Below are 57,671 nucleotides of genomic sequence, written 5' to 3'. Positions count from 1 at the left end.
GTAACAAAATAGCTATATACAAAGCATTTGCTTCTTCTTCTGAAATTTCAACGTTTTTCATTCGTAATACACGTACAGCTTTTTGCATTAAATGCATGCAGCCTATTGCGTGATGAAAACGTGTGTGATTCGCTCCAGGATATACTAAGTTTGATAACCCCATTTGTGTTACTCTACGTAGCCTTTGAAAATATGGGTGCTCAATAATATCAAAAATTAGGGAGTTTGGTATAGAAATAAATCCGTAAATAGGATCGTTAATTATCTTTAATTTGTTGGTTTTTGATTTCTTCAAAATGTATAAATCCTTGAATTTTAAACAAAAAAATCATAATTTATCTACAAAACCAAATTAACCAACGTTTAATTAACGTATTTTTAGCTTTTAAAAACACAACAAAACTACTTTTAACCGTTATTTAGGTAGAAAACAAGTTGAAAATTATGATGAGAAACATACACATTCTTTGGGTAGATGACGAAATAGATTTATTGAAACCACATATATTATTTTTAGAAAAAAAAGATTATAAAGTTACAACCTGCACCAATGGTACAGACGCTATTGACTTGGTTAGTGAAAATAATTTTGATATTGTTTTTTTAGATGAAAACATGCCTGGTATTACTGGATTAGAGACGCTTTCAGAAATCAAACAGAAGAATACAAACCTTCCTATTGTTATGATTACTAAAAGTGAAGAAGAGTATCTTATGGAGGAAGCCATTGGTTCAAAAATTGCTGACTACTTAATCAAGCCAGTAAACCCTAATCAAATACTATTGAGTTTAAAAAAGAATTTAGACCACTCTCGCTTGGTTTCTGAAAAAACAACATCAAGTTACCAACAAGAGTTTAGAAAAATTTCGATGGATTTAGCTATGGTCAATTCTTATGAGGAATGGGCTGAACTTTATAAAAAATTAGTTCACTGGGAACTTGAGTTGGAAAACATCAACGACACGGGAATGTTAGAAATTTTGGAGTCTCAAAAATCTGAAGCTAACTCCCAATTTTTCAAGTTCATTAAAAAGAATTACCAACATTGGTTAACAGGAGATGATAAACCCACATTTTCGCACACTTTATTTAAAGATTATATAGTTCCTAATTTATCCAAAAGCCAGGGGGTTTTATGGGTAGTGATTGACAACCTCCGTTATGACCAATACAGAGTTCTAGAACCTTTTATCAATAATTATTTCAAGAAAGAAGAAGAACACTCTTATTATAGTATATTACCTACGGCGACTCAATATGCACGTAATGCTATATTTTCTGGGTTAATGCCTTCTGAAATGGAAAAAAGACATCCAAACTATTGGAAAAATGATACTGATGATGGGGGAAAAAACTTATTTGAAGCTAATTTTTTAGATGAACAAATAAAACGTTTGGGCTTAAATATTACACATGAATATTACAAAATAGTTTCTTTAAAAAGTGGGAAAGACTTAGCTGACAGCTACAATGGAACACGACAAAATGATCTTACTGCTGTAGTTTATAACTTTGTTGATATGCTTTCGCATGCCAAAACTGAAATGGAAGTTATTAAAGAACTTGCTGGTGATGATAAAGCGTATCGTTCTTTAACAGTGAGCTGGTTTAAAAACTCGCCTCTTTACGAGATTATTCAAAAAGCACAAAAATTAGGGCAAAAGTTAATAATTACAACCGATCATGGTACTATAAATTGTAAACACCCTACCAAAGTTATTGGTGATAAAAACATCAGTTCTAACTTACGATATAAAACTGGTAGAAGTTTGAGTTACGAAGATAAAGATGTATATGCGGTTAAAAATCCAAAAGATATTTTCTTACCTTCCGTAGCTATTAATAGCCCTTTTATATTTACAAAAGAAGATTTGTTTTTTGCTTATCCAAACAACTATAATCACTTTGTGAAGTATTATAAAAACACTTATCAACATGGAGGAATTTCACTCGAAGAAATGATTATTCCTTGTGCTGTTTATAATCCAAAATAGTGAAAAAGTAAATTTTATTAACAAACATTACTTCATTATTTTTGCTACTTATGAACAGAAATTATTCACTTAGCGAGTTGACAGCTGTAGCTAAAGAAATCATTGCTACTTCTCAACATAAAATATTACTTTTTTATGGAGAAATGGGAGTTGGTAAAACGACATTAATTAAAGAAATATGTAAAGTTTTGGGTGTAGAAGACATTGCCCATTCTCCTACTTTCTCTTTGGTTAACGAGTACAAAACCAACTCAAACGAAACAGTATATCATTTTGATTTTTACCGTATCGAAGACGAAGAAGAAGCTTATGATATGGGGGTTGAAGACTATTTATACAGTTATAACTGGTGTTTAGTTGAATGGCCTGAAAATGTTAAAAATTTACTACCTTTAGATACTGTTTCAATATCAATTAGCTTGCTAGAAAACGGGCAACGAAACATTCAATTAAAAACTAACTAAATTTAGATGGGTTCTATTTCACCTTTTACCAAAGAGCAGTTAATGCCACAAACCGAAATGCTTGAAATTAAAAAGCAGAAAGGAGATTTATTTATAGGGTTACCAAAAGAAACTCATTTTGAAGAAAAAAGAATTAGTTTATCTCCTGATGCTGTTGCTGCATTAGTAGCTCACGGACATAGAATTGTAATTGAAACTGGTGCTGGTGAAGGAGCTAATTATAGTGACCAAGAATATTCTGATGCTGGTGCAAAAATATCCTACGACATCAAAGAAGCTTTTGCTTGTAATATTGTACTAAAAGTAGAACCACCGTCTCTAGAAGAAATTCAGATGTTAAATCCTCAAACGGTTTTAATATCTGCTCTACAATTAAAAACACAAAACAAAAAATACTTTGAAGCTCTTGCTAAAAAAAGAGTAACAGCAATTGCTTTTGACTATATTAAAGATGAACATGGTGTATTTCCTATAGTAAAATCGCTAAGTGAAATTGCCGGAATTGCTTCTATGCATATTGCAGCTGAGCTTATGACTGCTTCTAATGGAGGAAATGGTTTGTTACTAGGAAATATAGGAGGAGTTCCCCCAACTGATGTAGTTATTTTAGGTGCAGGAACTGTTGGAGAATTTGCAGCCAAAACAGCTATAGGTTTTGGTGCTAGAGTAAAAGTTTTTGATAACTCAATAACAAAACTTCGGAATTTACAATCATGTGTACAAGCACCTATTTATACGTCAACAATTCAGCCTAAAACTTTACAAAAAGCTTTAATGCGCTGTGATGTAGCTATTGGAGCGATTAGAGGTAAAGATCGTTCTCCTGTAGTTGTTACTGAAGAAATGATTGAACAAATGAAAGATGGTGCTGTTATTGTTGATGTAAGTATTGATAGAGGTGGTTGTTTTGAAACTTCTCAAGTTACCACACATAGTAAACCCACTTTTTCTAACCATGGAGTCATACATTATTGTGTGCCTAATATTCCTTCTAGATATTCTAGAACAGCTTCTGTATCTATTAGTAATATTTTCACTCCTTACCTCCTAGAAATAGCTGAAGAAGGAGGTTTTGAAAATGCGGCTCGCTTTGATAAAAGTTTACGTAATGGTATGTATTTTTACCATGGAATCTTAACTAATAAAACTGTAGCTGACTGGTTTGACCTTCCTTATAGAGATATTAATTTATTGATTTTATAGTTCAATTTTACTTACTTTTGCACTTCAATTTTTAAATTATGCAGTGGTTAAAACGTGTTGGTTATTATTTAATAGGGATTGCCTTAGGTAGTTTAGTCGTTCTTTTTATTTGGAAAGGTAAAGATGTTTCTTTCGATTATGGAATGGATGCTCGTACTTTAAAGACTATTAGAATAAAAAAGCGTTTGTTTTCTGATAACGCCCAGCAAATATTAGCTACTTCAAAGATTGATACTACTACCATTTCTACTATTTTAAATAATGGAGATGTAGATTTTGGAAAAAGTAAACCTCGTTTAAAACCTTGTGCAGAATATTTTATAACTGGAAAAGATAGCTTAAGTCACATTGACTTATATGTTATACGTTGTGACTCAACTGCTACAATTGATAAGATTACAATTAACTAACAATTTTTATACTTATCATACAATCCTACACCGTTTAGTATCATCGGAATTATTTTTTCAAGTCGTTTTTCTTTGGTCACTACTCTTTTAGCTTCAGTAATATAATTGGCAAACTCTCTTTGCTTACTCAAAGTAAATTCGTTAAAAGTTTCCTTTAACCTATCATTTTTATCCAATTCTAACTGTAACTCCTTAGGGATAATTAAGGGTTTAGTATTCTTTTTAGCTTTTAATTCTTTTCCTTCTTCAGAGTTTTTAATAGCCTCTAATACATACTCTTTAATCAACTCTACATTAATTTCATCTAATTGATTAAATCGCCATTGACGCATTGCTTGTGTTTTTCCTTCTTGAGCATTTACCAATACTTTTTCTTTATCAACTAAAAAACTCCCCTGAAAAAACCATAAACCACAGTAGTTTTTAAAAGCAGATAAACCTACTATATTTTTTCCTTTATACACATAAACAGGTGCTCCCCATTTAATAGTTTCTTCAACAGGAAGATCCATAAAAACAGAACGCAAGAGATTTAACTCTTGCGTCCAATTACATTTATCTAATATATATTGTGTTACTTTAGGGTTCATTACGCTATTTGTTCTTCTAAAGACACCATCCAATTTACACCATACTTATCTTTTAACATTCCAAACTTACCTCCCCAAAAAGCATCTTCAAAAGGCATCATAACAAAAGCCCCATCAGAAGAAAGTCCATTAAAAATAGCAACCGCTTCATCTTCATCTTCAGTATTTATACTTACTGCAAAGTTGTTTCCTTTTGTAAACGCTTCTTTTTCATTTAAAAAATCAGACCCCATAATAGAGAAACCTCCTGCTTCTACAGTACAATGCATTGTTAATTCCATTGCTTCTTCAGGAATGTTTTTACAAACCTCTTCTGGAGCATCTTTAAATTGCATCAACATTGTCATTTCACCACCTAAAACATCTGCATAAAAAGTCATTGCTTCTTTGCAATTTCCGTTAAAATGTAAGTAAGTACTTGCTTGCATATTGTTAAGTTTTTTAGTTAGCTATTTCACTGGTAAATTTAATACGCATTAATCGTAATTCATCATCATCATAATCTCCATCAAACTCATCCAAGGCTTCTTGAATTTTATCTGTCTCAGCTTCCATAAAATAATCATGAATTTCTTCCTGCTGATCCTCATCAAGTAAGTCATCTACTGCATAATCAATATTAAGTTTAGTTCCAGAAAATACAATAGCTTCCATCTCCTTTATTAATTCAGACATTTCTAAACCTTTAGACTTAGCAATATCTTCTAAAGGCAATTTCCTATCAGTATTTTGAATGATGTATAACTTTAATCCAGAATTAACTCCAGTACTTTTAACTATTAAATCATCAGGGCGCATAATATCGTTGTCTTCCACATATTTTGAAATAAGCGCAACGAAATCTTTACCATATTTTTTGGCTTTCCCCTCACCAACACCATGAACTTTTGCAAGTTCATCTAATGTTACAGGGTATTTCAATGCCATATCATCTAAAGATGGGTCTTGAAAAACCGCAAAAGGAGGAACTCCTAAACGTTTTCCTACTTTCTTTCTTAAATCTTTTAGCATCACTACCAATTTATCATCTACTCCTCCTGCTGATTTTTCATTGGTAATAATAGTACCATCATCTGCTGTTTTATATACGTGATTTTCTGTCATCATAAATGATGATGGATTTTTTATAAACTCTTTACCTTCTTTTGTTAGTTTTAAAACTCCATACTGTTCTATTTCTTTCTTGATTAAATCCGCAACTAAAACTTGACGGATTAAAGCCATCCAATAATGATTGTCTTTAGCTTTACCAATACCAAAAAAAGGCTGAACATTTGTTTTATGAGACTTTAACAATGCATTTTCTTTACCAATAATTGTGTTTACAATTTCTTTTGGTTTATACATTTCACTAGTATCTCTAATAACAGATAATAAGGTTACTACTTCATCTTTAGCTTCGTGCTTCTTCTTAGGATTTCGCATATTATCGTCCATATCAGCACCTTCTCCATTTACTTCATCAAATTCTTCTCCAAAATAATGCAGTAAATATTTACGCCTGTTCATTGATGTTTCAGCGTACCCTACAACTTCTTGTAATAGAGCATGTCCAACTTCTTGCTCAGCAACAGGCTTGTTCGCCATAAACTTCTCAAGCTTTTCTATATCTTTATATGAATAGAAAGTTAGGCAATAACCTTCTCCTCCATCACGTCCTGCTCTACCAGTTTCTTGATAATAACTCTCTAAACTTTTAGGAATGTCGTGGTGTATTACAAAACGAACATCTGGTTTGTCAATTCCCATACCAAAAGCAATAGTAGCTACTACAACATCACAATCTTCCATTAAGAACATGTCTTGATGCTTTACACGTGTTTTTGCGTCTAAACCTGCATGGTAAGGAACAGCATTAATTCCGTTGACTTGTAAAATTTGCGCTATTTCTTCCACTTTTTTACGACTCAAGCAGTAAATAATACCTGATTTTCCTATTCGTTGTTTTATAAAGCGAATAATGTCTTTTTCTACATCTTTAGTCTTAGGCCTAACTTCGTAGAATAAATTTGATCTGTTGAAAGATGCTTTAAACACATTTGCATCTGACATTCCAAGAGTTTTAAGAATATCTTCTTGTACTTTCTCTGTTGCGGTTGCAGTTAAACCAATAATTGGTACATTATCAATCTGTTTAATAATATTTCTCAGATTTCTATACTCAGGTCTAAAATCATGCCCCCACTCAGATATACAGTGTGCTTCATCAATAGCTACAAATGATATTTTTTGTCTTCTTAAAAACTCAGCGTACTCTTCTTTAATTAAAGATTCAGGAGCTACGTACAATAACTTGGTAATTCCCGATTCAATATCTGATTTTACTTGTGCAATCTCCGATTTGTTCAACGAAGAATTTAATACATGGGCTATTCCATGATTTTCAGAAATCCCTCTAATGGCATCTACTTGATTTTTCATTAAAGCAATTAATGGAGATACCACAATTGCTGTACCTTCCTTCATTAAGGCAGGTAATTGATAACATAGCGATTTACCACCACCAGTCGGCATAATAACAAATGTGTTTTTATTTTCTAACACACTGTTAACTACATCTTCTTGTAGCCCTTTAAACTGGTTAAATCCGAAGATTTTTTTTAATGATCCATATAAATCCGTCTGCTCTTTATTCATCTTCTAATATCAAAAATTAAAAACGAGAACTAATTTACAAAAATTCCCAACAATATATAACGTAAACTTTCTTTTTATTAAAAAAGATTTTCTTCTCAAATATTCCTATTTTTACACTTTAAAAATTTACTTAAAACTTTTTTAACTTGAAAGACGCAAACGCTATTCTCTCAACCGCAAAAGAAACTATCCTTTTAGAAAGTAATGCTATTGCTAATTTAGCAAATTTATTAAATAGCTCGTTTACGGACGCTGTTAATTTTATATTTAATTCTAAAGGTCGTGTTATTGTAACTGGTATTGGAAAAAGTGCCAATATTGCTACTAAAATGGTAGCTACTTTTAACTCAACAGGTACACCTGCTGTTTTTATGCACGCTGCTGATGCTATACATGGTGATTTAGGTAATATACAGGATAACGATGTAGTGATTTGTATTTCTAAAAGTGGAAACACTCCTGAGATAAAAGTCTTAGTGCCTTTAATTAAGAACTCTAACAACAAAATTATCGCTATAACAGGAAATCCTGATTCTTTCTTAGGAAAAAATGCTGACTTCCTTTTAAATTCTTTTGTTGAAAAAGAAGCTTGCCCTAATAATTTAGCACCAACAACTAGTACCACTGCTCAATTAGTTCTAGGAGATGCATTAGCTGTTTGTTTATTAGAGTTAAGAGGTTTTACTAGTAGTGATTTTGCTAAATATCATCCCGGAGGTGCTTTAGGAAAACGTTTATATTTAAGAGTATCTGACCTTATTAAAAATAACGAATTACCTAAAGTAAAAAGTGTCGATAAAGTTACTCAGGTAATTGTTGAAATCTCAGAAAAACGCTTAGGTGTAACTGCTGTTGTTGATGATAATGATATAATTACGGGAATTATTACCGATGGGGATATTCGTAGAATGCTAAGTAAAACAACTAAAATAGATGAGCTTACTGCTGCTGATATTATGAGTACTACACCAAAAACAATTGATGTAGATGCTATGGCTGTTGAAGCTCTAGACACGTTAGAAAACAATAATATCACACAAATTTTAGTTACAGACGCAAACAACAATTATGTAGGTGTAGTACACTTACACGATTTAATTAAAGAAGGAATATTTTAAGATGGCAGAAAAGGAAATGTCTTTTTTAGACCATCTTGAAGAATTAAGATGGCATTTAGTAAGGAGTTTTGCAGCTATTTTTATTGTTGCAATTGTAATTTTTGCAAACATCAATTTTGTTTTTAACGAGATACTTTTAGCTCATCTAAAACCTGATTTTGCAACCTATCAATTCTTTTGTAAAGTATTTTCTTCTATTGGAATTGACAGTAGCTTTTGTACAATAAAATTCAAACAAACGCTACAAGCTTTAAATCCTACTCAACAATTAATGACAGGAATTTGGTCTTCACTAATTTTAGGATTTGTAGTTGCCTTTCCTTATATTTTATGGGAGTTTTGGCGATTTATAGCTCCTGGTTTGCATGAAAGTGAAAAGAAGAAATCAAAAGGTTTTATTTTTACCTCTTCTTTTCTATTCTTTCTAGGTATTTTATTTAGCTATTATGTTATTCTACCAATGTCTGTATATTTCTTTTACAATTTTGAAATATCAGACGCCATACAAAACAACTTTAAACTAGAGGCTTACATTAGCCTTATTACTAACACATTATTAGGTGTGGCTATATTTTTTGAACTCCCTGTAGTTATTTTCTTCCTTTCAAAAATAGGATTGATTACACCAGAGTTTTTAAGAAAATATCGCAAGCATGCCTTAGTAGTGGTATTGGTATTATCTGCAATTATTACCCCGCCAGATGTAGCTAGTCAAATAATTGTATCGGTACCTATCATGATTTTATATGAAATGAGTATTTATGTTTCAAAATTTGTCATAAAACAACAACAAAAGAATGTCACAAAAAGTCCAAGAGTTTAACGACTACCGTGCTAAAATGAACGAAAAGATTTTAGCATCAGATAATAAAGTAATCAAACGTATTTTTAACCTAGACACCAATGCTTTTACCGAAGGGCATTTACCTGTTAAAACTAAAGAATTACTAGGTTTAGTAGCATCTGCTGTTCTACGCTGTGATGATTGTATTGCTTATCATTTAAAAACAGCTTACGAAAACGGTGTTACCAAAGAAGAGATGATGGAAACTATGAGTATTGCTACATTGGTTGGTGGAACTATTTTAATTCCTCATTTACGAAGAGCTGTAGAATTTTGGGAAGCTTTAGAAAACGAAGCTTAATTTATACATATATTGATTTAAGAAGTTTTTAAGAAACAGTTTTGTTACTTTTATACCTTAATCAATTCCATTTTCAATAATAATAAATGAAGTTAAGAGCAGACAACATACAAAAAATATACGGTAGCAGAAAAGTAGTAAAAGGAATTTCTTTAGAAGTTGAGCAAGGTGAAATTATTGGGTTATTAGGTCCTAACGGAGCTGGTAAAACAACCTCTTTCTATATGATAGTAGGAATGATTAAACCTAATGACGGTCATATTTTTTTAGATGATGAAGAAATTACTACCGATGCTATGTACAAACGTTCTCAAAAAGGAATTGGTTATTTGGCACAAGAAGCTTCAGTTTTTAGAAAACTTTCAGTAGAAGATAATATTATGTCAGTTCTTGAATTTACTGACAGAACTAAAGCTGAAAGAAAACAACGCTTAGAAGAACTAATTGATGAATTTAGTTTAGGACATGTACGCAAAAACCGTGGTGATTTATTATCTGGTGGTGAGCGTCGTAGAACAGAAATAGCACGTTGTTTAGCTTCTGACCCTAAATTCATTTTATTAGATGAACCTTTTGCCGGCGTAGATCCTATTGCGGTGGAAGATATTCAAGGAATTGTAGCACAGCTGAAAAATAAAAATATTGGTATTTTAATTACCGATCATGATGTACAAGCAACGTTGGCAATTACAGATAGAACTTACTTAATGTATAATGGAGGTATTTTAAAAGAAGGAACTCCTGAAGAACTGGCTGAAGACGAAACTGTTCGTAGAGTATATCTTGGAAAGGATTTTGAGCTTAAAAAGAAGAAATTTGATAATCAAGCTGTAACACAAAATCATTTTATAATTGAAAATGCAAAAGAAGAAGATATCTTCTCTTCTTTCTCAGAAGCATACCACACTCATAATTTAAAAGAAGGTTTTAAACTATATAGAAAAAAAGGAAATGTTAATTCATTTCTTGTAGTACCTGCCGATAATATGAGTTTTGTTGATTTCTGTAACCTTTCTATTGATATTAAAAACTTAAATGTAAAAGGAAATATTAAAGTATCTGATCATAACTATAAAAAAATAGCTAATTATAATGATTGGTGTAACTTTGAAATAGACTCTGACAAAGTTATATTAACCAATAGAAATAACGAAAACTGGGATATTTATAAAAAAGGAGAGTTTTCAAAAAATAAACTTATGGATAAAGCCTTTGCAGAAGATAAAATATCTTTAGACAATTATCATTTTATAAGTAACATTTTTGAACCTCAAAAAAACGCGTAAAATATTTTCTAAATCCAACTAAAAAAAACACGTTGATAATCAACGTGTTTTTTATATACTATTAAAGTTTTTCAAATTCTATTTTGAAGAAAGTTTTTTATCAGAATTATTTACTATAGATAACACTACATAAGAAAGAATAATCATTGGAATTGCTACTATTTTTAGCGTTACAATTAATATAACCGACAAAGCTAAAAACACATACTTAATCACATTATCTTTAAAATAAAAGTTCTTAAATTTTAGAGAAAATAACGGGATTTCAGCATTCATTAGGTACGTAAATAATATTGTAATTAATATCAAAAAATATTGATTTTCAATAAAACCTATTAAAAACGATTCTTTATCAAATTGAGCTATTAATGGTAATGAAATCACAAACAAACTCATAGCAGGTGTAGGTACACCTATAAAACTATCAGATTGACGTTCATCAATATTAAATTTTGCCAAACGATACCCAGCTCCCAATGTTAATAATAATCCTATGTATGGTAAATTACTGCCTGTTGCTCCGTACTCATCAACTCCAAAATATCCAACAGCATCTATATCTAAAGCATTCACCAACATTTGCATCATTACAATTCCCGGTACTACCCCACTCGTTACCATGTCTGCTAAACTATCTAACTGCTTTCCTAATTCACCTTGTACTTTTAACATACGAGCGGCAAATCCATCAAAAAAATCAAAAAGTATCCCTAGCATTACCAAAATTGCTGTAGCAAAAAAATCACCTTTTATAGCAAAAATAGTAGCAATAGTACCACATAACAGGTTTCCTAAAGTTAATAAATTGGGAATATATTTTTTAATATTCATAGTACTCATAATTTACAGCTAAAATAAGAAATCATTCAATGGCTTTTACATTTTAGCTATTTTTTGTCATCTTTGTTTAAAAAGCTATAAAATAGTATTATGCCAATTATTTCAGATACATTCTCTCCTAGTTTACCTTTTAAAAGTGCTCATTTCAACACTGTTTATCGACCTTTATTCATGAAAGACACTATTAAGTATAAAAGAAAAAGAATTACAACTTGGGATGCCGATTTTATTGATTTAGACTTTTCTTTAGTCGAATCTAAAACACTCGTGTTATTAATTCATGGACTAGAAGGGAGTTCTCAATCAAACTATATGATTACAACATCTAATCATTTAAACAATATTGGTTTCGATACAGTTTGCATGAACTTAAGAGGTTGTAGCGGAGAAGATAATTTACTTTTAGAAACTTACCATAGTGGAAAAACTGATGATGTTGAGTTTGTTATCAAGCATTTAAATAGTAATTATAATTACGAAAACATTATAATTATTGGTTTTAGCTTAGGAGGTAACCTAACACTTAAATTTTTAGGAGAATATAGTGATATTCCTTCGGAAGTTAAAGGAGGAATAGCTGTTTCTGTTCCTGTAGATTTAACTTCTTCTCAAGCCGAATTAAACAAACTAAAAAACAAAATTTACCTAAATGAGTTTTTACGTACCATGAAGTTGAAACTGTTACAAAAAGCCGAAAAGTTTCCTGATTTTCAGCTCGACAAAGAACTTTTATTCAAAGCAAGTAAATTCAGACATTTAGAAAAACAATATACAGTTCCTGTTTTTGGATTTAAAAGTTCAGAGGATTATTGGGAAAAAGCAAGTGCAAAACCTTTCATTCCTGAAATAAAAGTCCCTACATTACTCATAAATGCTTTAGATGATAGTTTTTTATCAAAAGAATGTTATCCGATAAAAGAAGCAAAAAACATGAAAAACTTTTATTTATCCACACCAAATTATGGTGGACATGTTGGCTTTATATCTTCTTTTTCTAATACAGAAAACAGGTGGTTAGAACAACGGATTTCAAAATTTATTCATGAAACTCTTGGAATTAAACCTTAAACAATAACCTAAAAAATCCCCAGTTATATTAATCAGATTTATGATATTTGTATAAACACCAACAATAACCCTCTCAGGTCCTTATGATGATAAAAAAACATGTATTTCTTTTACTTTGTTTAGTAGTTAATAACCTAGGTTTTTCTCAAAGAGTTAATACTTTAGGTTTGTCTAAGTTTTCTCAAATCAGTATCATTACTTCTGGTCCTGGAGAAGTTTTATACGAGAAATTTGGACACACAGCTATTCGTGTGAAAGATCCTGTTTTACAGTTAGATTTACTTTACAACTATGGAATTTTTGATTTTGACGACCCTAACTTTTATGTAAACTTTACTAAAGGTTATATGAAATATAAATTGGCTCGTTATCCGTTTCATTTATCTTTAAAAAGTGCTCAACAAGACAAACGTTGGGTTAAAGAGCAAATTTTAAATTTAACACAGCAACAAAGAAATGAGTTCTTTCAGTTTTTAGAAACAAATGTTCTACCTGAAAATGCAAGCTATTTTTACGACCCTTTTTTTGATAACTGTGCTACTAGACCGCGTGATATAATACAAAAAGTTACAAGTGATAATTTAGTTTTCAAGGATGATTTTGTTACTAAAAAACAATCTCTAAGACAATTAATGAACAACGAAATCAATCCGAACACTTGGGGTAGTTTAGGAATTAATATTGCACTGGGAAGTAAATTAGATAAAATTGCAACACCTTCAGAATATTTATATCTACCCGATTATGTTTTTGAAGCTTTAAAAGCATCTAGGATAATTAAAGGTGAAAAAGAAGAAGCCTTAGTACAAAAAACTAATATCTTGCTCGATTTTAAAGAGAAAGAATCAAAAAGTGATGCTCTTAGTCCGTTTTTAATTATTTTATTATTCTCTCTACTGGGATTATTTATTACTTATAAAGATATTAAAAACTCTAAAAGAACCAAATGGCTTGATTTTACTTTATTTTTCATCACAGGGGTTTTAGGTTTATTAATTGTTTTCTTATGGTTCTTCACCAATCACTCCACAGCTCCAAATAACTTTAACTTTTTATGGGCTTTTGCTCCAAATGTTATTATAGCCTTTATCTTATTAAAAAAAGAGCCTCCTATTTGGGTTTATAAATACTGTCTAGTTCTATTATTTTTTTTAATAATTATACCATTTGTATGGTTAACTAAAGTACAGTTATATACCTACCCTATGATTCCTTTATTTGTATTTTTAGGAATACGTTATTGGTATTTACAAAAAACTTTGAAGCGCTAATTCATACCCTTTCAGTCCAAAACCAAAAATAACTCCTTTTGCATTCGGAGCTATGTAACTTACATGACGAAACTCCTCACGAGCATGTATGTTAGATATATGCACTTCAACTACAGGTGTTTCAATACCTTTTACAGCGTCACCAATACCAATAGAAGTATGTGTATAGGCTGCTGCATTTAGAATGACACCATCATAATCAAAACCAACTTCATGCAGTTTATCTATTATTTCTCCTTCAATATTAGATTGAAAATACTCTAACTGAATATCTACATATTTATTTTTTAATTTTTTCAAGTAATCTTCAAAAGTACCATCCCCGTAAATAGTTGGTTCGCGCTTTCCTAGTAAATTCAAGTTAGGACCGTTGATTATAGTTATTTTTTTCATTCTTAATATTTTCTAAAGTAAAAATACTCATTTTAACTTTTAAGCATAAAAAAAGGAAGCAAATTTGCTTCCTTTTTTCTTATTGTAAAGTTTATTACTATAAAGAGAAAGAATAAGTTCCTCCTAAACCAAATGTAGCAACGGTACCTCCATCAAGACTAATTCCTTTGTAATCAGCTTGAATTGTAATTTTTTCAGTTACTTTGTAACCTACCATTGGTCTGTAGTAAAATCCACTATCTTGACCATCTTGGTAAACACCAATTCCATAACCTAAGTCAGCTCCAACTACAAACTTCTCAGATACATTATAACGAGCAGCAGCAGCTAAAGGTAAGTAACCTAAATCTGGTCCGTCTCCGTTAATGTGTAAGTAAGATACAGATGGTCCTACTTTAAATCCTTCAGCTACATTAAATAAATAATTAGCTTCAATTGCTCCAGACACATCATAGAAATCACTATTTAAATCTCCTGAAGGTAATCCGATAGTTCCACCAACGTTTAATTCTGTTTCTTGTGCATTAACAGCTAATCCTAAAGCCATCATAGCAACTACTAAAATTTTTTTCATAATTTTTGTTTTATAAGTTTTATTTTGAGCCGGCAAAGATACACCTAAATAAGGTTTTAATAGCTCATTTTTTTTATAAAAAAGAGGTTAAAACATACAACACCACTTAAAATACTAATAATAAAAAAGTTAACTAAAAAAATATTTTTTAGCATAAAAAAAGGGAGTATAATTACCCCCTTTTCATTAATATATTCTATAAGTTTTATTTAGAAATGTAAAGCAAACCCAACATTAAGTTGGAAAGTGTTGATATCTTCTGTATCACCTAAACCTAAGTTATATCTTAATCCTGGCTCGATACTCACCATATCTCCTAAGAAAATAGCATAACCTGCTTGGAATCCTAAATATGATGCATCATAAGTATCATAAGAAGCTCCTGAGTAATCAATTTGTACTGGAATCATACTTGAGATATAATACTTAGCTCCAATCTTATAAGAAAAAGCATCCTGAGCTCCTAAATCATTATAACCTAATCCTAATTTAACAGCTAAATCATCCATAATGAAATAACCTGCTTCAGCTCCAATTCCCCATACAGTTTCTGACCCAGCTGGTGTATCAATAGATGATAACTGAAATCCTGTAGCAGCTCCGTGAGCAGCTCCAAACCCTGTGTTACCTTCTACTAACCACTTCCCTTTTGCTGTTTGTTCATTAGCTTCTTGTGCATTCGCTGTAAAACTAGCAGCTACCATAGCAATTACTAATAATAATTTTTTCATAATTTTTAAATTTATAATTTTAAGTTTGTGCTGCAAAAATAGTTTTATTTTTATTTTTAACAATCTCTTTTTCTAACAAAAAGCACCTCTTTTTATAATGAACTGGAAACAAGCTATATCTGATTATACTAACTTTTTAAAAATCGAAAGAGGGCTTTCAAAAAACTCTATAGATAGTTATCAAAGAGATGTAAATAAGCTCTTTTTATTTGTAGATAATCTAGAAAACTCTTCTTCTCCAATTCATATAACTGCAGATACTATTCAGCAATTCATCTATGAAACTAGCAAAAGTATCAATGCTCGTAGTCAAGCTAGATTAATTTCAGGTTTACGTAGCTTTTTTGATTTTTTGGTATTTGAAGATTATCGAGAAGACAACCCTACTGATTTAGTAGAAAGCCCTAACATTATTAAAAAATTACCAGACACTTTAGAAAAAGAAGATATTGATAAACTAATTGCTGCAATTGATTTGAGCCACCCTCAAGGAGAACGCAACAAAACTATCATTGAAACCATATATAGTTGTGGTCTTCGTGTTAGTGAATTAATCAACCTACAACTTTCAGATTTATTTTTTGATGATGGTTATATACGTATACTAGGTAAAGGAAACAAATATCGCTTTGTCCCTATACATATCACAACAATTCATAGACTTAGCTTTTATATTAATGAAATCAGGTCTCAAATTACTCCCAAAAAAGAAGATGAAGATACAGTTTTTTTAAATAGAAGAGGAAAGCGTTTAACTAGACAAATGATTTTTATAATTCTAAAAGAGTTAGCTCAAAAAATCAATCTTCAAAAAAGTATTGGTCCGCATACACTAAGACACTCTTTTGCTACGTATTTACTAAAAGAAGGAGCTGATTTACGTGTTATTCAACAATTATTAGGACATGAAAGTATTACAACTACAGAGATTTATGTGCATTTAGATACTAGTTTTCTTAAAAAAGTAGTTGAAGAACATCACCCTAGAAGTGATAAGAAAATAAAAAACGAGGAAGAGGAATAAACGAAACTATTGGGTACAAAAAAAGGCAAGCTACCTACATCACACCGCTACGACCTAATACCCTTGCTGCGTTCCCGCCCTGGGGGATTCAAAGGGAGCTGGTTGTGTAGGACTTGCCGATGCAAATTTACAACCATTTTTTCGTAAATAACAACAAAATTTCAATAAAAAAACTGTAACATTTATAAGTTTTTGAATACTAATAGTTTGTTGTTTTTATTTTTTGCTTTTATCAGTATTAAATAAACGTAACATTAAAAAAGAATATATTTGTATCACTAACTAAATTCACACAATGGAAAATCAAGCAAACAGCAAAAACATTATTTTAAACTATGGATTATATTTAGGTATCATCGGAGTTTTTATTCACTTAGCATTTTATGCCTCGGGAACCTTAATAAAATTTGGTTGGTTAAGTGGTATAATCGGTTTTGTGGCAATGATTATACTTATTATATTAGGAATTAAAAAGTTCAAGACTGATAATAACGGTTTTTTAACTTTTGGTCAAGCTTTAAAAGTTGGGGTTGGAATAGCTCTAATAAGTGCAGTTATTACAACTGTCTATACCTTAATTTTCACAAATGTTATTGAACCTGACTTTCAAGCACAAATGATGGAAGTTCAAAAGCAAACCTGGATTGATGCTGGTATGACTGATGAACAAATAGAAGCTTCTGAAGCTATGTCCAAAAAGTTTAGTAGCCCTGTAATAACAATACCCCTGTCAATAGTAGTATCTGCATTTTTTGGATTTATCATTTCTGCAATTGGAGGCGCTATCATGAAAAAAACAGAAGAAGAACAATATTAAAACATAGTTTAAACAGGTTAAAGTTTTACATAAAAGTAATACTTCGTAACTTTACCTTTTTAAACATTGAACAAAATATATGGATATATCGGTTGTAATACCACTTCTTAACGAAGAAGAGTCTTTACACGAGTTACACGATTGGATTGCAAAAGTTATGCAATCCAATCGATTTTTATATGAACTTATTTTTATTGATGATGGTAGTACTGACACTTCTTGGAGTGTTATTGAGGAATTATCTACTAAAAACAAGTCTATAAAAGGTATTCGATTTCAAAAAAATTATGGTAAATCTCAAGCCTTAGACGCTGGTTTCGGATTAGCACAAGGGCGCGTTGTAATTACCATGGATGCCGATTTACAAGACAGTCCGGATGAAATCCCTGAACTATACCGCTTAATCACTGAAAATAATTTTGATTTAATTTCTGGATGGAAGAGAAAACGCTATGACAATGTGGTCACTAAAAATATTCCATCTAAGCTATTCAATTGGGCAGCACGTAAAACATCAGGATTAAAATTACATGATTTTAACTGCGGACTAAAAGCTTATAAAAATGAAGTAGTGAAGGCAGTAAAAGTAAGTGGTGAAATGCACAGATACATTCCTGTGCTAGCTAAAAATGAAGGATTCAACCGTATTGATGAAAAGATAGTACAGCATCAAGCTAGAAAATATGGAGTGACAAAATTTGGTATGGATCGCTTTGTAAATGGATTTTTAGACTTAATTACCATTTCATTTTTATCTAAATTTGGAAAACGTCCTATGCACTTTTTTGGCTTGTGGGGAACGTTAATGTTCATCTTTGGTTTCCTTTCAGCCTTTTATATTGGAGCGATGAAAATATACCATCTATCTTCTGGTATAAAAACAATACTTGTTACCAGTAACCCTTGGTTTTACATAGCCTTAACTTCTATGATTTTAGGTACACTTTTATTTTTAGCAGGCTTTTTAGGCGAACTGATTATTAAGAGTAATCCACAACAAAAACATTATAAAATTAGAGAACAACTGAATTTTTAAACTCGTACCTTTGTACGTTTTTTAATTTGATACATGAAAGAGATTTTAAACAACGCTAAACAATGGCTTTCTGACACTTTCGATTCAGAAACACAACAAGAAATCAAGCAATTAATCAGCTCTAGTGCTGAGGATTTAGCTGATCGTTTTTATAAAAACCTAGAATTCGGAACGGGTGGAATGCGTGGAGTTGTAGGTGCAGGTACTAACCGAATTAATAAATATACATTAGGAAAGGCTACCCAAGGGTTAAGTAATTACTTACATAAAACATACCCTAATAAAGCGTTAAAAGTAGCTATCGGTTATGATTGCCGTCATGATAGTGAATGGTTAGCAAAGGTGGTTGCTAATGTGTTATCAGCAAATAACATTCAAGTATTTTTATTTGAAGATATGCGCCCCACCCCAGAATTGTCTTTCGCTGTAAATTACTTAGGGTGTGATGCTGGAATTGTTTTAACAGCTTCTCATAACCCACCAGAATATAACGGATATAAAGTATATTGGAATGATGGCGGACAAATAGTGCCTCCACAAGATACAGAAATCATTAATGAAGTAAATTCTTTAGATTTTTCTGAAATCAATTTCAATACGAAAGAAGAATTAATTACTTCTATTGGAAGTGAAATAGATGAAGCTTTTTGGAAAGCTTCCTTAGCCAATGGTACTTTTGATATAAAAAGACGTGAAGATTTAAAAATTGTATTTACTTCGTTACACGGAACTTCAATCAAATTAATTCCTGAAGTTTTAAAACGTGCAGGATATACACAGGTTCATATTGTTGAAGAACAAGCCATTCCTGATGGTGATTTTTCTACGGTTGAATCTCCAAATCCTGAAGAACCAGCAGCTCTTAAAATGGCCGTAGATTTGGCTAATAAAATTGACGCCGATATTGTTTTAGGAACTGATCCAGATTCAGATAGAATTGGAATAGCAGTAAGAGATATAGATGGAAACATGACCTTGTTAAACGGAAATCAAACCATGAGTATGATGACCGATTTCTTAATCAACGATTGGAAAAAACAAGGAAAACTAAACGGAAAGCAATTCGTAGGTTCTACGATAGTTTCTACTAATTTGGTCAATGAAATTGCCGATTCTTATGGAGTTGAAACTAAAGTTGGTTTAACAGGTTTCAAATGGATTGCTAAAATGATCAAAGATCACCCAGAACTTAATTTTATTGGTGGTGGCGAAGAGAGTTTTGGCTATATGGTAGGTGATTTTGTTCGCGATAAAGATGCAGTTACCTCTGCCCTACTTGCTTGTGAAATTGCAGCTAATGCAAAAGCTAATAATAGTTCTTTTTATAAAGAATTATTAAACTTATACACACGTCATCATTTATACAAAGAACATTTGATTTCTTTAGTAAAAAAAGGAATGGACGGTGCGCAACAAATCAAACAAATGATGATTGATTTACGCAACAATCCATTAACTGAAATAGATGGTACTAAAGTTGAGTATTTGTATGATTATCAATCTTCAATAAGAAAAAACTTACTAACTGGTGAAGAAACTGTAATTGATATTCCTAAATCAAATGTATTAATCTATCAAACCCAAGACGGAACTAAAATTGCCGCTCGCCCAAGTGGTACTGAACCAAAGATTAAATTCTACTTTAGCGTTAACAGTAAATTAAATGATATTTCCAATGCTAAGGCAGTAGAAGAAGAGCTAGACACCAAAATACAACGAATTATTAAACAACTAAATTTCTAGTGAGTAGTTTTAAAAAAATAGTAAACTTTGCCAAACCGTATAAAAAATATGCTTTTTTAAACATATTTTTTAATGTGCTATATGCTGTATTTAATGTCCTATCAGTATTAGCTTTTATTCCTGTTTTAGGAATTTTATTTGGTAAAGAAGAAATCGTAACAAGCCAACCTAGTTATAGTGGAATAACCTCTATATATGATTATGTGCAAGGTAGCCTTAATTATAAAATATCTCAAATGATTGAGAGTGGCGGTTCAGAAAAGGCATTGCTTTTTGTTAGTTTAACAACTTTATTCTTGTTTTTCTTTAAAAACCTTTTTAGATACCTTGCTTCTTATACGTTGGTTTTTTTACAAACAAATACGATAAAAGATATTCAATCTTCTATGTTTGCTAAGTATATTTCACTACCAATTTCATTTTTTTCAGAAAAAAGAAAAGGAGATGCTATAGCAAGAATTACATCAGATGTTCACACAATACAATTTACCTATCTTTCTTCTTTTGAAACTATTGTTAGAGAGCCATTAACTATTGTTTTTACTTTAATTTCCATGTTTGCTATTAGTGTTAAGCTTACACTATTTGTGTTTCTACTATTACCAATTTCAGGTTTTATTATTTCTACAGCTAGTAAAAAACTAAAAGCATCATCTTCTAATTTTCAGAAAGAAAACGGGTATTTTTTATCTATTGTTGACGAAGCCTTAGGAGGATTAAAAATAATAAAAAGTTTTACTGCTGAAAGAGCTATTAATTCTAAAGTAGGAAAATCTATTAATAATCTTTTTGGCTTAATGACAAGCCTGAAACACCGACAAATGATAGCTTCACCTTTAAGTGAATTTCTAGGTACTGTAACTATTGTTGCTATTCTTTGGTTTGGGGGAAAACTTGTTCTTGCAAACAATAGCACTTTACAGCCTCAAGAATTTTTTGGTTATATAGGTTTATTTTATTTAATCCTAAACCCTGCTAAAGCTATTTCAACAGCTATGTATGGAATTCAGCAAGGAAGTGCTTCTGCTGATAGAATTTTTGAGATTTTAGAAACCAAAAACCCTATTGAAGATACAGTTAATGCTATTGATAAAACATCTTTTGATACTGAAATAGAGTTTAAAAATATTTCTTTTAAATATCAAGATGATTACGTTTTACAAAACTTCTCCTTGAAAATTCCTAAAGGAAAAACCGTCGCTCTTGTTGGCCAATCAGGAAGTGGAAAATCTACATTAGCTAATTTAATTACTCGCTTTTACGACGTTGATTCTGGAGAAATTCTTATTGACGGGGTTAACATAAAAAATATAAAAAAGGAATCTCTACGTGATTTAATGGGAATGGTAACACAAGACTCAATCCTTTTTAATGACTCCGTTAAAAATAATATTCTTTTAGGCAAAGAAAACACTACTGAAGAGGAAGTGATTAAAGCTTCAAACGTAGCGAATGCCCATGAGTTTATAAAAGATTTACCGAGCAAGTATGATACTAATATTGGTGATGGAGGAAACATGCTTTCTGGTGGACAAAAACAACGTTTAAGTATTGCTAGAGCTGTATTAAAAAACCCTCCAATTATGATTTTAGATGAAGCCACCTCTGCTTTAGATACTGAAAGCGAACAGTTAGTTCAACAAGCCTTGGATAAAATGATGGAACACCGTACCTCTTTAGTTATTGCTCATAGACTATCAACCATTCAAAAGGCTGACAATATCGTTGTTCTTAGAAAAGGAAAAATAGTAGAGCAAGGAAAACACGAAGAATTGCTCGATAGAAATGGAGAATATTTCAAACTCGTATCCATGCAATCGTTAGGATAATAAAAAAAGAGAAGCAATTTTGCTTCTCTTTTTTTATTATTGATTTGTTTTTAATCCTAACTGTGCTCCTTTTTCCAACATAAACTGGTAAGAGGCTTCGTGTTCATTAGGTATTTTGCCATCTAAAATGGCTTCTTTAATCGCTTCTTTTATCTGACCTATTTCTCTACAAGGCTGTAAATTGAAAGCTTCCATTATTTCTTCTCCTGTAATTGGAGGTTGAAAATTACGCACTCTATCACGTTCTTCAACTTCTTTAATTTTTTGACGAACAATCTCAAAATTCTTGTGATAACGCTTAAACTTTTTTGGATTTTTCGTTGTAATATCTGCTTCGCATAATGTCATTAAAGACTCTACATCATCTCCTGCATCAAAAATTAAACGACGTACAGCAGAGTCTGTCACTTCACTTGCTAAAACAATCGGGCGAGAGCTCAACATCACCATTTTTTGAACAAACTTCATTTTGTTATTTAATGGCATTTTTAAACGTTTGAATAATTTATACACCATCTTCGACCCCACAAATTCATGAGAATGGAACGTCCAACCTATTTTTTTGTGATAACGTTTCGTTGGCGCTTTACCTATGTCGTGCAACAGTGCTGCCCAACGAAGCCAAACATCCTCCGTATTCTCAGCAATATTATCAACTACTTCTAAGGTATGGTAAAAATTATCTTTGTGCTTTTGTCCCTCTACCTCTTCTACCCCTTTTAAAGCAGTTAATTCAGGAATAATTCGATCTAATAAGCCTGTTTTTTCAAGTAACAAGAATCCAGTTGATGGCACTGGAGCTTCCAAAATTTTATTCAGTTCAACCACAATGCGCTCACGAGTAATAATTTCAATTCTCGAAGCATTTTTTGTTATTGCATTTAATGATTGTTCTTCTATTTCAAAATTTAATTGGGTAGCAAAACGAATGGCACGCATCATGCGTAGTGGATCGTCAGAATAGGTAATATCTGGATCTAAGGGAGTTCTAATTATTTTAGCTTCCAAATCAGCCATTCCTCCGAAAGGATCAAGTAACAATCCGAAATCATCTTCATTTAAACTTAATGCTAAAGCATTAATTGTAAAATCTCTCCTATTTTGATCGTCTCCTAAGGTTCCTTCAGAAACTTTAGGGTTTCTACTTTCTTCCGAATATGATTCTTTTCTAGCCCCAACAAATTCTATTTCAATATCTTGAAAACGCAACATAGCTGTTCCGTAAGTCTTAAATACCTGAACTTTTGGCTTATTGGGTAGTAATTCAGCTACTTTTTGTGCTAAATCTATTCCACTTCCAACTGCAACTACATCTACATCTTTGGCTGTACCACGTTGTAAAATAAAATCACGTACAAAGCCACCAATTACATAACTCTCTAGTTGTAAATCTTTAGCGGCTTGGGATATATATTGAAATATTTCTGCAGAAATTGCTTCCTTAAAATATTGTTTTTGCATACAAATTATTCTCTAATCACAATAACATCGTCACCTTCAATTTTTAAAATCGTTGAAGACTTTTCTGCTATTTTTTCTTGATGCAAATCTACCACATAATCTACATTCTTTAAAATTGCTTCGTTTATTTCTGAAAATGATTTTGGTGTGGGCTCTCCACTTACGTTTGCAGAAGTAGAAACAATAGGTTTTCCAAACTCTTTAATTAACTGAATACAAAACTCATCCTTTGGAATACGAATAGCAATTGTATTGTCTACAGCAATGGTGTTAGCTGCTAATCCTTTTGGGTTATTGTAAATAATGGTAGTAGGTTTTACTGATGTCTTTAAAATTTCCAAAGCTTTTTCAGGAATATTACCTACATGGTTTTGCAACATTTCAATAGAGTCTACCAAAATAATTAGACTCTTCGATTCTTCTCTATTTTTTAATTGATAGATTTTCTTAACAGCTTCTTGGTTAGTTGCATCACAACCCAATCCCCAAACTGTATCAGTTGGATAAAGAATCGTTTTTCCATTAAGTAAGTGGTTCTTTATTTCTATAATCATCGTACAAATTTATACTTTAAACTATTACACTACATCAATAAAAAAAGATATTTTTGCTTTATGAGTAAAAACGCACTTTTAGACTATAAAGCCACAGGAGGTTATTTTAATATTGGAGATTATGTTCAAAGTATCGCTGCTAAGCAATACTTTTCGAATATTGATTTACTTCTGAATAGAGAGTACTTGAATGATAAAAATATTGAACCTTGTAAATTGATTATGAACGGCTGGTTTATGTATAAAACCAAAAATTGGCCCATATCTCCTAATATTGATCCTTTATTTGTTTCTTTTCATTTAAATGCACATATAGCAGATACTTTATTAAGTAGACAAGAAAACATCACTTATTTAAAACAGTATGAACCTATTGGATGTAGAGACTTTTACACTGTAAATATTTTAAAAAAATATGGAGTTGATTCGTATTACTCTTCTTGCTTAACTACTACTCTTCCTAAGATTGAGGTTCCTAAAACAGATGATATTGTATTTTTCGATGTCCTTTTTAACTTAGATAAGAAATCTTATTACGAAAGAATTCCTAGACACTATTACCGTGATTTAATTAAGTTTAAATTACCTAAGCTTCAAGATCATAAAGAGTATTTAAAATCTATATTTCCTGAAGAAATAGTTAACAATGCTAAGTTTGAAACTGCATTTTATAAAGAAAAAGGAACTACTTCTGAAGATAGGTTTAAAGAAGCGGAGCGCTTGTTAAAAACATTTGCCTCAGCAAAACTGGTAATAACCTCTAGAATTCACTGTGCGCTGCCTTGTTTAGCAATGGGAACTCCTGTTATTTTTATCATGGGAGGGTTAAATAATTCTTCTGACTTATCAAGATTGGATGGAATTGTACAGCACTTTAACATGGTTAATCTTGATTCTGGGCTTGATTTAAGTTCGTTAAAAAACTTAAACTTAATTAAACTTGATGAAATAAATTGGGAAGAACCAATTCCTAATCCTACAAGTCATCTACAATACACTCAGCATCTAATTGATCGTTGTACTGATTTTACAAAGAATTAATATGATAAAAATTACCCTTATTGATTAAGAATTTAATTCTATTCTTAATCAATAAGGGTAATTTAACTGCTTTTCTTTTAAGGCTATCAACTAAATATGAAAAGCCTTTTTGTTTATTTCCCCAAGAATCTTCCCACCAGTGAATACATACTGTTTCTGGTTTAATACATTCTTGTGTAAACTTTTCATTCCACGCAAAAGGAAAAAAGTATTCTGTTGGCAACAATAAAACATCATTTAAATGCTGCTTTTTATACTCTTTCAATCCGTAACTCAACAATACTTTCGATACTATTGGTGGACCGCCCATTGCATTAAAATATAAGCGTTGTTTTTCTTCTGTTGCTTTAATACAATCTAAAATGAAACCATTGCCTTTTTCTCCTCCAATAACGGCAGAATTTAATGGATACTTTTCAGACTCTAATGTTCCTTGAAAACCAACAAACGCTTTTTCATTTAATAAATGGTCAAAAGTAGTAACCATTTCTATATCTGTATCTACATAAATCCCTCCTTCTTTATATATAGAATACAACCGAACATAATCTGTAATAAACGACCATTTTTTTTGTTTGTATAACATTTTTAAAAAAGGTAATTTATCAAAAGGTGTATTCGTTTCATCCCATTTCTTTATGGTATAATCAGGTAGTTTTTCCTCCCATGAAGCAATACATTTTTTTATTGTTTCATTATACTCACCTTTACCATACCAACAGAAATGTATAATTTTTGGAATCATTTAATAATTGTATTTTTGACCGCACAAATCTACAATAATATTTACACATGAATATAAGTGGTCTCGTAATTACTTTTAATGAAGAAGCAAACATTAAAGATTGTATTATTTCTTTAAACAGCGTATGTGATGAAGTAATTATAATTGATTCTTTTAGTTCTGACAAGACTGTTGAAATAGCAGAATCTATGGGAGCTAAAGTTTATTTACAAAAGTTCTTAGGAGATGGACCTCAAAGAGTACATGGGCTTCAATTTTGTAAGAATGATTGGATTCTAAACTTAGATGCTGATGAACGCCTTGATGAAGATAGTTTTGAATTTATTAAGAGCGGAAAGTATTTAAATGAACCTTACGATGCTTATAATTTTAGACGTAAAAACTTTTTAAAAGATCAACCTATTGATTTTGCCGGATGGTACCCATCGTATACTTGTAGGTTTTTTAACAAGCAAACCGCTAAACCTGCAACCACCAAAGTTCATCAAAGCATACAAGCCGCCAATTTAAAAACAACCAAACTTCATTTATTACACTATGGTTGGAAGGATTTTCATCAAATTATAGGAAAATATAACTTATATACTACTTGGCAATCGGAAGAATATTTTGAACAAAACAAAAAAGTAAACTTCTTTACCCCTATAGGGCATGGACTGTGGTCTTTTTTACGTTGTTACATTCTTAAGAAAGGTATTTTTCACGGATTAGACGGAATAACATTTTCTATGATGCAAGCCTTTTTTTCTTATATGAAATATGCAAAACTTAGAAAATTATATGAAAACAATAAAAAAGGGAAGATTTAAAAATCTTCCCTTTTTTATATACTATTTATGTTTTCTTAAACCGCTACATCGTACTCTCTAAGAGCATCATTTAACGAAGTTTTCTTGTTTGTACTCTCTTTACGTTTACCAATAATTAAAGCACAAGGAACTTGATATTCACCTGCAGCAAACTTCTTCGTGTAACTTCCAGGAATTACTACAGAACGTGCTGGTACTACTCCTTTCATTTCAACTGGTTCATCACCTGTTACATCAATAATTTTAGTACTCATAGTTAATACCACATTCGCACCTAAAACAGCCTCCTTCTCTACTCTAACCCCTTCAACAACAATACAACGAGAACCGATAAAAGCTCCATCTTCAATAATTACCGGTGCTGCTTGTAAAGGTTCTAAAACCCCTCCAATTCCTACTCCACCAGATAAGTGTACGTTTTTACCAATTTGTGCACAAGAACCTACAGTTGCCCAAGTATCGACCATCGTACCTTCATCAACATACGCTCCAATATTTACATAACTAGGCATTAAAATAGTTCCTGCTGAAATATAGGCTCCGTGACGAGCTACAGCATTTGGTACTACACGAATTCCTTTTGCTTCATAACCTCTTTTTAATGGAATTTTATCGTGATATTCAAAAATACCTGCCTCTAACGTTTCCATTTTTTGAATAGGAAAATACAACACTACTGCTTTCTTTACCCATTCGTTTACCTGCCATCCATTGTCCGTTGGTTCCGCAACGCGTAAATCTCCTGCATCTAATAAATCTACTACTTTTCTAATAGCATTAATCGTAGTTTCTTCCTTCAGTAAATCGCGGTTATCCCACGCTTTTTCTATAATTGATTGTAATTCTGTCATTTTAAATAATATTTTTCAGCAAAAATAAAGTTGCTTTCAAGAATATACCGCGAAGATACATTTTTTAAACAGATATTTCTTCCTTGTTTAATTTAGCTACCTTTGCAAAAACTTATAGAATGGGCAGGATATTAGCCATAGATTTTGGAAAAAAAAGAACAGGAATTGCTGTAACCGATGAGCTTCAAATTATTGCTTCGGGTTTAACAACTGTAAACACCTCTGAACTTATCGCATTTTTAAAAGAGTATACTCAAAAAGAAAACGTTGAACTTTTTTTAGTAGGAAAACCAAAGCAGATGGATAATTCTGATAGTGAAAGTGAAGTACTCATAACTCCTTTTCTTCAAAAGCTTGAAAAAGCTATTCCTTCTATCCCCATAAAACGTGTAGATGAGCGTTTTACCTCTAAAATGGCTTTTCAAACAATGATTGATAGCGGTTTAAAGAAAAAACAACGTCAAAACAAAGCTTTAGTAGACGAAATAAGTGCTACAATCATCTTACAGTCGTATTTATACAACAAATAATTTTCTACCAAAAGCATTCTTTGTATTTTTGCATTCCTTAAAATTAAAAAGTAAATGATTTTACCCATTGTAGCATACGGAGATCCCGTTTTACGTAAAGTAGGAAAAGAAATCGATAAAGATTATCCGCAGTTAGAAAAACTAATTGCCGATATGAGAGAAACAATGTACAATGCTAACGGACTTGGTTTAGCGGCTCCTCAAATAGGAAAAGACATTCGTTTGTTTATTATTGATGCTTCTCCTTTTGCTGAAGACGAAGATTTAAGTGAAGAAGAGAAGAATTTCTTTAAAGACTTTAATCGTGTTTTTATCAATGCGAAAATCGTTAAAGAAGAAGGTGACGAATGGGCTTTTAATGAAGGATGTTTAAGCATTCCTACCATTAATGAGGATGTTTTTCGTCAAGAAAAAGTTACTATTGAATACCAAGATGAGAATTTTGAAAAACACACGGAAACCTTAAGCGGATTGCCTGCTCGTGTTTTTCAACATGAATATGATCATATTGAAGGAGTTTTGTTTACCGACAAACTTTCTTCTTTAAAAAAGAGATTAATTAAAAAGAAATTAGACAATATTTCTAAAGGGAAAGTAAACGCTGGATATCGCATGCGTTTTCCTAATGCTAAGAGATAATAGTTATACACTAAAAAACATTAAGACATGGAATTTAACAAAATTATAGCTGTAACAGGTAAGCCAGGTTTGTATGAAATCTTATCACAAACTAAAACAGGAGTTATCGTAAAGTCTATTGTTGACGGTAAACGTTTTCCTATTACTGCTACTCATAACGTAAGCTTATTAGAAAATATCGCTATTTACACGTACGAAGAGGAAGTACCTTTAGCGCAAGTACTTAAAAATATTGCCGATAAAGAAGATGGTAAAGAAGCTATTTCTCACAAAGAAAGCGCTAATAAATTAACTACTTATTTTGGCGAAGTATTACCTGGATTTGATGAAGAGCGTGTATATGCTTCAAACATTAAAAAAGTAATTCAGTGGTACAATATCTTAGCGAAAGGTGATTTTGACTTTAGCACGTTAGCAGAAGCTGAAGAAACAACTACAGAAGAAGCTTAAATCGTGAATACTCGTAAGCAACAGTTAGCCGCCTTTAATCGTTTGTTAGACATCATGGACGATCTTCGTGAGAAGTGCCCTTGGGATAAAAAACAAACCTTACAAAGTCTGCGTCATTTAACTATTGAAGAAACCTACGAGTTAGCAGATGCTATTTTAGACAACGATTTACAAGAAATAAAAAAAGAATTAGGCGATGTGCTTTTGCACATCGTCTTTTATGCTAAAATAGGTAGCGAAAAACAAGCTTTCGACATTGCTGACGTTGCCAACGCCATCTCAGACAAACTTATCGACCGTCATCCGCATATTTATGGTGATGTGGTTGTTGAAAGTGAAGAAGACGTTAAGAAAAACTGGGAAAAACTCAAACTAAAAGAAGGGAATAAATCGGTTTTAGAAGGCGTTCCTAAAAGTTTACCTGCGGTAGTAAAAGCCAATCGTATTCAAGATAAAGTTGCTGGCGTTGGTTTTGATTGGGAAGAACCACATCAAGTGTGGGAAAAGGTTCAAGAAGAGCTTTCTGAATTGAACGACGAAATCAAAAACAACAATCAAGAGAAAATAGAAAAAGAATTTGGAGATGTCTTATTCTCTATGATTAACTACGCGCGTTTTATTGGAGTAAACCCTGAAAACGCCTTGGAAAAAACCAACAAAAAATTCATCAATCGCTTTCAGTTTTTAGAAGAAGCTGCCAAAAAAGAAGGCAAACAACTTTCTGACATGACCCTCGCTGAAATGGATGTTCATTGGGAAAATTCAAAAGAATTCTTCAAATAAACTAATCTATTCGTCATTCCGAACGCAAGAGAGGAATCTCACTCAATGAAGTTCCAATTACTCTTTAGAGTCACAAACACTCTATTATTAAGATGTAACTCTGTTGAATCTTATGGTTTCTCAGTTGTACCTTCTTAGAAATGACAACTCTCGAACGTCATTATAAGTACCATAACACACGACACTACTGTCCGTTGACATCAGACAGTACTATCCTATGACTTTAGACACTACTGTCTGAAGGTTAAGACAAAATCTACATAATGTAAAAAGTATTGTTGATATTCTTTTTCTTGATAAAAAGAAACAAAAATCAAGACTTCCCATAAAATCTTGAGAAAATACTACGACACCTTCCACTGATAAAAAGAATTGTTCGTGTTATCTTTATTTTTTATCAAAGAACTCATGAATCTAACGATTTCGCTATCGCTCAAACAGCTTTTTATCTTACGCCCACTACTGCTGTCTTGATTTTTAAAGATTTTCTTGTAGGTCATAATATAAGACGTTAATATGAAAAGAATAGCAACATCCATAACTAATGCCTTTAATTGTTACTACTCCCTGCTATGATATTTCCTGTCATTCCGAACGCGAGAGAGGAATCTCATCCAATGAAGTCACAGATACCATTTAGAGTTACAAATATTCGATTATAAGGTTTCTCACACTCCGCTATCGCTTGGTTCGAAATGACAACTCTCGAACGTCATTATAAGTACCATAACACACGACGCTACTGTCAGAAGGTTAAGACAAAATCTGCATAACGTAAAAGTACGAGTACCTAATAAAGTGAAGCAATCTTTGTATCCACTAAAAGATAGCCACGTCGTTATCACTCCTCGCTATGACGTTACACGTCATTTCGACCGAAGGGAGAAATCTCACTCAATGAAGTTCCAAATATCTTTTAGAATTGCAAATACTCTATTATAAGATTTATCAGTCCTACCTCCTTCGAAATGACAACTCACAACCGTCATTGCGAACATAGTGAAGCAATCTTTATGTCGACTATAAGATAGCCACGTCGTTATCACTCCTCTCTATGACGTTACTCGTCATTTCGACCGAAGGGAGAAATCTCACAATTTAGAGTACAACTACCAATATTTCCCTATTTTTACTCTATGAATATAATCATCATCACCGGAGGAAGTAAAGGAATCGGTAAAGCCTTAGCCGAAAAATACGTACAAGAAAATTACAGAGTATACTCACTATCCAGAAGCATTGTCGATTTGGAAAATGTGGTACAGCTTTCTGTGGATTTATCTGATACCAAAGCCACACACAACACGTTTAAAATGTTATTAGACGAAATTCAGAAATTGGAAGTTTCATCGATTACCTTGGTGAATAATGCGGGAAGACTCGGTACCATAGCGAACCTAGAAAATATTCCTTCGGAAGATATTGCCAAAAGTATTCATTTGAATACCACTACTCCACTTATTTTATCGAGTTTGTTTATTGAAGCCACACAACAGTTAACCTGTAAAAAACAAATTATTAGTATTTCTTCTGGAGCTGCGGTAAAACCGTATGAAGGTTGGAGTATTTACTGCACGTCTAAAGCTGCGATTGATATGATGACCAAAACCATTGCTGCGGAACAAAACGAGCTTGAACATGGCGTAAAATGCAATGCAATTTACCCTGGTGTGGTAGATACCAACATGCAAACTGATATTAGAAGTACCGATGAAAAAGATTTTAAAAACGTACAACGCTTTATCGATTTAAAAGAAAACGACCAGTTGTACACTCCTGAGTACGTTGCTGAAACCATTTTTACCATAGACACCCAAAACAAACTACAAAATGGGGATATTGTGGATATTCGTAATTTTTGATGAAGATTAATATGAAAAAGAAAACAATACTGCTAACAATTTGTCTTCTAGCGTTTATAACTATAGGACATTCACAATCAAACGATACAATAAGAGGGAAAATTATTTCTTCTATCACTCGCAAAAAACCAGTAGGAGAAATAGTTATCTCTGAAAAAGGTAGTACTGATTTTATTAAAGCAGATAGCTTAGGTTATTTTAAATTTATTACCAAAAACAAAAAATCTGAATATCATTTAGTTATAATTGCAGGAGATTATGATGTCCAAGAATTTGTCTTTAAATCTAAATGGCTAAACTATAAAAGACCTAAACATATAGTTGTTAATGCTAAGTGTAAACTGAATAAAAAGAAAGCATCATCAGATTGGAAAACTGGTAAAGCCAAACTTTATTTAATGGGTGGAATTGCCCCCATAGCTACTACTAAAAAAGATAAAAGATTTGAAAGAAAATATGGTGTTGAATATTATGATTTTGGTTGCGAAGCAAGACTACCTGAATGTTTAATTGATTACAATACAAGGATTTTTAAAACTTTAGATTTAAAATTTGGAAGAAAATGGAGAAAGACCGTAAGAAAAGATGTTATCGGCTATCAATAGCAATTCTTAACACATATACACAAAACAAATAAAAAATGGGGTTTTTGGTTATTAAAAATTTTCAAAACTCTATCCAGTTTGAATCTCAACTTAATTTCTGTTAACTTCACTACCAACAAATAATTTTTAAATTAAATGACTACAGAGGAAATAATAATAACTATACTTTCAAGTTCATTAGTTACTTCATTTTTCACTGCATATTTTCAAAGACTTTTGCAGAAATCTGATTATAAATTAAAATACTTTGAAAAAGTAACAGAACGAAGATTACATGCTTATGAACAAGTAATTAACATAACAAGCTTACTAAAAGTTTCTACTAAAGAAAAAGAGAAGCCTTGGTCATTTATTTTGGGAAGTATAGATATTTACCATGAATTTATGGTTAAATTAGCTACTACAGTTTTGTCTAATATTTGGTATTCAGACGACTTAAGAAATAAGTTAACAGAATTGAATATTTTTCTAAAAAATTTAGAAACTGAGTATGAGTTCAGTAATGATTTAGAAATTCAAGAAATAGGGAAACAATACCGTAATGATATTAGAAAACTATCAAATGAAATATCTACTATTCTGCACCGAGACTTTAAAAACTTGAATGATATTGATAAATTTAATCGAAAAACAGGAAAATCATCAAAAGTTTTCTTAGTTAAATAAAAAGGTTTAAAAAAACCATCTAATAAGCATCCACATCAATAATAAAACGGATCGGTCTAAAATCTTTTACAGCTTCAAAGGTATTTTTAATTTTTTGTAACTGCTCTTTGGTTTTTCCCAACGATTGTTTTGGTGGAATTTTGATCACTAAATTTTTAATATACTGGTTTCGAATACGAGAAATCGCAGGTGCTGTGGGGCCTAATACATTTTCGTGAAACACATTTTGTAACGCTTTTGCTAACCAGTTGATACCGTTATCAACACGCGTGTAATCTTTGTGTTTTAAGGTTATTTTTATCAAGCGATAGTATGGCGGATAATGAAACTGCCAACGATCTTGCAATTGTTCTTTATACATTTCTGTATAATTATTGGTAGATACCTGCTGCAAAATCTGATGGTATGGGTTGTAGGTTTGTATGGCTACATTCCCTTGTTTTTTGGTACGTCCTGCCCTACCCGATACTTGCACCATCAACTGAAAGGCACGTTCATGAGCTCTAAAATCAGGGAAGTTTAGCATAGAATCCGCATTCAGGATTCCTACCAACGATACATTTTCAAAATCCAACCCTTTCGAAAGCATTTGCGTTCCTACCAAAATATCAATTTCTTGCGCTTCAAAAGCTCCAATAATCTTTTGATACCCATATTTTCCTCGGGTGGTATCCAAGTCCATTCGTCCAATAGTATGGTTCGGAAATAGCTCTTTAAGTTCCAATTCTATTTGCTCCGTTCCAAAACCTTTGGTATCTAAGGTAGCACTTCCACAAGCTCCACAGCTATTCGGCATTGCACGTTGGTAATGGCAATAATGACATTTTAACTCTTTACGGAATTTATGATAGGTTAAACTCACATCACAATTCGGACATTGAGGAGAAACACCACAAGTTGTACACTCTACCACAGGCGAAAATCCACGTCGGTTTTGAAATAAAATAACCTGCTCTTTTTCCTCCAACGCTTCCGTAATCATTTTTAATAAACGATCCGAAAAATGACCATTCATTTCCTTTTTTCGATGCTTTTCTTTAATGTCTATCAGCTCGATTTTAGGCAACTGAATGTTCCCGAAACGACGCGTTAATTCTATAAATCCGTATTTGTTTTGCTCAGCATTAAAATAACTCTCTATTGATGGTGTTGCAGAACCTAACAATACTTTTGCTTGGTGTAAATGACCTAATACTACTGAAGCATCACGCGCATTGTAACGTGGTGACGGCTCAAATTGCTTGTACGACGTTTCGTGTTCTTCATCTACCACAATCAACCCTAAGTTTGAAAATGGTAAAAACAACGAAGAACGCGCTCCTAAAATAACCTGCGCTTTCGGTTTATTTTCTAACACATTATTCCACACCTCTACCCGTTCGTTCATCGAATATTTTGAATGGAATACCGAAATAAAATTTCCAAAATAATTTTGTAAACGGGTAATGATTTGGGTTGTTAAGGCGATTTCTGGTAGTAAAAACAACACCTGTTTTCCTTCAGCAATCACTTCTTTAATTAGTTTTACATAAATTTCTGTTTTACCAGAGCCTGTAACCCCGTGTAATAAACTTACCTGTTGTGTTTCAAAAGAAGTTTTTATTTGATTGAAGGCTTCCTGCTGAAATTCATTCAGTTCTTTTATCTGATTCGTTTCTCCTTGATAATTGATACGATCGGTTTGAATATGATAAAACTCAAAAATATCTTTCTCTACCAAGGCTTTTAAAACTGTTGAAGAAGCTCCCGATTGTTCTTCTAAATCTTTTGCTTTTATTGGCTTTTTAGCCGCTGCTAACTGAAAATACGTTAACACAGCTTCTCGTTGCTTTTTCGCTCTTGAAAGTTCCTCTAGAAGCGTTTGTAAGCCTTCATTTGAGTTATAGTTGTTATGTAACCGAACATACTTAACCAGTTTAGGTTTGTACGTTTCGTAAATTTCTTCTTTAATGTAAATTGCGTTCTTCTCAATCAATCCGTTAATGATAGGAAGTACGGTTTTCTTTCCTAAAATATCAGCAACCTGATGAATGGTTAACTGTGAATGATGCTGTAAAGCTTCAAAAATTAAAAACTCCTCATCGGTTAGTATTGCTTCCTCTTCAAAGTTTTCATTTTTATAGATGATGGTTTCACTTTCTAGCAAAAATGCTGAAGGTAAAGCTGCCCTGTACACATCTCCTAATGAACACATATAATAGCTCGAAATCCACTGCCAGTGTTTTAGTTGTTGTTCCGTTATAATAGGCGTATCATCTAAAATTTGATGAATGTCTTTGGCCTCATATAATTCGGGTGCATTTTGGTGAATGTTAAACACCAAGGCAGTATAAATCTTACTTTTTCCGAAAGAAACCGCTACACGCATTCCTTTTTTTAAAAAAGAAGCTTCTGCTTCGGTTACCGTATAGGTAAACGTTTTTTGTAACGGAATGGGTAATATGACGTCGATGAAATATGGCATTATTCTACTATTTCTAATGGAACTGGTGGAGGTGGTGGTGGAAATTCTATTAAATTACCCTTCTTATCAAACAATCTGAAGTCTTTTTCCAATAATATTTGAAGAGGATATACTCTCTTTAAAGAGTCTATATTTTTCTTTTGAAAACTATTAATAAAATTAAAATATGATACTGATATAGTATCCAATGCTTTATATACTCTTTCTTTAGATTTTTTAGTTAAATCTCGATACCTAAGTAGTATTATACTTCTATCTGGACTATCAGAATATCCATAATCTTTTCCCCAATTTAACAACTGTTTATTTAAATACTCTTCAAAATTTTTAACACTAAGAACTTTTTCATCTTCATGAAAAAAAAGTGTTTTTTCTTCTTTAAAATCGCCTTCCAATACAATTGTATTTTTTTCTTTAATACAAAAAGTTGGCAAATGACACTTTATAAAAAAATTAATATTTAAGGGTATGTCATTATTTTGTGTTCTTACATACTGTTTCTTGTGAGTAATCTCCTCATAATACTCGCATTTTTCTATATAGTTTTTGAAACTAATAATTGTATCTAAATCAAAAACAAAAGTAGAATCTGTGTTTTTCTGTGTAGGAAAAACATCTTTCATAGTTAAAGCTTGCTCCTTTACTGCTTTAGAACAAGAAATAATTAGCAGAAATAAAACAGGAAGTATGTAAAAAGTGGTTTTCTTCATCTAATATCAAAACTACACAAAAATGAGTACATTGTAAACACCAAAGCTTCTATATTTATGACTTCACTAGAATGGAAAAATAAGGGTGAATTTTACACCATTAATAATCAACAAGTTTTCGTTATTGATGAAGGAAATGCTGATGAAACTCTTGTGATACTCCACGGATATCCTACGTCTTCTTTTGATTATTATAAAGCGCTTCCTTTTTTATCAAAAAAATACAGAGTGATTATTCACGATCATTTAGGGTTTGGTTTTTCTGATAAACCTTTAAACTATTCATATTCCTTAATTGAGCAAGCTGATATAGCCTTACTTTTATGGAAAAAACTAGGTTTAAATGAAGTTACAATACTAGCGCATGATTATGGTACGAGTATCGCTACCGAAATTATTGCTAGAAATAATATGAACCTGCTTCCTTTTTCTATTAAAGAACTGATTTTGTGCAATGGTAGCATGCATATTGAATTAGCCAAACTAAGAACTATTCAAAAGTTATTAAAGAATAAAATTACAGGAAAATGGGTTGCTAAATTGGCGAATCAAACTGTTTTTAACAGGAATATTCGCAAAATTTATGCTGATTCTTCTAAAGTTTCTCAGGAAGAGTTAAACGCAATGTGGTTCCAGTTAAATTATAATAACGGTCGGAATGTTATTCATTTATTAAGTAACTATATTAATGAACGTTACTTTTTTTGGCATCGTTGGATTGGCGGATTGACACAAACACCTATTCCTACAAAAATAGTTTGGGCTACCCACGATCCTATTGCTGTAAGGGCTATTGGAGAGCAATTACACAAAGAAATTCCTAATAATGAATTACGATGGCTTGAAAATACAGGGCATTTCCCAATGCTTGAAAACCCTGAAGAATGGAGTAATTTAGTACTAAGCTAACCGTTAATAGCCTAACATTTGTAGGTACAACTTTTCTACTTTAGCTCTCGCCCAAGGTGTTGTTCTTAAAAACTTTAAACTAGATTTATAGGTTGGATTCTTTTTAAAGGCATTTATGTTTAAAATCTCTCCCATTTCTTCCCAACCATACTCTAAGTATAATTCTTCTAACATGGTGGCTAGTTTTATTCCGTGAAGCGGATTATTTGGCTGTTCTTGACTCATGCTACAAAGGTAAATATTCTATTGCAGTAATTCGTCTAACAAAATTCTAATTTTATCACTATTCCAATCGGCAGGTCCTTTTTTATCTACGACAATAGTTCCGTTTTTATCAATTATAAACGTCGCAGGAATTGAATTGCTTACTAGTTGATCTGGTACTTTTGATAAAATGTTATACGTTGGTAAATCGTAGCCTTTGTCTTTATAAAAAGCATCAATTGTTGTCCAATCTTCATTACTTACAAATACAAACTCAACTTTATCTTTATAATCATTATATAGCTTTTGAATACTTGGCATTTCTGCTATACATGGTGGACACCAAGTTGCCCAAAAGTTTACAAAAACTACTTTATCTTTTGTTTCATTAAAATCTATATTCGTAGTATTTAACCCTTTTAATTTCCAATTATAGTCGACTAGCTCTTCTCTTTGTTCTTCAGTAATGGTTGAAGGTGAAAACGAAACCAGTCTAATAAAATAGACTTTTGTTGGTGGATATAGTAACAAACCAATAATAACGACAAATACAATGTTTGAGATTGTTTTTCTATTGAATTTCATTTAATTATTTTTTAGCTTGAATTGTCGTTTCAAATACTAAAACATTACAACAATTACTTTTCTTTAATCTTTCTCAAATCTACTGCTCTTAAGGCAAATCAAGAAAATATTAACAAACATTTAGGTAATATCCTCTTATAATATTACACAGATTCGCTCATATTGTTTGCTAATTTTTCAATACTTTAGCATCACTTTTTTAAAACAAACAATACACAATAATGAAAAATACAGCTTTATCACATGTACATGAGGCTTTAGGAGCAAAAATGGTTCCTTTTGCAGGTTATAACATGCCTGTACAATACGAAGGAGTAACTGCTGAACACGAAACTGTTAGAAAAGGAGTTGGTGTTTTTGATGTAAGTCATATGGGAGAGTTCTTTTTAAAAGGAGAAAATGCATTGGCTTTAATTCAAAAAATATCTTCTAACGACGCTTCTAAATTAGTTCCTGGTAAAGCGCAATATAGCTGTATGCCTAATGCAGATGGAGGAATTGTAGATGATTTAATTATTTACATGATTGCTGAAAATGAATACATGTTAGTAGTAAATGCTTCTAATATTGAAAAAGATTGGAACTGGATTTCTCAACATAACGATTTGAATGTTGAAATGGAAAATCGTTCTGAAGATTGGTCGTTATTGGCTATTCAAGGTCCTAAAGCTGCAGAAGCAATGCAATCGTTAACTTCAGTTGATTTATCGAATATTAAATTCTATACTTTTGAAATCACTGATTTTGCTGGAATTCCGAATGTAGTAGTTTCTGCTACTGGATATACTGGTTCTGGTGGATTTGAAGTATATGTAAAAAATGAAGATGTTGAACAACTTTGGAACAAGGTTTTTGAAGCTGGTAAAGATTGGGGAGTTAAGCCTATTGGGTTGGCTGCTCGTGATACTTTACGTTTAGAAATGGGATATTGCTTATATGGTAACGATATTGACGATACGACCTCTCCTTTAGAAGCTGGCTTAGGATGGATTACTAAGTTTACGAAAGACTTTGTAAATGCTGAAGCTTTAAAAGCTCAAAAAGAAGCGGGTGTTACTCGTAAATTAGTTGCATTTGAATTAACTGAGCGTGGTGTTCCTCGTCATAATTACGAAATTGTTGATACCGATGGAAACAATATTGGTCGTGTTACTTCAGGAACGATGAGTCCGTCGTTAGGAAAAGGAATTGGATTAGGATATGTTACTATTGAAAACTCTAAAGTTGATAGTGATATTTTTATCCAAGTTCGTAAAAAACAAATTCCTGCTAAAGTAGTGAAGTTACCTTTTTATAAAGGTTAATAATATTTCTTAAAAAAAAGCAGCTTTTAAAAGCTGCTTTTACCCCTTAAAGAATAATTTAATTTTCCCCAAAAAATTAAATTAAATGCTCATTTTTACTTTGAGCACTTCAAATATCTAGAACAAAAAAGCCTTTTTAGTTTTAACTTCCTTAAATGACGCCTTTTTAGATATGAGTGTGTTATTTTATTCCTTAAAAGTAAAAAAGCAGCTCCTAAAAGAACTGCTTTAACACTGTAAATCAATAATTTAAATATTATTAATCTTTTTTCTCATCGTCTTTTGATGCTTTGTTCCAGATTTTAATTTCATCTTCTGTAGTTACACCTTCTAATACTTCAATGTTTACCCCGTCTGAAACTCCTAATTTTAACTCACGCTTCTCAAACTCATCTTCACCTTTTTTTACTTCTACATACGGTTCTTCTGTTTTCTTGTCAAAACGTAATAATGATTCTTTAATAGATAAAACACTGTCTTTCTTTTCTAAAACTATGTCTGCATTAGCACTATAACCAGCTCTTACAAAATAATTATTGTCAAGTTTTACATCAGCCTTAATTTTAAATTGTACAGCTCCATTTTCTTCAGTTCCTTTTGGTGCTATAAAGTTTAATATTGCAGGAAATTTTTTGTTTTCAATAGCTCCTAATGAAACTTCTATGTTTGAACCTTTTACTAATTTACCTACTTCTGATTCGTCAACTTGTCCTTCAAAAATCATTTTTTCCATATCGGCAATCGTTGCAATGGTAGTTCCTTCATTAAAATTGTTTGATTGAATAACTTGGTATCCTTTTTTTACAGGAATTTCTACAACCATACCTGATGTTGTTGCTCTAATATTTGTATTAGCTCCGGCAGAACCTACAGATCCTTTTTTTATGATTTGGTAATCGTTTTGAGCATTTCTCAAATCATTTTTTGCTTGATTGTATGATAATTGAGATGCCTCAAACTCTTGACTAGAAATTACTCCATTATCAAAAAGTTTCTTGTTTCTATCGTATTGAGTTTTAGCATTATTTAATTGAATTTGTACTGAGTTTATTCTTCCTCTAGCACTTTGTAACGATTGTTCATTTGGCACAACTCTTACCGTTGCTAATAAGTCTCCTGCTTTTACAATAGCCCCCTCTTCTACTACAATTTTGTCTATAATTCCTGCAATTTGAGGTTTGATTTCAACTTCTTCTAACGGAACCACTTTTCCTGTAGCTACTGCTTTTTTTACGATTGTTGTTTTAAATGGTTTTTCTGTTTCATAGGTTACCACACTTTTTTGATTTTTCTTCCCTAACCAAATTAGGATGACTACAAATAATAGTGCTACTATTCCTAAGATAATTTTTGCTCTTTTGCTCATGATTAATTGATTATTTCTTTTTTTATTCTTCTCTTAATGCTTCGATTGGTTTTACTACTGTTGCCATATATGCTGGTATTAATCCTATTAAGGTTCCTAAAATTACTAGGATTAAAAAGGCCAACATTACTATGGGTATATTTACGGTTGGATTTACTAGGGTTGGATCGTCTCCACTACCAACTAAACGGTCTAGTAGAAATAATACAAATCCTCCAAAAATAATTCCTAACATTCCTGCTACTGTGGTTAAGAAAACAGATTCTAATACTATTTGTCTTCTTATACTTCTTGGGGTTGCCCCTAAAGCTCTTCTAATTCCAATTTCTTTAGTACGCTCTTTTACGGTAATTAACAAGATATTACCAATGGCAAAAACTCCCGCTATTAAGGTTGCAATTCCTACAAACCATGTTAAAAACTGCATTCCTGTTAAAAAGCCCATTAACTTATCTATCTGATCTCCTAGGTTTACACTACCAAAAGCTCTTTTATCCTCCGGATGTACTTTATGTAAGTTTTTTAAGGTTAATAGAATATCTTTTTCCATCTGCTTGATATCTACTCCTTCATTAGCAGTAATCATCATCCAGTCTACCTTATTTGAAGTGTTGTATACTTTTTGGAAGGTAGTAAATGGAATATAAGCTGTATCTCCGTCAATATCTATCGTATTTGAAGGTTTATAAACTCCTACAACCTTATAGTTTACGTTACTAATCTTCACATACTGCCCAATAGGCATTTCCATTTTATCAAACAGTTGTTTGTACATATCTTCAGAAATAACACAAACTTTTGAATTATTCTTTATGTCATTTTGATTAAGAAATCTTCCATAGATTAAATCTTTCTTTTGTACACGATCTAAAACTGGATAATCTCCACTTACTTGAAAATCTCCTGATTTAAAATCTTTAACAACAGTACCATTAGTTTGATTTCTAGGCGCTAATAGTTTTATTTCATTGGCGTATTCTTTTTCAAGAACCTCAATATCTTTAAATGTTAAATTAAATCTTCTTCCTTTTTGAAATCCTTTAAAAGGCATATCAGTTCTCTGCGTCCACATAAAAACACTATTGGTAGCAAAGTCTCCAAAAATTCTTTTAAAGTTATTTTCCATACCACGAGCAGCTCCTAATAAGACAACCAATATGAAAATTCCCCATAGTACACCTACAATGGTAATACCCGTTCTTAATTTATTTTTACGAATACTTCCGTAAATTTCTTGCCAAGTGTCTGAATCAAATAAAAACTTCATAATTAGTCTGCTCTTAGTGCTACAATTGGTTTAATTTGTGCTGCCTTTTTTGCTGGTAAATACCCTGCAATTAACCCTGATAAGATTAAAATAATGGTAGCTCCTATTACAATTCCTGGACTTACACTTGGATCTTTTATAAAGTATTTTTCTAAACTATCTCCAATAGCACTTAAAATATAGGTTCCTAAACTTAAACCTAAGTACCCTGCTATTGTGGTTATTAAAATAGATTCTTGAATTACCATACCAATAATTGAAGATGGTTTTGCTCCTAATGCCTTACGAATTCCGAATTCTTTGGTACGTTCCTTAATAACAAAAATCATAATGTTACTAATACCAATAATTCCTGCAATTAAAGTTCCTGAACCTACAAATATGACAATGAAATACAATGCAAACATAAATTGGTTGATTCCTTTGTTTGCTTCCGCCATATTTCTTACCGATAAAGCACTTTGGTCATCAGGATGAATGTCTAACTTTTTACGTAAATCTCTTTCTAGTCTATTACCAAAAGTAATGGCTTGATCAAGATTTAATTTTGGATCATAACCTATATTAATTTGACTGATGTAATCGTTATTTCCATATAATTTTTGTGCCGTTGTTACGGGCATGTAGGTTAATCGTTCTTCATTATCTCCTCCTTTATCAGAAAATATTCCGACTACTTTATATGAAATTCCATCAACGTTTACCCTTTTTCCTAAAGCTGGTTTTTCTCCAAATAAGTCTTGCTTTACAAGTCTACCAATTACAATTACTTTAGATTTGTCTTTTAAGTCTAAGTCGTTAATATACCTTCCTTCATCAATAATTGTTTTTTCTAAAAACTGATGATCTGGATGAACTGCTCTTAATTGATAATTATTTTGATTCTTCTTATAAGTAATATTTACACTCTTATATATTCTTGCTGTTAAGTGTTGAATTTTGTTTTCGTACTCTTCTTTTACGTAGTCAAAATCTTTATTTTTTAGCTGAATTCTTCTTCCTGTTTGTAACCCTTTATAAGGTTTTGATGTTTTCCATACTCTTACAAACATAGCATTGGTTGCATCGTCTACAAAAGCTGTTTTAAACTGATTTTGTAATCCTGATACAATTCCGAATAATAGTGTAAATAGTAAAATGGCAAAGGCTACTGTGAATCCTGATAAAACCGAACGCAACTTATTTTTACCAATACTTTGAAATATTTCTCTCCAACGATCTAAATCAAACATAATTAAATTGCTTTTGCTTTATTCGTTGCTACACCTGTTAACTCATCACTAATGATAACTCCATCTTTTAAACGAACTACTCTATTGGTTTGTGCCGCTACCTCTTCTTCGTGTGTAATTACAAAAACAGTCATTCCTTCATCGTTAATTTCTTTTAATAAATCCATTACCGAATCAGTTGTAGTTGAGTCTAATGCTCCAGTAGGCTCATCTGCTAATACTACTTTGGGTTTCGTTGCTAAGGCTCTTGCTATTGCTACACGTTGCTTTTGACCTCCAGAAAGTTCATTTGGTAAATGGTTTGCCCATTCTTTTAATCCCACTTTCTCAAGGTACTCTAAAGCTATTTCTAATCGTTCTTTTCTAGAAATTCCTTTATAGTATAGTGGTAATGCTACATTTTCTAAGGCTGTTTTGTAAGAAATTAAGTTAAATGACTGGAAAACGAATCCTAAAAACTTATTCCGTAATACGGCAGCTTTCTTTTCATTTAAGTTTTCTATTAACTGTCCGTTTAAGTAATATTTTCCTTCATCGTGTGTATCTAATAAACCTACAATATTTAATAAAGTAGATTTTCCAGACCCTGAAGATCCCATAATAGATACAAATTCGCCTTCTTTTATATGTAAATCTAGCCCTTTTAAAACATGAAGTGAGTCTTTTCCTATAGGGTAAGATTTGTGAAGATTTTCTATTCGAATCATAGTGTTAGTTAATTTTTAAATAAAAATAAATGCTGATTTTTCTAATCTACTGATAAATTATTGTTAAATCGTTATTTACTTTCTTACAAGACGCTTAATTTTGATTTATGTTACAAGTTAACACTTAATTTTTTACAAAAAATTAAATATGAACAATTTACCTAGTAATAAAAAAGTGATTTTATTTGATGGTGTCTGTAATTTTTGCAACGATAGTGTTCTAAAAGTTATAAAATATGATGTCAAAAATCAGTTTGTATTTACTTCTCTTCAATCTGATATAGGAAAAGAAATAACACAATATTTAGGGATAGACACTTCTAAGGTTGATTCTATTATTTTATATGAACCAAATGTTGCTTATGATATTAAATCTACGGCTGCGTTAAAAATTATGAATGATTTTGGCGGGATATGGAAACTAACACAAGTTTTTTGGGTCTTTCCAGAGGGGCTCAGAAATATTGTATACGATTACATTGCTAAAAATCGTTACAAATGGTTTGGTAAAAAAGATGCATGTATGATTCCTTCTAAAGAAATACAAGATAAGTTTTTATAAAAAAAATAAGCTCACCAAATGGTGAGCTTATGCATAGCATTCTTCCCTTTTTATTAGGATACAACCTAATTGAAATAAATTTTTGAAGCTCCTACACCTACTTCAAAACTTTTAACCTTTTTATTATCAGATAAATTAAAGACCTGTACTTCACTTGTACTAACAAAGCTAGTATTCAAAGCATATAACCTACCTTCTTTTACCCCCATACCATAAAATAAAATATAAGCTCCTTTAGACTCATCAGTAAATAAATCAACTGTTATTATTTCAGATGCTGGTAAACTAGAGTCATTTACCCCCATTTTATAAACTTTTGCTCCGATACTATAATACAAATTATTATTATCTAAAGTCATTAAAGAAGGGTGTACTCCTTCAGGAAAAACAATTTCCTCCACTGTTTTATTTGCTATATTCACTTTAGAGATAGCACCTAATGTTTCATCTCCTGTATAAGCTGCTTTTCCTTCTGATAAAACGATTAAGTTACCTGATCCATCAAAAGCTATTTCGTCTGGTTTATCCTTAACTGTTACAGTAGAAATACTATTATTATCATTCAAATCTATAATAGATATAATATTATTTGAACCATAAGCTCCTTTATGAGAGACGTATAATTTGTTATCTTTATTCAGTATTTGTTCTGGACCTAACTCAACGTCTATTTTTCCTTCTACTTTTAAAGAGTTCAAATCTACAATCGCAACAAAATCATCACTTTCATTATCTGTAGCTCCCCAATTGGTCACATAACCTTTGCTTCCTAATACAGTCATATATCTTGGAGTATTAAATCCAGTTGTTATTTGGCCTTTCTTTTTAAAACTTACCCTATCAACTACTACGATAGTATTCACATCATTTAAGATAATATAAGCTTCTGTATCTGTAAACGTGATAGATTGTATTAATCCTCCTAATAAAGCTCCATTTACTCCAGCATAAACAAAGTTTTCCGATTCTTTTATACTACTATCTAGAAAAGAAATTGAACCATCTTTAGCTCCAAAGTTTCCTTCTGAGCTGATAATTATGCCATTGTCATATGCTTCTCTAGATACTTCAACTATTTTGTCCTCACTAGAACAAGAAGTAAGAACTATACTTACTAAAAAAAGCTGTAAAAGTAGTTTTGTTATTTTCATTGGTTTAAAATTTATAATTTAAATTGATATTAAAATTTGTTCCAGGCATAGGACGTAAGTTTGAAAAATAATACACCTTATTAAATATATTATTTAGCGTAAACCCTATCATTGGAAGCTTTGTTTGTTTTGTAGATAAATTAAAGGTTACTCCTGCATTTTGAACATGTACTGGATCTAAAGAATAAAAATCTAAGTTTGTTTCATTAGTATACACCTTACCTTGATGTAAGCTTTGTATAAAAAAAATAAACCTTTTATAATTATAATTGATATTAAAATTTAACAAATGCTCAGGTGCATAAGGAAGTGTTTTTTTTGTTTCTGTGTTTTCTGCCAAAGTAAATGTATAGTTAGAAGAAAAATCAATAATATGCTCCCCTATCTCTTTCTTATAACTTACAAAAGTTTCTACACCTTTATTTATTACATCGTTTACGTTTCTTGGTCTCCACAAATTACTACCCCCTGTTGGTAACCAAAGAATTTTATCATTAATATAAATATAAAATAATGTAGATGTTATGTTTAAGTTTTTCTTTTTAAAAGAAACTCCTAACTCCCCTTGTTTTGAGCTTTCAGGTATTAAGTTTAAATTTCCAACTACAGGCCAATACATTTCATTATAAGTAGGAACTCGATAATTTGTTGAAAAATTGGCTAGAATGTTTAATTGATTAGTTAATCTATATTCTCCTCCTACGAATAAAGACAGAGGCACATTAAAATCTGAATTAATTTCTTTTCTAACTTGTAAATTCGTTATTAATTTTTCAATAGGCTGATATTTAACACTACCCACAAACGCTACAGAATTTCTTGTTTTGGTATTAATATCTGTATTCTCACCATTAATGTTTTCGTACATCGTTTTATAATTAAACGATAAAACATTAGATGGTTTATAAGTTAAAGAGTGATTTAATAAAGCAGTTTTAGACTTACCAAAACTGTAATTTTCAGCATCTTTATTCCCGTAATACCTATATTCCTGCGTTAGGTAAGCTAAGTTTAGTTCTTGTTTAAACTGAGAAGAAAATGCATATTTCCACTGTAGTAAGTTTCTTTGATTAAAATCTTCATTTCGTTCACTTCCAGCAGACGGGTTCGGCAATCCATCAGAAAACAAACGATTTCCATAGTAGGCAGTCGAATAAAACGATAAAGAATTTGTAGGACTAAACTTATAACCTATGACAAAATTAACTCCATAGTTTTTGTATTTACCATTTTCATTAGTTAGTAAATCACCTTCGCTATCTTTATAACGTTCATCTATGTATGTGTAATCATTATCGGAATAATTAAACGTAGAAGCTAATTTTATACTCCACTTACCTGTTCCTGCTGAACTTTTAAAGAAATTAGACGTTGTATTGTAACTTCCGTAAGAAGTAAACAAATTAAACTTTTGATGATTCTTAAACAACAACTCATCATTTAAATGAACAGTTCCTCCAATAGCACCAGATCCATATTCAGTACTATTTCCCCCACTTTGCACAACAATATTATCACTTATACTCGCAGAAAGTGCGTTAAAATCTGTTTGTCCGCTTCCTACAGCATTTATAGGTACTCCATTCCATAACACCAATGTATTTGAAGCCGATGTTCCTCTAAAACGTGCAGTACTCACGCCTCCATTACCATAATCTCTAAAAGCTATTGGGCTATTATATCGTAAGAGGTTAGTTAAGTTGATAGGGTTTTTAGTTTGTTCTTTAGCTCCTATCTTTAATTCTTTCGTAGCAATGCGTTTTTTTTCTACATTTCTCTTCCCGTTAACTATTACCTCTTTTAATTTGTTAATAGCTATTGTATCTTTTTGAGAAAAAAGATTAATTGTAAAAAACAGTATGAATATTGTTATTATTTTCTTCATTATACATTAAACTTTTATCCCGAAAGTTTTAATTAAATTATAATAATTGGCAGGTCTCCTGGCTTGCGTCTTGTAACATACCTTCCCATTAAAAAAACAGTGGTTTGAGTAATTGTTACAAGCTTAATAGCTTACAGTTGCGGGAACAGCTTCGGTTTTACACCGAATTCCCTTTTAATTTTCTTTAATAGATAATTAAAGAAAAACCAAAAATCACGGCAAATGTATAGTATTCTTATAAATTAGCAACCATCAAATCATGATAATTTGCGAATTTTGTTTGTAAGTTTTCTGGAAGGGTATAATAAGCTGGATGAATCATTTTTGCCAAACATTCAATTCCTTCCACCAAAGTACCAGCAGAAGATTGTGTAAACATGGCAAAGTCGGCAATATATACTTGTTTATTTTTTACCGCTCTTAAAGACGTCCATTCTTCTCTCTCTTCTAAAAACTTCATGTCTTCAAGTGTTCTCTCAATTCCGTATCCGCAAGGAGCGATAATCAATACCTCTGGATCGTATTTTACAATTTTATCCCAAGAAATTACAATACTATCTCCTGATGGATGCGATAACAAATCAATACCACCTGCATACCCTATTTGATGAGGAATCCAGTGTCCGCAATTAAACAACGGATCAATCCACTCTAATAACATCACACTTTTTGATTGGATTCTATGTTCACGTTGCACATCTACAATATCATAAATACGCTTTTTCAATCCACTTACATACGCTTCTCCTATTGCTTCCTGCTTCATAGCTTTTGCAATGGTTAACGCATTATCAAAAACATCTTCTAAAGAGTTCGGAGTAATAGAAATTAATTTAGGAACCTTTGGTAGTTTGTAAGCTGATTTTGCCACAGATTCTGTATCTATCTGGCAAACATCACATACATCTTGTGTAAAAACAATATCTGGTGCTATGCTTTCTAAAACAGGTTCATCAACATAATACAACGTCTTTCCTTCTGCCTTGGTTTTAGAAAAAATAGCCGTTATTTCTTTACTAGTTAACACTTTTCCTTCTAACTTATATCGAACAGCTACTTCTTTTTCTTTTAAAGCTACTTCTGGGCACTCAAAAGTTATTCCGTTTAAATAATCTTGTAACCCCATGTCATAAATCATCTGAGTTACTGCTGGCATAAAAGAAGATACTGTCATAATTCGCGGTTTTAGTTCAGCAAAAATAAACAGTTCTCTATTTTAATTTGTTTTTTATTAAAAATCTTTCCAATCTTTGTGTCAACATAAAATGCGATTTCATGATATATTATATCTCAGGAGGTGAACGCTCAGGTAAAAGCAGCTATGCTCAAAAGCTAGCAGAATCTTTATCTGACACCCCTATTTACCTAGCCACCTCTCGTATTTGGGATGAAGATTTCAAGCAACGAGTTGACAGACATATTTCTGATAGAGATGAACGTTGGACCACTGTTGAAGAAGAAAAATGGTTAAGTAACGTAATTTCTGAAAAACAAACGGTAGTTGTTGATTGTGTTACACTCTGGTTAACTAACTTCTTTGTGGATACAAAATATGATATTGAAAAGGCGCTAGAAATTGCTAAAGAAGAAATCAACAAGTTGGTTGAAATTGACGCCAATATTATCATCATTTCTAATGAAATTGGTATGGGATTACATGCCAATTCTGAATCTGGAAGAAAGTTTACACAACTACAAGGTTGGACGAACCAATACATAGCAAAATTGGCTGATAAAGCAACTTTTATGGTATCTGGTCTCCCTTTAACTTTAAAATAACACATGACAACAACAATAACTCCCCTATCAAGAGATTTACAAAACGAACTTCAAGAAGAAATTAACTTCAAAACCAAACCTATTGGTGCTTTAGGAAGTTTAGAAAAGATCGCCATGCAAATTGGTTTAATTCAAAATACCACTACACCTGTACTCTCAAAACCTACAATTATGGTTTTTGCAGGAGATCATGGAATTGCTACTACGGGAAAAGTGAGTCCGTACCCTCAAGAAGTTACACAACAAATGGTGTTCAACTTTTTACAAGGAGGTGCTGCTATTAATGTGTTTTGTAAACAAAATAACATTCTTTTAAACATTGTAGATGCTGGTGTGAATGCTGATTTTGAAGCACATCCACAACTTACCAATGCCAAAATAGCTAAGGGTACGCAAGACTATAGCACTGCCAAAGCTATGACCTCTGAGCAATGCCAAGAAGCCTTGGAAAAAGGAAGACAGTTGGTAAGAAAAGTATATAGCGAAGGTTGTAATGTTATTGGTTTTGGTGAAATGGGTATTAGCAACACGTCTTCTGCAGCTTTGTTAATGAGTTATTTTACCAATACACCTATTGAAAACTGTGTAGGTAGAGGTACTGGAGTTGATGATAAAGGACTACAAACAAAAATCGAAACATTACGTAAAGTATACAACTTACATATTGATGCTATTTCAACACCTATGGAAGCCTTAACTGCTTTTGGCGGATTTGAAATTGTAATGATGTGTGGTGCTATGTTAGAAGCTGCTTCTTTAAAAATGACCTTGCTAATTGATGGTTTTATTGTGACTGCTGCCCTATTAGCCGCTCATGCTATGGAATCTGATATTCTAGACTATTGTATTTTCTGTCATAATTCAGGAGAGCAAGGACATCAAAAAATGTTAGAATTCTTAAATGCTGAACCACTTTTAAACTTAGGTTTACGTTTAGGTGAAGGAACAGGTTGTGCGGTTGCATTTCCTATTATTCAATCGAGTGTGAACTTTTTAAACGAAATGGCTACTTTTAAAAGTGCCAATGTTAGCGAAGCCTAGTTATGATAAAAAGACAAATCCATTATTTTTTAACAGCTGTATTGTTTTTTACACGAATTCCGTGTCCTAAATGGGTAGATCATTCTCCTGAAATACTCAACAAAAGCAGTCGTTATTTTTCTTTAGTAGGAATTGTAGTCGGAAGCATTGCAGCACTAGCCTATTTTGCTTTTTCTTATATTTTTCCTACGGATATTGCTATCCTAATTAGCATGATTAGTTCTATTTGGATTACAGGAGCTTTTCATGAAGATGGATTTGCCGATGTATGCGATGGTTTTGGCGGCGGATGGACCAAAGAAAAAATTTTAACCATTATGAAAGATTCCAGACTCGGAACTTTCGGAGTGAGTGGTTTGGTCTTTATCCTAGCTATAAAATTTTTAGCTCTATATCATTTACAAAACCTATCCGTTAATTTAATTCTAGTAATTATTTCAGGGCATAGTATTAGCCGATTTATCGCAACTGTATTGTTGTACACACATGACTATGTAAGAGATATTGACAGTTCTAAAATAAAACCAACCACCAAACAAATGAGTAGTAAATCGCTACTCATATCAGCTATTTTCGGAGTAGTTCCCTTATTTTTCTTTCAAAATTCAACGGTATTTTTAGTATTACTTCCCTTATTACTTACCTATTTGTATATGGGGCATTTCTTTAAAAAATGGATTGGTGGTCAAACAGGAGATTGCGCGGGTGCTTTACAACAAGTAGCTGAAATTGTTTTTTACTTAAGTTTACTTGCCTTATGGAAGTTATTTTAGTACGACATACCACACCTGATATTGCCAAAGGTATATGCTATGGTCAGGCAGATATAGAGGTTGCGACTACTTTTGAGGAAGAAGTGAGTAGTATTCTAAAAAAAGTTCCTGTCAACGACGCTGATGTAACGTATTATAGCAGTCCCTTACAACGCTGTAAGCTTTTGGCTGAAAAACTTTCATCTACAGTAATTTTTGACAACCGATTGAAAGAACTTGATTTTGGTGATTGGGAGCTACAAAAATGGAACGATATTGATAAAAAAGAGCTCGATATTTGGATGAACGATTTTGTAAAAACTCCTGCTAAAAACGGAGAATCTTATATCGATTTACACAATAGAACTACCAATTTTTTAACCGAATTAACAACCAAAAATCATCAAAAAGTTGTGCTAGTTACCCATGCGGGAGTAATGAGAAGCCTTTGGGCTTATATGAATAAAATTCCGTTGGAAAAATCATTTGAATTAAAACTAAATTACGGAGATACACTAACCTTCCACCTATAAAAATAGAGTACTATGAAACGTTATTTATTTATTCTTTCCTTATTTGTGTTCTTTACACAATGTAAACAAAAAACTAAAAAAACTACCGAAAAGAAAGCTGTACAAAGTACCGTAAAATACGCTAAGGGATTTGATATAATTTCTGAAAACGGAGTGAAAAAATTAGTGATTAAAAAGGCTTTTCAAAGCTCGCACGAATATTTTTCTTACACCCTTACTGATAAAACCGACCTTTCTAAAAATGAAATTAAAGTTCCTATTGAAAAAATGGTGGTTACCAGTACTACACATATTCCGATGTTGGAACTTTTGAATGCTGAAAACACTATTGTTGGTTTTCCGCACACCAAATATATTTCTTCAAAAAGGACAAGGAATAGAATTGACGAAGGTAACATTGTTGAATTAGGATTGGAACAAGACATGAACACTGAAAAATTGATTGATATTGAGCCTGAGTTAGTTATTGGTTTTGCTTTGCATCCAAATACTAAACTATACCAAAACATAAAGAAAACAGGAATTCCTGTCATTTTTAATGGCGATTGGCTGGAAGAAACTCCGTTAGGAAGAGCAGAATGGATTAAGTTTTTTGGGGCTTTATACGGAAAAGAAAAGGAAGCAGACAGTATTTTCAACAACATAGAAGCGGAATATCTAAAAGCTAAAGAAATTGCTAAAAACAGCGACAAACAGCCTACTATTTTATCTGGAAGCATGTTTAAAGATGTTTGGAATGTTCCTGCGGGTGAAAGTTTTATTGCGACGTTTTACAATGATGCCAACTTAAATTACTTATGGAAAGACACCAAAGGAACCGGTAGCTTACCTCTAAGTTTTGAAAGTGTATTGGAAAAAGCACAACACGCCGATTTTTGGTTTAACTGTGGCTTGTATGCTACCAAAGAACAGTTAACTACCGCAAATATTCATTACAAAGAGTTTGATGCGTTTACCAATAACAAGATATTTTCTATTGGACACAACAAAGGAGAAACTGGTGGTTTAATTTACTTTGAACTCTCTCCTGTACGCCCAGATTTAGTGTTAAAAGATTTGATAAAAATTACACACCCTAATTTGTTACCAAAATACGAATTGACTTTTTATAAGGAAGTGGAGTAAACTTATCTTGGTTCTTAATCTTTAAACCACTACATTAGCTATCATTGGATATATTCATTAAAATGAAAGTATTTTCTAATAGTGTTAATAAAATTTAAAAAAGGAAGTTTATTAAAACATTATACAGAAAGGTATTAAAATTAATTTCAAATTATTTAATCAAAAAAACATGAATCATTTAAAAGAAAATAACGAGAGTAAGAGAATTAGCAGAAAAACTTTTGCTTTATTTTTTATACTTTCAAGTTTAATTGAATTTATTGTATTTTATTTTGATAATGAATTATATGTGAAATTATTTTGGAGCATCCTTTTAAATTTACTGATAATTTTAAGTGCATGGCAACGTTATCAAGATATGGGAATTAAAGGTGTCAACTCTCTAAAACTGTTAATACCATTATTTAATATTTATATTTTATCTTTATTATTATTTAAAAAAGGAGACTCAAAAGAAAATAGTTTTGGCTCTCCTGAAAACTTTAAAATATAACATTTTAATGAAACAATCTATCAAAATAATTACATCTCTCCTAGTTATATTAATTATTACAAGTTGCAACAGTCAAACTAAAAATAAAATTATTAATAATGAATTAGGTTTTTCATTCGACTTTCCAAAAGATATTTGGTATAAATCTAATAAGATTAAAAAAAATAATTACCGAAAACTATTAGATAGTTTAAGTAGTAAAAATGAAATAAGAAAAAAAGACTTTGACTTAATCTATTTATTTACAAAGAATAAGGATGAAAGATTACTAAACCCTTACGTCAATATTTTAAAAATTAATAAAGGAAAAGGGGAATTTGATTTTTTTAAAAAAAAATTACCTAATCACAAAAAGATAAATATAAAAAAACTTGATTCTAAGAACATTTCGTTTGATGTGAATACTATAATGGTAGATGAAGAAAATCAAATAATCGGAACCTTAATCTCTTCAAATGGAGTTTTTGCTTCATCTTTTTATATTTTTCCAAAAGGAAATTTAATTCAGTTCAATTTTAGTGAATCAACAGGTGGTAAATGGAAAGAAAATTATATTAGTTTTAAAGATAAAATTATTAATACAATAGAATATTTGGAATAATTTTTTACTACCATCATGTATTTTTATTGCTTATTTTAGTTAATCTAATCTAAACCAACTCAGCAAGATTATACTCATTACAATAATCCCCTACCTCACAATCGTTCTAAACGTTAAATTTACCCGTGGTCGGTGGACTTTTTTTGTAGGTGGTAACCGGTGAAGCCAATGGGTTTGGGTTTCGTCTTTCATTACCAATAACGAACCATGTTCTAACACTTTATAAACCGTCTCTTTGCTTTGTTTGTGTTTAAAACCAAAACGTCTTTCTGCTCCAAAACTTAACGAAGCAATCGCTCCGTTCTTTTTTAAATCTTTTTCCCCATCACTATGCCATGCCATTCCTTCAGAACCATCGTGGTATAAATTCAATAAGCAAGAGTTATAGGTTTCTCCAGTTTCCTTTTCCACTAATTCTTTTAACTCTAACAATTCTTCCGTAAACGGTAAGGCTGTTTTGGTAATGTTTGAATAGGAATATTCAAAAGGTTGTTCGGCATACCAAGCTACTTTTCGTTTGGTTACCATTCGTTTTCCAAAAATAATAGCTTCGTCATTACGCCATTCAATAGAATTTAATAAAGCTTCGTAATAATAATCTGCTTCCTCTTTTGGTAGAACAATACCGTAGTAGTTTACTGTTCCATCTTTCGGAAGTAAGTTTTTAGGAGTATCGTCAAATTGTGAGAATAAATCCACTTATATAAAAAAATAACCTGAAAAAGGAGATGGACACGGAAGCATACAACACCAACCTGGTGTATACTCTCTTTTAAAAACATCTATCAATTCGTGCAAGGGATTCAAAAGAAAGATTAAGATTAAAACTACACTTAACAACTTAAAAAATAAGCTCGTTTTATTCGTTCTTTGATATTCAAAAGTTATGATGTTTAAATCCTTTTCCATAACTCAAATATAATAAAAAAAACTCCTGTAGATTACAGGAGCTTTAGTACTTTAATTTCTAAACTTATTTCGTGTGATAATATGTTTGAGCTTCTGTTTTAAGTCGGTTCCTGTATCGTATACCATTTGCTCGTTAGAAGGAAACTCAACTGAAGTTTCATCTAGTAAATCTATAAACGATTTATCCAAAGCTCTTCTGTCTCCATCATAATCAGCATAAATATGTTCAAAAACAAATTCACTTTGTATAGGGAATCGTTGTAGTAACTGATTTGTTCTATTATCAATATACTTTACAACTCCCGTAACTTTACTACTTTTAAATTGCGTAAACTGATAAAACGTACAACGTATTCTTTTAAACTTATCTACTTTTATTTTGTTTCCTAAACTGTCTTTTACATAATTTCCGTTATTGTCTCTTAAATACTTGAACCCATCTTTTATGCGTCGTTCTTTAATAACTTCCTTTTCGTGTACTTGTTCAGGAGAAATCATAATATCTCTAAAATCTAGCTCTAAATCGAAATCATAACGAATGTTTCTATCCTTTTTAGCGTGATATTGTGTCCATAAATCATTCAACCCATAGGTATCAATTGCTAATAAATCTCTTTCTAATCTTCTAGGAATTATTTGATCTGTTCTATTTCTAACAGAAACATGTACATAATCAATTCCTTTAGCATGAGCCTCTTCTATTAAGTTTCTTGTATCTCTGTAATTAGGACTAATTTTATCCAAGTGTCTTAATTCGTCAAAAGCTCTTCTGTAGTTAATCTTATTTCTATCTCCTTCATTTAACAATGCTACACCATTTTCATACAAATAACCAGCATAGTTTTCCTTTGCAGCAAGAATTCTATCAGAATAATTAACAAGTTTAAACTTGGCATTTCTTCCTGAAGATAAAATTCGTAATGGCAATAATGGTTTTATTCTCTCTTGCCTGTTATTAAGACGTTGATATAACGTGTAAATTGTTTCAAAGTTTTCAGGGTTTTGCTCTTTCTCTAAAAAAGAAATTCTGTCTAAATCTCTATCCGTTGCTTTTCTAAAAGCTTCCTGAAGCATTAGAACATGCGGCTGATTCTTTTCTTTTGTTTTGTTTTTGGCTAACTTTTCAATAGATAATGAAATTGCCTTGTCATAATTACCGGTATTAAGGGCTTTCTCAGTAGTTTTTACACTACTACAAGATGCCAATACTAGTACCGATAAAATAAGTAGTAAAGTAGTTTTTCTCATAAAGTTTAAGTTTCGCAAGAAAATTCAATTATTGTGCCAAAACTAAGTATTCTTTTTAACTTAAACTTTATGATTTTATACTATTTATTCAAGCAGCTTCGCCATAGCTATTTGAATAACTTTAAGATGCTTTTCTTTATTTGATGGCTTACTTGTTTTTTGCATTTGTGCCATTTGACGCAACAAGTTAACTCCTACCTGATCAAAATTATATTGTTTGTATTGAAGTCCTTTAGCTACAATATCGTCTGATAAATTTTGAATAGCCTCTGTATTATTACTTTTTCCAATCTTATCGAATGCTTTTTTATACAATGACTGAATTTTCTTGTTCGGACTTAAAAACATTCCAGACATTACGTTACTTGCAATAAAACTTAACTCTTCATCATCATTTTCTTCTAAATAAATACGTGTTAATGGTGTTGCAATAATCTTTTTAACGGCTAAAGGCAACGTTTTTGATTTTTGAATAGCTAACTGCTTATCGATATAATACATTCCTACCAACGACTTTCCTAACACAGAATATGATTTACTTTCTAACCCTTTTTCAAACACCGGTTTTAATGCTGGATCTGTTAACTTTCCTAACGTTTCAATTGCCGCTGCTTGTACCAACGTTTTTGGATCGTTTTGAGCGATTTTCATAATTTGATCAATCACATTCTTTTTTGAATATTTATTGATTAAATTAATGTTCTCCAAGGCTAAAATCCTAATCTTATAAAAATCGTTATTCAGAGCGTCTGCAACGGCATTAAACGCTTTTTTATCATCTTGATGTTTTGCTACTTCTAACAAAGCTTCTCTTTTATGCACGTAGTTTTGAGCATATTTTAATTGATGAATATAATCGCTCAATACTTTATTTTCGTTAATATCGCACAACAATACCCCGTCTGCATTTACTTGAATTAAATCTGGATGGTTTGTAAAAGGAAATGTAAATGACGCATCTCTTCCTTCAACAAACACGTTATGTCTTGTTCTTTTACTTCCTTCAAAAACATCAATAGCAAACGGAAATTTAAATTCATTAAGTTGAGATTGAATAATATTTACGGTTACTGTTTTTCTTAGTTTATTAAAGTCATAAGAAATAGATAACTTCGGGTGTCCGCTGTTAAAATACCATTGATTGAAAAACCAGTTTAAGTCTTTTCCACTTACTTTTTCAAATGCTAAACGTAATTGATGTGCTTCTCCTGTTCCATACTTATTATCTGTTAAATACGTATTTAATCCTTCGTAAAAAGCTTCGTCATCTAAATAGTTACGTAACATGTGCAAAATAGCCCCTCCTTTGTTATAGCTAACTGCATCAAACATATCCTCTTTATCATCGTAATAAAAACGAACTAAATGTTTATCAAAGTTTTGTCCGCTTTTATAACCTTCAATATCTTCAAACAAATGCGCGTCTGCCTCATCTTTTCCATATTTATGTTCTAACCATAAATACTCACTATAATTAGCAAAACTCTCGTTTACAGTTAAGTTACTCCAACTTTCAGTAGTTACTAAATCACCAAACCAATGATGAAAAGCTTCGTGTGCAATTGTGTTTTCTTGTACGTTTTCATCAATTAATTGCCCTGGTGTTTGATACGCTCTTTCCCCGTGAATTACTGCTGTGGTATTCTCCATTGCACCACTTACATAATCGCGCCC

59 protein-coding genes, 1 other RNA gene, 1 pseudogene and 1 riboswitch (2 of these 62 running past the window's edge) are annotated in these 57,671 nt (G+C 31.7%); of the genes and pseudogenes, 34 read left to right on the top strand and 27 right to left on the bottom strand.

Annotation, left to right across the window (positions count from 1 at the left end; all coding sequences use genetic code 11):
* Positions 1 to 295, bottom strand: the 5' end (the start) of a protein-coding gene (locus D6T69_RS09520; RefSeq protein ID WP_125067514.1) for an HD domain-containing protein. The gene continues 938 nt to the left of window position 1, outside the view; only the first 295 of its 1,233 coding nucleotides appear in the window; it begins with the start codon at positions 293 to 295; its stop codon lies off the left edge, out of view.
* 152 nt (positions 296 to 447) lie between these two features.
* Here D6T69_RS09520 and porX point away from each other — a divergent pair, with 152 nt between their 5' ends.
* Genes porX through D6T69_RS09500 form a run of 4 tightly spaced genes read left to right on the top strand, consistent with a single transcriptional unit; the run spans position 448 to position 4,072 of the window.
* A complete protein-coding gene (gene porX, locus D6T69_RS09515) occupies positions 448 to 1,995 on the top strand; it encodes a T9SS response regulator signal transducer PorX (protein WP_125069241.1) in 1,548 nt (515 codons plus the stop codon).
* A gap of 50 nt (positions 1,996 to 2,045) precedes the next feature.
* Positions 2,046 to 2,459, top strand: coding sequence for a tRNA (adenosine(37)-N6)-threonylcarbamoyltransferase complex ATPase subunit type 1 TsaE (tsaE, locus tag D6T69_RS09510; RefSeq protein WP_125067513.1), 414 nt, complete (start codon positions 2,046 to 2,048; stop codon positions 2,457 to 2,459).
* Positions 2,460 to 2,465: 6 nt separating this feature from the next.
* Positions 2,466 to 3,662: an alanine dehydrogenase gene (locus D6T69_RS09505; protein ID WP_125067512.1), complete on the top strand. Its 1,197-nt coding sequence runs from the start codon at positions 2,466 to 2,468 to the stop codon at positions 3,660 to 3,662.
* Between the two features lie 38 nt (positions 3,663 to 3,700).
* Positions 3,701 to 4,072, top strand: a complete 372-nt coding sequence (locus D6T69_RS09500; protein ID WP_047788752.1) for a DUF4258 domain-containing protein — start codon at positions 3,701 to 3,703, stop codon at positions 4,070 to 4,072.
* On the opposite strand, the gene D6T69_RS09495 is transcribed toward D6T69_RS09500, so the two are convergent.
* From D6T69_RS09495 to D6T69_RS09485, 3 genes are read right to left on the bottom strand one after another with little or no spacing between them, the layout of a single operon-like run.
* A complete protein-coding gene (locus D6T69_RS09495) occupies positions 4,069 to 4,662 on the bottom strand; it encodes a YdeI/OmpD-associated family protein (protein WP_125067511.1) in 594 nt (197 codons plus the stop codon). The genes D6T69_RS09500 and D6T69_RS09495 overlap by 4 nt on opposite strands.
* Positions 4,662 to 5,090 (bottom strand): VOC family protein, encoded by a 429-nt coding sequence (locus D6T69_RS09490; protein WP_125067510.1) that lies wholly within the window; start codon positions 5,088 to 5,090, stop codon positions 4,662 to 4,664. Before D6T69_RS09490 ends, D6T69_RS09495 begins: the two co-directional genes overlap by 1 nt.
* A gap of 13 nt (positions 5,091 to 5,103) precedes the next feature.
* Positions 5,104 to 7,299, bottom strand: coding sequence for a RecQ family ATP-dependent DNA helicase (locus D6T69_RS09485; protein WP_125067509.1), 2,196 nt, complete (start codon positions 7,297 to 7,299; stop codon positions 5,104 to 5,106).
* Positions 7,300 to 7,445: 146 nt separating this feature from the next.
* Here D6T69_RS09485 and D6T69_RS09480 point away from each other — a divergent pair, with 146 nt between their 5' ends.
* The 4 genes and pseudogenes from D6T69_RS09480 to lptB all read left to right on the top strand — a co-directional run.
* Complete coding sequence (locus D6T69_RS09480) at positions 7,446 to 8,417, top strand: KpsF/GutQ family sugar-phosphate isomerase (RefSeq protein ID WP_125067508.1); 972 nt, start codon at positions 7,446 to 7,448, stop codon at positions 8,415 to 8,417.
* Between the two features lies 1 nt (position 8,418).
* Positions 8,419 to 9,240, top strand: coding sequence for a twin-arginine translocase subunit TatC (gene tatC, locus D6T69_RS09475; RefSeq protein ID WP_125067507.1), 822 nt, complete (start codon positions 8,419 to 8,421; stop codon positions 9,238 to 9,240).
* Positions 9,215 to 9,562: a carboxymuconolactone decarboxylase family protein gene (locus tag D6T69_RS09470; RefSeq protein ID WP_125067506.1), complete on the top strand. Its 348-nt coding sequence runs from the start codon at positions 9,215 to 9,217 to the stop codon at positions 9,560 to 9,562. Before tatC ends, D6T69_RS09470 begins: the two co-directional genes overlap by 26 nt.
* 86 nt (positions 9,563 to 9,648) lie before the next feature.
* Positions 9,649 to 10,383 (top strand): annotated as a pseudogene (gene lptB, locus D6T69_RS09465) (LPS export ABC transporter ATP-binding protein); the annotation flags it as partial.
* Between the two features lie 543 nt (positions 10,384 to 10,926).
* Here the strand turns inward: lptB and D6T69_RS09460 are convergent.
* Entirely contained in the window at positions 10,927 to 11,679 is a 753-nt protein-coding gene (locus tag D6T69_RS09460) for a CDP-alcohol phosphatidyltransferase family protein (RefSeq protein WP_206197803.1), read from the bottom strand.
* A 99-nt stretch (positions 11,680 to 11,778) separates the two neighbouring features.
* Between D6T69_RS09460 and D6T69_RS09455 the strand changes: the two genes are divergently transcribed.
* Positions 11,779 to 12,756 (top strand): YheT family hydrolase, encoded by a 978-nt coding sequence (locus D6T69_RS09455; RefSeq protein WP_125067505.1) that lies wholly within the window; start codon positions 11,779 to 11,781, stop codon positions 12,754 to 12,756.
* Positions 12,757 to 12,839: 83 nt separating this feature from the next.
* Positions 12,840 to 14,027 carry a lipoprotein N-acyltransferase Lnb domain-containing protein gene (locus tag D6T69_RS09450; RefSeq protein WP_240628294.1) on the top strand — a complete coding sequence of 396 codons (1,188 nt, stop codon included), beginning with the start codon at positions 12,840 to 12,842 and terminating at the stop codon, positions 14,025 to 14,027.
* Here the strand turns inward: D6T69_RS09450 and aroQ are convergent.
* From aroQ to D6T69_RS09435, 3 genes are all read right to left on the bottom strand, one after another.
* A complete protein-coding gene (aroQ, locus tag D6T69_RS09445; protein ID WP_125067504.1) occupies positions 14,004 to 14,420 on the bottom strand; it encodes a type II 3-dehydroquinate dehydratase in 417 nt (138 codons plus the stop codon). The genes D6T69_RS09450 and aroQ overlap by 24 nt on opposite strands.
* A 97-nt stretch (positions 14,421 to 14,517) precedes the next feature.
* Positions 14,518 to 14,994, bottom strand: coding sequence for an outer membrane beta-barrel protein (locus D6T69_RS09440; protein WP_125067503.1), 477 nt, complete (start codon positions 14,992 to 14,994; stop codon positions 14,518 to 14,520).
* Positions 14,995 to 15,203: 209 nt separating this feature from the next.
* Complete coding sequence (locus D6T69_RS09435) at positions 15,204 to 15,725, bottom strand: hypothetical protein (protein WP_125067502.1); 522 nt, start codon at positions 15,723 to 15,725, stop codon at positions 15,204 to 15,206.
* A 97-nt stretch (positions 15,726 to 15,822) separates the two neighbouring features.
* Here D6T69_RS09435 and D6T69_RS09430 point away from each other — a divergent pair, with 97 nt between their 5' ends.
* Positions 15,823 to 16,749, top strand: coding sequence for a tyrosine recombinase (locus D6T69_RS09430; RefSeq protein ID WP_125067501.1), 927 nt, complete (start codon positions 15,823 to 15,825; stop codon positions 16,747 to 16,749).
* A gap of 20 nt (positions 16,750 to 16,769) precedes the next feature.
* On the opposite strand, the gene ffs is transcribed toward D6T69_RS09430, so the two are convergent.
* Positions 16,770 to 16,868, bottom strand: an RNA gene (gene ffs, locus D6T69_RS09425) — signal recognition particle sRNA small type.
* A gap of 176 nt (positions 16,869 to 17,044) precedes the next feature.
* Here ffs and D6T69_RS09420 point away from each other — a divergent pair.
* The 4 genes from D6T69_RS09420 to D6T69_RS09405 all read left to right on the top strand — a co-directional run bounded on the left by D6T69_RS09420 (position 17,045) and on the right by D6T69_RS09405 (position 22,174).
* On the top strand, positions 17,045 to 17,566 hold the full coding sequence (locus D6T69_RS09420; protein WP_125067500.1) for a DUF4199 domain-containing protein: 522 nt from the start codon (positions 17,045 to 17,047) through the stop codon (positions 17,564 to 17,566).
* 79 nt (positions 17,567 to 17,645) lie between these two features.
* Positions 17,646 to 18,602: a glycosyltransferase family 2 protein gene (locus D6T69_RS09415; RefSeq protein ID WP_125067499.1), complete on the top strand. Its 957-nt coding sequence runs from the start codon at positions 17,646 to 17,648 to the stop codon at positions 18,600 to 18,602.
* Positions 18,603 to 18,635: 33 nt separating this feature from the next.
* A complete protein-coding gene (locus tag D6T69_RS09410) occupies positions 18,636 to 20,345 on the top strand; it encodes a phospho-sugar mutase (protein ID WP_125067498.1) in 1,710 nt (569 codons plus the stop codon).
* Positions 20,345 to 22,174: an ABC transporter ATP-binding protein gene (locus tag D6T69_RS09405; protein ID WP_125067497.1), complete on the top strand. Its 1,830-nt coding sequence runs from the start codon at positions 20,345 to 20,347 to the stop codon at positions 22,172 to 22,174. The genes D6T69_RS09410 and D6T69_RS09405 overlap by 1 nt, the downstream gene beginning before the upstream one ends.
* 36 nt (positions 22,175 to 22,210) lie before the next feature.
* On the opposite strand, the gene D6T69_RS09400 is transcribed toward D6T69_RS09405, so the two are convergent.
* Together D6T69_RS09400 and D6T69_RS09395 are read right to left on the bottom strand one after the other, a co-directional pair.
* Positions 22,211 to 23,635 (bottom strand): CCA tRNA nucleotidyltransferase, encoded by a 1,425-nt coding sequence (locus tag D6T69_RS09400; RefSeq protein WP_125067496.1) that lies wholly within the window; start codon positions 23,633 to 23,635, stop codon positions 22,211 to 22,213.
* Between the two features lie 5 nt (positions 23,636 to 23,640).
* Positions 23,641 to 24,189 (bottom strand): L-threonylcarbamoyladenylate synthase, encoded by a 549-nt coding sequence (locus tag D6T69_RS09395; protein ID WP_125067495.1) that lies wholly within the window; start codon positions 24,187 to 24,189, stop codon positions 23,641 to 23,643.
* Positions 24,190 to 24,249: 60 nt separating this feature from the next.
* Here D6T69_RS09395 and D6T69_RS09390 point away from each other — a divergent pair, with 60 nt between their 5' ends.
* Positions 24,250 to 25,230 (top strand): polysaccharide pyruvyl transferase family protein, encoded by a 981-nt coding sequence (locus D6T69_RS09390; protein WP_125067494.1) that lies wholly within the window; start codon positions 24,250 to 24,252, stop codon positions 25,228 to 25,230.
* On the opposite strand, the gene D6T69_RS09385 is transcribed toward D6T69_RS09390, so the two are convergent.
* Positions 25,217 to 25,975 (bottom strand): glycosyltransferase family 32 protein, encoded by a 759-nt coding sequence (locus D6T69_RS09385; RefSeq protein WP_125067493.1) that lies wholly within the window; start codon positions 25,973 to 25,975, stop codon positions 25,217 to 25,219. The genes D6T69_RS09390 and D6T69_RS09385 overlap by 14 nt on opposite strands.
* A gap of 47 nt (positions 25,976 to 26,022) precedes the next feature.
* Between D6T69_RS09385 and D6T69_RS09380 the strand changes: the two genes are divergently transcribed.
* Positions 26,023 to 26,784 (top strand): glycosyltransferase family 2 protein, encoded by a 762-nt coding sequence (locus D6T69_RS09380; RefSeq protein WP_125067492.1) that lies wholly within the window; start codon positions 26,023 to 26,025, stop codon positions 26,782 to 26,784.
* Positions 26,785 to 26,819: 35 nt separating this feature from the next.
* Here the strand turns inward: D6T69_RS09380 and D6T69_RS09375 are convergent, their stop codons facing one another.
* On the bottom strand, positions 26,820 to 27,635 hold the full coding sequence (locus D6T69_RS09375) for a 2,3,4,5-tetrahydropyridine-2,6-dicarboxylate N-succinyltransferase (RefSeq protein WP_028891899.1): 816 nt from the start codon (positions 27,633 to 27,635) through the stop codon (positions 26,820 to 26,822).
* 119 nt (positions 27,636 to 27,754) lie between these two features.
* On the opposite strand from D6T69_RS09375, the gene ruvX reads away from it, so the two are divergent.
* The 7 genes from ruvX to D6T69_RS09340 all read left to right on the top strand — a co-directional run bounded on the left by ruvX (position 27,755) and on the right by D6T69_RS09340 (position 33,170).
* Entirely contained in the window at positions 27,755 to 28,165 is a 411-nt protein-coding gene (ruvX, locus tag D6T69_RS09370; RefSeq protein ID WP_125067491.1) for a Holliday junction resolvase RuvX, read from the top strand.
* Between the two features lie 54 nt (positions 28,166 to 28,219).
* Complete coding sequence (gene def / locus D6T69_RS09365; RefSeq protein WP_125067490.1) at positions 28,220 to 28,804, top strand: peptide deformylase; 585 nt, start codon at positions 28,220 to 28,222, stop codon at positions 28,802 to 28,804.
* Between the two features lie 27 nt (positions 28,805 to 28,831).
* A complete protein-coding gene (locus D6T69_RS09360; protein ID WP_125067489.1) occupies positions 28,832 to 29,254 on the top strand; it encodes a DUF5606 family protein in 423 nt (140 codons plus the stop codon).
* A 3-nt stretch (positions 29,255 to 29,257) separates the two neighbouring features.
* Positions 29,258 to 30,037, top strand: coding sequence for a nucleoside triphosphate pyrophosphohydrolase (mazG, locus tag D6T69_RS09355; RefSeq protein ID WP_125067488.1), 780 nt, complete (start codon positions 29,258 to 29,260; stop codon positions 30,035 to 30,037).
* 1,136 nt (positions 30,038 to 31,173) lie between these two features.
* Positions 31,174 to 31,899 carry a (S)-benzoin forming benzil reductase gene (locus D6T69_RS09350; protein ID WP_125067487.1) on the top strand — a complete coding sequence of 242 codons (726 nt, stop codon included), beginning with the start codon at positions 31,174 to 31,176 and terminating at the stop codon, positions 31,897 to 31,899.
* 11 nt (positions 31,900 to 31,910) lie between these two features.
* The gene (locus tag D6T69_RS09345) at positions 31,911 to 32,504 is read left to right on the top strand and encodes an FEKKY domain-containing protein (RefSeq protein WP_125067486.1); all 594 of its coding nucleotides are present in this window, start codon (positions 31,911 to 31,913) and stop codon (positions 32,502 to 32,504) included.
* Positions 32,505 to 32,639: 135 nt separating this feature from the next.
* Positions 32,640 to 33,170, top strand: a complete 531-nt coding sequence (locus D6T69_RS09340; protein ID WP_125067485.1) for a hypothetical protein — start codon at positions 32,640 to 32,642, stop codon at positions 33,168 to 33,170.
* Between the two features lie 19 nt (positions 33,171 to 33,189).
* Here D6T69_RS09340 and priA read toward each other — a convergent pair whose 3' ends face one another.
* Both priA and D6T69_RS09330 read right to left on the bottom strand, forming a co-directional pair.
* Positions 33,190 to 35,634, bottom strand: coding sequence for a replication restart helicase PriA (priA, locus tag D6T69_RS09335; protein WP_125067484.1), 2,445 nt, complete (start codon positions 35,632 to 35,634; stop codon positions 33,190 to 33,192).
* Positions 35,634 to 36,344, bottom strand: a complete 711-nt coding sequence (locus D6T69_RS09330) for a hypothetical protein (protein ID WP_125067483.1) — start codon at positions 36,342 to 36,344, stop codon at positions 35,634 to 35,636. The genes priA and D6T69_RS09330 overlap by 1 nt, the downstream gene beginning before the upstream one ends.
* A gap of 57 nt (positions 36,345 to 36,401) precedes the next feature.
* On the opposite strand from D6T69_RS09330, the gene D6T69_RS09325 reads away from it, so the two are divergent.
* Positions 36,402 to 37,253 carry an alpha/beta fold hydrolase gene (locus D6T69_RS09325; protein WP_125067482.1) on the top strand — a complete coding sequence of 284 codons (852 nt, stop codon included), beginning with the start codon at positions 36,402 to 36,404 and terminating at the stop codon, positions 37,251 to 37,253.
* A gap of 3 nt (positions 37,254 to 37,256) precedes the next feature.
* On the opposite strand, the gene D6T69_RS09320 is transcribed toward D6T69_RS09325, so the two are convergent.
* Both D6T69_RS09320 and D6T69_RS09315 read right to left on the bottom strand, forming a co-directional pair.
* Complete coding sequence (locus tag D6T69_RS09320; RefSeq protein WP_099214301.1) at positions 37,257 to 37,478, bottom strand: VF530 family protein; 222 nt, start codon at positions 37,476 to 37,478, stop codon at positions 37,257 to 37,259.
* Positions 37,479 to 37,496: 18 nt separating this feature from the next.
* Positions 37,497 to 38,042 carry a TlpA family protein disulfide reductase gene (locus D6T69_RS09315; protein WP_125067481.1) on the bottom strand — a complete coding sequence of 182 codons (546 nt, stop codon included), beginning with the start codon at positions 38,040 to 38,042 and terminating at the stop codon, positions 37,497 to 37,499.
* A gap of 221 nt (positions 38,043 to 38,263) precedes the next feature.
* Here D6T69_RS09315 and gcvT point away from each other — a divergent pair, with 221 nt between their 5' ends.
* On the top strand, positions 38,264 to 39,346 hold the full coding sequence (gene gcvT / locus D6T69_RS09310; protein WP_125067480.1) for a glycine cleavage system aminomethyltransferase GcvT: 1,083 nt from the start codon (positions 38,264 to 38,266) through the stop codon (positions 39,344 to 39,346).
* A 259-nt stretch (positions 39,347 to 39,605) separates the two neighbouring features.
* On the opposite strand, the gene D6T69_RS09305 is transcribed toward gcvT, so the two are convergent.
* From D6T69_RS09305 to D6T69_RS09290, 4 genes are read right to left on the bottom strand one after another with little or no spacing between them, the layout of a single operon-like run.
* Entirely contained in the window at positions 39,606 to 40,712 is a 1,107-nt protein-coding gene (locus tag D6T69_RS09305) for an efflux RND transporter periplasmic adaptor subunit (protein ID WP_125067479.1), read from the bottom strand.
* Positions 40,713 to 40,734: 22 nt separating this feature from the next.
* Positions 40,735 to 41,979, bottom strand: a complete 1,245-nt coding sequence (locus tag D6T69_RS09300) for an ABC transporter permease (protein WP_125067478.1) — start codon at positions 41,977 to 41,979, stop codon at positions 40,735 to 40,737.
* Between the two features lie 2 nt (positions 41,980 to 41,981).
* Positions 41,982 to 43,211, bottom strand: coding sequence for an ABC transporter permease (locus tag D6T69_RS09295; RefSeq protein WP_125067477.1), 1,230 nt, complete (start codon positions 43,209 to 43,211; stop codon positions 41,982 to 41,984).
* Between the two features lie 2 nt (positions 43,212 to 43,213).
* The gene (locus D6T69_RS09290; protein ID WP_125067476.1) at positions 43,214 to 43,918 is read right to left on the bottom strand and encodes an ABC transporter ATP-binding protein; all 705 of its coding nucleotides are present in this window, start codon (positions 43,916 to 43,918) and stop codon (positions 43,214 to 43,216) included.
* A gap of 148 nt (positions 43,919 to 44,066) precedes the next feature.
* Here D6T69_RS09290 and D6T69_RS09285 point away from each other — a divergent pair, with 148 nt between their 5' ends.
* Positions 44,067 to 44,480, top strand: coding sequence for a thiol-disulfide oxidoreductase DCC family protein (locus tag D6T69_RS09285; protein WP_125067475.1), 414 nt, complete (start codon positions 44,067 to 44,069; stop codon positions 44,478 to 44,480).
* 65 nt (positions 44,481 to 44,545) lie between these two features.
* Here the strand turns inward: D6T69_RS09285 and D6T69_RS09280 are convergent, their stop codons facing one another.
* The 3 genes from D6T69_RS09280 to D6T69_RS09270 form a co-directional block, all read right to left on the bottom strand.
* The gene (locus D6T69_RS09280; RefSeq protein WP_125067474.1) at positions 44,546 to 45,631 is read right to left on the bottom strand and encodes a YncE family protein; all 1,086 of its coding nucleotides are present in this window, start codon (positions 45,629 to 45,631) and stop codon (positions 44,546 to 44,548) included.
* 4 nt (positions 45,632 to 45,635) lie between these two features.
* Positions 45,636 to 47,516 (bottom strand): TonB-dependent receptor plug domain-containing protein, encoded by a 1,881-nt coding sequence (locus tag D6T69_RS09275; RefSeq protein WP_125067473.1) that lies wholly within the window; start codon positions 47,514 to 47,516, stop codon positions 45,636 to 45,638.
* Positions 47,517 to 47,547: 31 nt separating this feature from the next.
* Positions 47,548 to 47,742, bottom strand: a riboswitch (cobalamin riboswitch).
* 9 nt (positions 47,743 to 47,751) lie between these two features.
* The gene (locus tag D6T69_RS09270) at positions 47,752 to 48,690 is read right to left on the bottom strand and encodes an ABC transporter substrate-binding protein (protein ID WP_125067472.1); all 939 of its coding nucleotides are present in this window, start codon (positions 48,688 to 48,690) and stop codon (positions 47,752 to 47,754) included.
* 101 nt (positions 48,691 to 48,791) lie between these two features.
* Between D6T69_RS09270 and D6T69_RS09265 the strand changes: the two genes are divergently transcribed.
* From D6T69_RS09265 to D6T69_RS09235, 7 genes are all read left to right on the top strand, one after another.
* The gene (locus D6T69_RS09265; RefSeq protein WP_125067471.1) at positions 48,792 to 49,295 is read left to right on the top strand and encodes a bifunctional adenosylcobinamide kinase/adenosylcobinamide-phosphate guanylyltransferase; all 504 of its coding nucleotides are present in this window, start codon (positions 48,792 to 48,794) and stop codon (positions 49,293 to 49,295) included.
* 3 nt (positions 49,296 to 49,298) lie between these two features.
* On the top strand, positions 49,299 to 50,336 hold the full coding sequence (gene cobT / locus D6T69_RS09260; RefSeq protein ID WP_125067470.1) for a nicotinate-nucleotide--dimethylbenzimidazole phosphoribosyltransferase: 1,038 nt from the start codon (positions 49,299 to 49,301) through the stop codon (positions 50,334 to 50,336).
* A 2-nt stretch (positions 50,337 to 50,338) separates the two neighbouring features.
* The gene (locus tag D6T69_RS09255) at positions 50,339 to 51,109 is read left to right on the top strand and encodes an adenosylcobinamide-GDP ribazoletransferase (RefSeq protein WP_125067469.1); all 771 of its coding nucleotides are present in this window, start codon (positions 50,339 to 50,341) and stop codon (positions 51,107 to 51,109) included.
* The gene (gene cobC / locus D6T69_RS09250) at positions 51,094 to 51,621 is read left to right on the top strand and encodes an alpha-ribazole phosphatase (RefSeq protein WP_125067468.1); all 528 of its coding nucleotides are present in this window, start codon (positions 51,094 to 51,096) and stop codon (positions 51,619 to 51,621) included. Before D6T69_RS09255 ends, cobC begins: the two co-directional genes overlap by 16 nt.
* Before the next feature lie 12 nt (positions 51,622 to 51,633).
* The gene (locus tag D6T69_RS09245; RefSeq protein WP_125067467.1) at positions 51,634 to 52,746 is read left to right on the top strand and encodes an ABC transporter substrate-binding protein; all 1,113 of its coding nucleotides are present in this window, start codon (positions 51,634 to 51,636) and stop codon (positions 52,744 to 52,746) included.
* A 169-nt stretch (positions 52,747 to 52,915) separates the two neighbouring features.
* Positions 52,916 to 53,239, top strand: coding sequence for a DUF805 domain-containing protein (locus D6T69_RS09240; RefSeq protein WP_125067466.1), 324 nt, complete (start codon positions 52,916 to 52,918; stop codon positions 53,237 to 53,239).
* Positions 53,240 to 53,246: 7 nt separating this feature from the next.
* Positions 53,247 to 53,840, top strand: a complete 594-nt coding sequence (locus D6T69_RS09235) for a hypothetical protein (protein WP_125067465.1) — start codon at positions 53,247 to 53,249, stop codon at positions 53,838 to 53,840.
* A 90-nt stretch (positions 53,841 to 53,930) separates the two neighbouring features.
* Here the strand turns inward: D6T69_RS09235 and D6T69_RS09230 are convergent, their stop codons facing one another.
* The 3 genes from D6T69_RS09230 to D6T69_RS09220 form a co-directional block, all read right to left on the bottom strand.
* On the bottom strand, positions 53,931 to 54,539 hold the full coding sequence (locus D6T69_RS09230) for an alpha-ketoglutarate-dependent dioxygenase AlkB family protein (protein WP_125067464.1): 609 nt from the start codon (positions 54,537 to 54,539) through the stop codon (positions 53,931 to 53,933).
* A 261-nt stretch (positions 54,540 to 54,800) separates the two neighbouring features.
* Positions 54,801 to 55,997 carry a hypothetical protein gene (locus D6T69_RS09225; RefSeq protein WP_125067463.1) on the bottom strand — a complete coding sequence of 399 codons (1,197 nt, stop codon included), beginning with the start codon at positions 55,995 to 55,997 and terminating at the stop codon, positions 54,801 to 54,803.
* A gap of 84 nt (positions 55,998 to 56,081) precedes the next feature.
* Positions 56,082 to 57,671, bottom strand: the 3' portion of a protein-coding gene (locus D6T69_RS09220; protein WP_125067462.1) for a M1 family metallopeptidase. Its footprint extends 858 nt past the window's final position; 1,590 of the gene's 2,448 nt are visible here — the last part of the coding sequence; its start codon lies beyond the right edge, outside the window; its stop codon occupies positions 56,082 to 56,084.

Origin of the sequence: Tenacibaculum singaporense, from assembly GCF_003867015.1 — a bacterium.
Taxonomy (GTDB): domain Bacteria; phylum Bacteroidota; class Bacteroidia; order Flavobacteriales; family Flavobacteriaceae; genus Polaribacter; species Polaribacter singaporensis.
The sequence above is the reverse complement of the archived record's forward strand: the minus strand, read 5'-3'. Positions and strand labels throughout refer to the sequence as shown.

Bases quoted from the DNA above. Each gene is read 5' to 3' on its own strand.
- D6T69_RS09340 (WP_125067485.1), top strand. From the start codon at position 32,640: ATGACTACAGAGGAAATAATAATAACTATACTTTCAAGTTCATTAGTT.
- ruvX (WP_125067491.1), top strand. From the start codon at position 27,755: ATGGGCAGGATATTAGCCATAGATTTTGGAAAAAAAAGAACAGGAATT.
- D6T69_RS09300 (WP_125067478.1), bottom strand. From the start codon at position 41,979: ATGAAGTTTTTATTTGATTCAGACACTTGGCAAGAAATTTACGGAAGT.
- cobC (WP_125067468.1), top strand. From the start codon at position 51,094: ATGGAAGTTATTTTAGTACGACATACCACACCTGATATTGCCAAAGGT.
- gcvT (WP_125067480.1), top strand. From the start codon at position 38,264: ATGAAAAATACAGCTTTATCACATGTACATGAGGCTTTAGGAGCAAAA.
- D6T69_RS09360 (WP_125067489.1), top strand. From the start codon at position 28,832: ATGGAATTTAACAAAATTATAGCTGTAACAGGTAAGCCAGGTTTGTAT.
- D6T69_RS09470 (WP_125067506.1), top strand. From the start codon at position 9,215: ATGTCACAAAAAGTCCAAGAGTTTAACGACTACCGTGCTAAAATGAAC.
- cobT (WP_125067470.1), top strand. From the start codon at position 49,299: ATGACAACAACAATAACTCCCCTATCAAGAGATTTACAAAACGAACTT.
- D6T69_RS09490 (WP_125067510.1), bottom strand. From the start codon at position 5,090: ATGCAAGCAAGTACTTACTTACATTTTAACGGAAATTGCAAAGAAGCA.
- D6T69_RS09495 (WP_125067511.1), bottom strand. From the start codon at position 4,662: ATGAACCCTAAAGTAACACAATATATATTAGATAAATGTAATTGGACG.
- D6T69_RS09285 (WP_125067475.1), top strand. From the start codon at position 44,067: ATGAACAATTTACCTAGTAATAAAAAAGTGATTTTATTTGATGGTGTC.
- D6T69_RS09305 (WP_125067479.1), bottom strand. From the start codon at position 40,712: ATGAGCAAAAGAGCAAAAATTATCTTAGGAATAGTAGCACTATTATTT.
- D6T69_RS09265 (WP_125067471.1), top strand. From the start codon at position 48,792: ATGATATATTATATCTCAGGAGGTGAACGCTCAGGTAAAAGCAGCTAT.
- D6T69_RS09330 (WP_125067483.1), bottom strand. From the start codon at position 36,344: ATGAAGAAAACCACTTTTTACATACTTCCTGTTTTATTTCTGCTAATT.
- priA (WP_125067484.1), bottom strand. From the start codon at position 35,634: ATGCCATATTTCATCGACGTCATATTACCCATTCCGTTACAAAAAACG.
- D6T69_RS09485 (WP_125067509.1), bottom strand. From the start codon at position 7,299: ATGAATAAAGAGCAGACGGATTTATATGGATCATTAAAAAAAATCTTC.
- D6T69_RS09290 (WP_125067476.1), bottom strand. From the start codon at position 43,918: ATGATTCGAATAGAAAATCTTCACAAATCTTACCCTATAGGAAAAGAC.
- D6T69_RS09415 (WP_125067499.1), top strand. From the start codon at position 17,646: ATGGATATATCGGTTGTAATACCACTTCTTAACGAAGAAGAGTCTTTA.
- D6T69_RS09435 (WP_125067502.1), bottom strand. From the start codon at position 15,725: ATGAAAAAATTATTATTAGTAATTGCTATGGTAGCTGCTAGTTTTACA.
- D6T69_RS09350 (WP_125067487.1), top strand. From the start codon at position 31,174: ATGAATATAATCATCATCACCGGAGGAAGTAAAGGAATCGGTAAAGCC.
- D6T69_RS09400 (WP_125067496.1), bottom strand. From the start codon at position 23,635: ATGCAAAAACAATATTTTAAGGAAGCAATTTCTGCAGAAATATTTCAA.
- D6T69_RS09235 (WP_125067465.1), top strand. From the start codon at position 53,247: ATGAAACAATCTATCAAAATAATTACATCTCTCCTAGTTATATTAATT.
- D6T69_RS09385 (WP_125067493.1), bottom strand. From the start codon at position 25,975: ATGATTCCAAAAATTATACATTTCTGTTGGTATGGTAAAGGTGAGTAT.
- D6T69_RS09315 (WP_125067481.1), bottom strand. From the start codon at position 38,042: ATGAAATTCAATAGAAAAACAATCTCAAACATTGTATTTGTCGTTATT.
- D6T69_RS09225 (WP_125067463.1), bottom strand. From the start codon at position 55,997: ATGAGAAAAACTACTTTACTACTTATTTTATCGGTACTAGTATTGGCA.
- tatC (WP_125067507.1), top strand. From the start codon at position 8,419: ATGGCAGAAAAGGAAATGTCTTTTTTAGACCATCTTGAAGAATTAAGA.
- D6T69_RS09240 (WP_125067466.1), top strand. From the start codon at position 52,916: ATGAATCATTTAAAAGAAAATAACGAGAGTAAGAGAATTAGCAGAAAA.
- aroQ (WP_125067504.1), bottom strand. From the start codon at position 14,420: ATGAAAAAAATAACTATAATCAACGGTCCTAACTTGAATTTACTAGGA.
- D6T69_RS09390 (WP_125067494.1), top strand. From the start codon at position 24,250: ATGAGTAAAAACGCACTTTTAGACTATAAAGCCACAGGAGGTTATTTT.
- D6T69_RS09375 (WP_028891899.1), bottom strand. From the start codon at position 27,635: ATGACAGAATTACAATCAATTATAGAAAAAGCGTGGGATAACCGCGAT.
- D6T69_RS09505 (WP_125067512.1), top strand. From the start codon at position 2,466: ATGGGTTCTATTTCACCTTTTACCAAAGAGCAGTTAATGCCACAAACC.
- D6T69_RS09270 (WP_125067472.1), bottom strand. From the start codon at position 48,690: ATGACAGTATCTTCTTTTATGCCAGCAGTAACTCAGATGATTTATGAC.
- D6T69_RS09395 (WP_125067495.1), bottom strand. From the start codon at position 24,189: ATGATTATAGAAATAAAGAACCACTTACTTAATGGAAAAACGATTCTT.
- D6T69_RS09325 (WP_125067482.1), top strand. From the start codon at position 36,402: ATGACTTCACTAGAATGGAAAAATAAGGGTGAATTTTACACCATTAAT.
- D6T69_RS09280 (WP_125067474.1), bottom strand. From the start codon at position 45,631: ATGAAAATAACAAAACTACTTTTACAGCTTTTTTTAGTAAGTATAGTT.
- tsaE (WP_125067513.1), top strand. From the start codon at position 2,046: ATGAACAGAAATTATTCACTTAGCGAGTTGACAGCTGTAGCTAAAGAA.
- D6T69_RS09460 (WP_206197803.1), bottom strand. From the start codon at position 11,679: ATGAATATTAAAAAATATATTCCCAATTTATTAACTTTAGGAAACCTG.
- D6T69_RS09420 (WP_125067500.1), top strand. From the start codon at position 17,045: ATGGAAAATCAAGCAAACAGCAAAAACATTATTTTAAACTATGGATTA.
- D6T69_RS09455 (WP_125067505.1), top strand. From the start codon at position 11,779: ATGCCAATTATTTCAGATACATTCTCTCCTAGTTTACCTTTTAAAAGT.
- D6T69_RS09500 (WP_047788752.1), top strand. From the start codon at position 3,701: ATGCAGTGGTTAAAACGTGTTGGTTATTATTTAATAGGGATTGCCTTA.
- D6T69_RS09380 (WP_125067492.1), top strand. From the start codon at position 26,023: ATGAATATAAGTGGTCTCGTAATTACTTTTAATGAAGAAGCAAACATT.
- D6T69_RS09255 (WP_125067469.1), top strand. From the start codon at position 50,339: ATGATAAAAAGACAAATCCATTATTTTTTAACAGCTGTATTGTTTTTT.
- D6T69_RS09245 (WP_125067467.1), top strand. From the start codon at position 51,634: ATGAAACGTTATTTATTTATTCTTTCCTTATTTGTGTTCTTTACACAA.
- D6T69_RS09295 (WP_125067477.1), bottom strand. From the start codon at position 43,211: ATGTTTGATTTAGATCGTTGGAGAGAAATATTTCAAAGTATTGGTAAA.
- def (WP_125067490.1), top strand. From the start codon at position 28,220: ATGATTTTACCCATTGTAGCATACGGAGATCCCGTTTTACGTAAAGTA.
- D6T69_RS09430 (WP_125067501.1), top strand. From the start codon at position 15,823: ATGAACTGGAAACAAGCTATATCTGATTATACTAACTTTTTAAAAATC.
- porX (WP_125069241.1), top strand. From the start codon at position 448: ATGAGAAACATACACATTCTTTGGGTAGATGACGAAATAGATTTATTG.
- D6T69_RS09345 (WP_125067486.1), top strand. From the start codon at position 31,911: ATGAAAAAGAAAACAATACTGCTAACAATTTGTCTTCTAGCGTTTATA.
- D6T69_RS09410 (WP_125067498.1), top strand. From the start codon at position 18,636: ATGAAAGAGATTTTAAACAACGCTAAACAATGGCTTTCTGACACTTTC.
- D6T69_RS09450 (WP_240628294.1), top strand. From the start codon at position 12,840: ATGATGATAAAAAAACATGTATTTCTTTTACTTTGTTTAGTAGTTAAT.
- D6T69_RS09440 (WP_125067503.1), bottom strand. From the start codon at position 14,994: ATGAAAAAAATTTTAGTAGTTGCTATGATGGCTTTAGGATTAGCTGTT.
- D6T69_RS09275 (WP_125067473.1), bottom strand. From the start codon at position 47,516: ATGAAGAAAATAATAACAATATTCATACTGTTTTTTACAATTAATCTT.
- D6T69_RS09320 (WP_099214301.1), bottom strand. From the start codon at position 37,478: ATGAGTCAAGAACAGCCAAATAATCCGCTTCACGGAATAAAACTAGCC.